At 32.0% G+C, this 55,863-nt stretch carries 53 protein-coding genes and 5 tRNA genes; 16 read left to right on the top strand and 42 right to left on the bottom strand.

The features are described 5' to 3' along the window. The first annotated feature begins 83 nt into the window (after positions 1-83). On the top strand, positions 84-1,388 hold the full coding sequence (locus IJI80_RS06610; RefSeq protein ID WP_292788705.1) for a HEPN domain-containing protein: 1,305 nt from the start codon (positions 84-86) through the stop codon (positions 1,386-1,388). A 125-nt stretch (positions 1,389-1,513) separates the two neighbouring features. On the opposite strand, the gene IJI80_RS06615 is transcribed toward IJI80_RS06610, so the two are convergent. From IJI80_RS06615 to IJI80_RS06640, 6 genes are all read right to left on the bottom strand, one after another. Then, complete coding sequence (locus IJI80_RS06615; RefSeq protein ID WP_292788707.1) at positions 1,514-1,636, bottom strand: hypothetical protein; 123 nt, start codon at positions 1,634-1,636, stop codon at positions 1,514-1,516. Between the two features lie 102 nt (positions 1,637-1,738). Beyond that, positions 1,739-2,218, bottom strand: coding sequence for a hypothetical protein (locus IJI80_RS06620; RefSeq protein WP_292788709.1), 480 nt, complete (start codon positions 2,216-2,218; stop codon positions 1,739-1,741). Between the two features lie 231 nt (positions 2,219-2,449). Then, positions 2,450-3,724 (bottom strand): DUF4143 domain-containing protein, encoded by a 1,275-nt coding sequence (locus IJI80_RS06625; protein WP_292788711.1) that lies wholly within the window; start codon positions 3,722-3,724, stop codon positions 2,450-2,452. 468 nt (positions 3,725-4,192) lie between these two features. Next, positions 4,193-4,330 (bottom strand): hypothetical protein, encoded by a 138-nt coding sequence (locus tag IJI80_RS06630; RefSeq protein ID WP_292788713.1) that lies wholly within the window; start codon positions 4,328-4,330, stop codon positions 4,193-4,195. Between the two features lie 27 nt (positions 4,331-4,357). After that, a complete protein-coding gene (locus IJI80_RS06635; RefSeq protein WP_292788714.1) occupies positions 4,358-4,492 on the bottom strand; it encodes a hypothetical protein in 135 nt (44 codons plus the stop codon). 139 nt (positions 4,493-4,631) lie between these two features. Beyond that, positions 4,632-5,123 (bottom strand): Panacea domain-containing protein, encoded by a 492-nt coding sequence (locus IJI80_RS06640; RefSeq protein ID WP_292788716.1) that lies wholly within the window; start codon positions 5,121-5,123, stop codon positions 4,632-4,634. A 284-nt stretch (positions 5,124-5,407) separates the two neighbouring features. On the opposite strand from IJI80_RS06640, the gene IJI80_RS06645 reads away from it, so the two are divergent. Genes IJI80_RS06645 through IJI80_RS06655 form a run of 3 tightly spaced genes read left to right on the top strand, consistent with a single transcriptional unit; the run spans position 5,408 to position 9,601 of the window. Next, positions 5,408-7,213, top strand: coding sequence for an ABC transporter ATP-binding protein (locus tag IJI80_RS06645; RefSeq protein ID WP_292788717.1), 1,806 nt, complete (start codon positions 5,408-5,410; stop codon positions 7,211-7,213). Position 7,214: 1 nt separating this feature from the next. Continuing rightward, positions 7,215-9,002: an ABC transporter ATP-binding protein gene (locus IJI80_RS06650; RefSeq protein WP_292788719.1), complete on the top strand. Its 1,788-nt coding sequence runs from the start codon at positions 7,215-7,217 to the stop codon at positions 9,000-9,002. Further along, positions 8,999-9,601 carry a MarR family transcriptional regulator gene (locus tag IJI80_RS06655; RefSeq protein WP_292788720.1) on the top strand — a complete coding sequence of 201 codons (603 nt, stop codon included), beginning with the start codon at positions 8,999-9,001 and terminating at the stop codon, positions 9,599-9,601. The genes IJI80_RS06650 and IJI80_RS06655 overlap by 4 nt, the downstream gene beginning before the upstream one ends. Positions 9,602-9,659: 58 nt before the next feature. On the opposite strand, the gene IJI80_RS06660 is transcribed toward IJI80_RS06655, so the two are convergent. The 7 genes from IJI80_RS06660 to lonB all read right to left on the bottom strand — a co-directional run bounded on the left by IJI80_RS06660 (position 9,660) and on the right by lonB (position 17,548). After that, positions 9,660-10,691 (bottom strand): DUF354 domain-containing protein, encoded by a 1,032-nt coding sequence (locus tag IJI80_RS06660; RefSeq protein WP_292788721.1) that lies wholly within the window; start codon positions 10,689-10,691, stop codon positions 9,660-9,662. A gap of 157 nt (positions 10,692-10,848) precedes the next feature. Further along, positions 10,849-11,568: a hydrogenase nickel incorporation protein HypB gene (gene hypB, locus IJI80_RS06665; protein WP_292788722.1), complete on the bottom strand. Its 720-nt coding sequence runs from the start codon at positions 11,566-11,568 to the stop codon at positions 10,849-10,851. A gap of 148 nt (positions 11,569-11,716) precedes the next feature. Further along, positions 11,717-12,100 (bottom strand): hydrogenase maturation nickel metallochaperone HypA, encoded by a 384-nt coding sequence (gene hypA / locus IJI80_RS06670; protein ID WP_292788723.1) that lies wholly within the window; start codon positions 12,098-12,100, stop codon positions 11,717-11,719. Positions 12,101-12,339: 239 nt separating this feature from the next. Then, on the bottom strand, positions 12,340-13,260 hold the full coding sequence (locus IJI80_RS06675) for a ribose-phosphate diphosphokinase (RefSeq protein WP_292788724.1): 921 nt from the start codon (positions 13,258-13,260) through the stop codon (positions 12,340-12,342). 221 nt (positions 13,261-13,481) lie between these two features. Continuing rightward, entirely contained in the window at positions 13,482-14,579 is a 1,098-nt protein-coding gene (locus IJI80_RS06680) for a hypothetical protein (protein ID WP_292788725.1), read from the bottom strand. Between the two features lie 237 nt (positions 14,580-14,816). Next, positions 14,817-15,299, bottom strand: a complete 483-nt coding sequence (locus IJI80_RS06685; RefSeq protein WP_292788726.1) for a hypothetical protein — start codon at positions 15,297-15,299, stop codon at positions 14,817-14,819. A 362-nt stretch (positions 15,300-15,661) separates the two neighbouring features. After that, positions 15,662-17,548: an ATP-dependent protease LonB gene (gene lonB / locus IJI80_RS06690; RefSeq protein WP_292788763.1), complete on the bottom strand. Its 1,887-nt coding sequence runs from the start codon at positions 17,546-17,548 to the stop codon at positions 15,662-15,664. Positions 17,549-18,102: 554 nt separating this feature from the next. Between lonB and cobQ the strand changes: the two genes are divergently transcribed. Further along, positions 18,103-19,731 carry a cobyric acid synthase CobQ gene (gene cobQ, locus IJI80_RS06695; protein WP_292788727.1) on the top strand — a complete coding sequence of 543 codons (1,629 nt, stop codon included), beginning with the start codon at positions 18,103-18,105 and terminating at the stop codon, positions 19,729-19,731. A 90-nt stretch (positions 19,732-19,821) separates the two neighbouring features. On the opposite strand, the gene IJI80_RS06700 is transcribed toward cobQ, so the two are convergent. The 9 genes from IJI80_RS06700 to thsA form a co-directional block, all read right to left on the bottom strand. Beyond that, positions 19,822-20,982 carry a thiolase domain-containing protein gene (locus IJI80_RS06700; protein WP_292788728.1) on the bottom strand — a complete coding sequence of 387 codons (1,161 nt, stop codon included), beginning with the start codon at positions 20,980-20,982 and terminating at the stop codon, positions 19,822-19,824. A gap of 54 nt (positions 20,983-21,036) precedes the next feature. Next, positions 21,037-22,077, bottom strand: coding sequence for a hydroxymethylglutaryl-CoA synthase (locus IJI80_RS06705; RefSeq protein WP_292788729.1), 1,041 nt, complete (start codon positions 22,075-22,077; stop codon positions 21,037-21,039). Positions 22,078-22,442: 365 nt separating this feature from the next. Continuing rightward, a tRNA-Gly gene (locus IJI80_RS06710) sits at positions 22,443-22,516 on the bottom strand. An 11-nt stretch (positions 22,517-22,527) separates the two neighbouring features. Further along, a tRNA-Gly gene (locus IJI80_RS06715) sits at positions 22,528-22,601 on the bottom strand. Between the two features lie 123 nt (positions 22,602-22,724). Then, positions 22,725-23,012, bottom strand: a complete 288-nt coding sequence (locus IJI80_RS06720) for a hypothetical protein (protein ID WP_292788730.1) — start codon at positions 23,010-23,012, stop codon at positions 22,725-22,727. A 7-nt stretch (positions 23,013-23,019) separates the two neighbouring features. Then, a complete protein-coding gene (locus tag IJI80_RS06725) occupies positions 23,020-23,286 on the bottom strand; it encodes a hypothetical protein (RefSeq protein ID WP_292788731.1) in 267 nt (88 codons plus the stop codon). A gap of 304 nt (positions 23,287-23,590) precedes the next feature. Beyond that, the gene (locus tag IJI80_RS06730; RefSeq protein ID WP_292788732.1) at positions 23,591-24,268 is read right to left on the bottom strand and encodes a class I SAM-dependent methyltransferase; all 678 of its coding nucleotides are present in this window, start codon (positions 24,266-24,268) and stop codon (positions 23,591-23,593) included. A gap of 138 nt (positions 24,269-24,406) precedes the next feature. Further along, positions 24,407-24,685: a hypothetical protein gene (locus IJI80_RS06735; protein WP_292788733.1), complete on the bottom strand. Its 279-nt coding sequence runs from the start codon at positions 24,683-24,685 to the stop codon at positions 24,407-24,409. A 414-nt stretch (positions 24,686-25,099) separates the two neighbouring features. Then, a complete protein-coding gene (thsA, locus tag IJI80_RS06740) occupies positions 25,100-26,710 on the bottom strand; it encodes a thermosome subunit alpha (RefSeq protein WP_292788734.1) in 1,611 nt (536 codons plus the stop codon). A 551-nt stretch (positions 26,711-27,261) separates the two neighbouring features. On the opposite strand from thsA, the gene IJI80_RS06745 reads away from it, so the two are divergent. Beyond that, positions 27,262-28,032: a TMEM175 family protein gene (locus tag IJI80_RS06745; RefSeq protein WP_292788736.1), complete on the top strand. Its 771-nt coding sequence runs from the start codon at positions 27,262-27,264 to the stop codon at positions 28,030-28,032. Between the two features lie 207 nt (positions 28,033-28,239). Here IJI80_RS06745 and IJI80_RS06750 read toward each other — a convergent pair whose 3' ends face one another. The 4 genes from IJI80_RS06750 to IJI80_RS06765 form a co-directional block, all read right to left on the bottom strand. Next, a complete protein-coding gene (locus IJI80_RS06750; RefSeq protein ID WP_292788737.1) occupies positions 28,240-29,841 on the bottom strand; it encodes a hypothetical protein in 1,602 nt (533 codons plus the stop codon). 267 nt (positions 29,842-30,108) lie between these two features. Next, on the bottom strand, positions 30,109-30,570 hold the full coding sequence (locus tag IJI80_RS06755) for a hypothetical protein (RefSeq protein WP_292788738.1): 462 nt from the start codon (positions 30,568-30,570) through the stop codon (positions 30,109-30,111). 45 nt (positions 30,571-30,615) lie between these two features. Next, on the bottom strand, positions 30,616-32,208 hold the full coding sequence (locus IJI80_RS06760; protein WP_292788739.1) for an AarF/ABC1/UbiB kinase family protein: 1,593 nt from the start codon (positions 32,206-32,208) through the stop codon (positions 30,616-30,618). Positions 32,209-32,450: 242 nt separating this feature from the next. Next, positions 32,451-33,215 (bottom strand): nitroreductase family protein, encoded by a 765-nt coding sequence (locus IJI80_RS06765; RefSeq protein WP_292788740.1) that lies wholly within the window; start codon positions 33,213-33,215, stop codon positions 32,451-32,453. A gap of 259 nt (positions 33,216-33,474) precedes the next feature. Between IJI80_RS06765 and IJI80_RS06770 the strand changes: the two genes are divergently transcribed. Continuing rightward, the gene (locus tag IJI80_RS06770) at positions 33,475-34,308 is read left to right on the top strand and encodes a hypothetical protein (RefSeq protein WP_292788741.1); all 834 of its coding nucleotides are present in this window, start codon (positions 33,475-33,477) and stop codon (positions 34,306-34,308) included. A 146-nt stretch (positions 34,309-34,454) separates the two neighbouring features. Here the strand turns inward: IJI80_RS06770 and IJI80_RS06775 are convergent. After that, positions 34,455-34,528: transfer RNA gene (locus IJI80_RS06775), tRNA-Lys, on the bottom strand. A 158-nt stretch (positions 34,529-34,686) separates the two neighbouring features. Continuing rightward, the gene (locus IJI80_RS06780) at positions 34,687-35,490 is read right to left on the bottom strand and encodes a hypothetical protein (protein ID WP_292788742.1); all 804 of its coding nucleotides are present in this window, start codon (positions 35,488-35,490) and stop codon (positions 34,687-34,689) included. Between the two features lie 238 nt (positions 35,491-35,728). Between IJI80_RS06780 and IJI80_RS06785 the strand changes: the two genes are divergently transcribed. Next, positions 35,729-36,367: a hypothetical protein gene (locus IJI80_RS06785; RefSeq protein WP_292788743.1), complete on the top strand. Its 639-nt coding sequence runs from the start codon at positions 35,729-35,731 to the stop codon at positions 36,365-36,367. A 95-nt stretch (positions 36,368-36,462) separates the two neighbouring features. Here IJI80_RS06785 and IJI80_RS06790 read toward each other — a convergent pair whose 3' ends face one another. The 9 genes from IJI80_RS06790 to IJI80_RS06830 form a co-directional block, all read right to left on the bottom strand. Beyond that, positions 36,463-37,194, bottom strand: coding sequence for a type II CAAX endopeptidase family protein (locus IJI80_RS06790; protein WP_292776634.1), 732 nt, complete (start codon positions 37,192-37,194; stop codon positions 36,463-36,465). Between the two features lie 322 nt (positions 37,195-37,516). Continuing rightward, a complete protein-coding gene (locus IJI80_RS06795) occupies positions 37,517-37,837 on the bottom strand; it encodes a YciI family protein (protein ID WP_292776636.1) in 321 nt (106 codons plus the stop codon). A 357-nt stretch (positions 37,838-38,194) separates the two neighbouring features. Beyond that, entirely contained in the window at positions 38,195-38,653 is a 459-nt protein-coding gene (locus tag IJI80_RS06800) for a hypothetical protein (protein WP_292788744.1), read from the bottom strand. A 149-nt stretch (positions 38,654-38,802) separates the two neighbouring features. After that, entirely contained in the window at positions 38,803-39,852 is a 1,050-nt protein-coding gene (asd, locus tag IJI80_RS06805) for an aspartate-semialdehyde dehydrogenase (protein ID WP_292788745.1), read from the bottom strand. Positions 39,853-39,934: 82 nt separating this feature from the next. Next, a complete protein-coding gene (gene dapB / locus IJI80_RS06810; RefSeq protein WP_292788746.1) occupies positions 39,935-40,753 on the bottom strand; it encodes a 4-hydroxy-tetrahydrodipicolinate reductase in 819 nt (272 codons plus the stop codon). A 63-nt stretch (positions 40,754-40,816) separates the two neighbouring features. Beyond that, entirely contained in the window at positions 40,817-41,710 is an 894-nt protein-coding gene (dapA, locus tag IJI80_RS06815; protein ID WP_292788747.1) for a 4-hydroxy-tetrahydrodipicolinate synthase, read from the bottom strand. A gap of 290 nt (positions 41,711-42,000) precedes the next feature. After that, the gene (locus tag IJI80_RS06820; RefSeq protein ID WP_292788748.1) at positions 42,001-43,218 is read right to left on the bottom strand and encodes an aspartate kinase; all 1,218 of its coding nucleotides are present in this window, start codon (positions 43,216-43,218) and stop codon (positions 42,001-42,003) included. A gap of 338 nt (positions 43,219-43,556) precedes the next feature. Next, positions 43,557-43,754, bottom strand: coding sequence for a 30S ribosomal protein S17e (locus IJI80_RS06825; protein WP_292788749.1), 198 nt, complete (start codon positions 43,752-43,754; stop codon positions 43,557-43,559). A gap of 2 nt (positions 43,755-43,756) precedes the next feature. Continuing rightward, positions 43,757-44,080, bottom strand: a complete 324-nt coding sequence (locus IJI80_RS06830; RefSeq protein WP_292788750.1) for a chorismate mutase — start codon at positions 44,078-44,080, stop codon at positions 43,757-43,759. A gap of 185 nt (positions 44,081-44,265) precedes the next feature. Between IJI80_RS06830 and IJI80_RS06835 the strand changes: the two genes are divergently transcribed. Next, entirely contained in the window at positions 44,266-45,135 is an 870-nt protein-coding gene (locus IJI80_RS06835; protein ID WP_292788751.1) for a radical SAM protein, read from the top strand. A 52-nt stretch (positions 45,136-45,187) separates the two neighbouring features. On the opposite strand, the gene IJI80_RS06840 is transcribed toward IJI80_RS06835, so the two are convergent. Continuing rightward, positions 45,188-46,096, bottom strand: a complete 909-nt coding sequence (locus IJI80_RS06840) for a shikimate kinase (RefSeq protein ID WP_292788752.1) — start codon at positions 46,094-46,096, stop codon at positions 45,188-45,190. Positions 46,097-46,328: 232 nt separating this feature from the next. Here IJI80_RS06840 and IJI80_RS06845 point away from each other — a divergent pair, with 232 nt between their 5' ends. The 5 genes from IJI80_RS06845 (at position 46,329) to IJI80_RS06865 (ending at position 51,855) form a co-directional block, all read left to right on the top strand. Continuing rightward, on the top strand, positions 46,329-47,159 hold the full coding sequence (locus tag IJI80_RS06845; protein ID WP_292788753.1) for a S49 family peptidase: 831 nt from the start codon (positions 46,329-46,331) through the stop codon (positions 47,157-47,159). 202 nt (positions 47,160-47,361) lie between these two features. Then, positions 47,362-47,613, top strand: coding sequence for an MJ0307 family thioredoxin (locus IJI80_RS06850; protein WP_292788754.1), 252 nt, complete (start codon positions 47,362-47,364; stop codon positions 47,611-47,613). 244 nt (positions 47,614-47,857) lie between these two features. After that, on the top strand, positions 47,858-48,973 hold the full coding sequence (locus IJI80_RS06855; protein ID WP_292788756.1) for a glycosyltransferase family 4 protein: 1,116 nt from the start codon (positions 47,858-47,860) through the stop codon (positions 48,971-48,973). A 222-nt stretch (positions 48,974-49,195) separates the two neighbouring features. Beyond that, on the top strand, positions 49,196-49,666 hold the full coding sequence (moaC, locus tag IJI80_RS06860) for a cyclic pyranopterin monophosphate synthase MoaC (RefSeq protein ID WP_292788758.1): 471 nt from the start codon (positions 49,196-49,198) through the stop codon (positions 49,664-49,666). A gap of 107 nt (positions 49,667-49,773) precedes the next feature. Then, positions 49,774-51,855 (top strand): DEAD/DEAH box helicase, encoded by a 2,082-nt coding sequence (locus IJI80_RS06865; protein ID WP_292788764.1) that lies wholly within the window; start codon positions 49,774-49,776, stop codon positions 51,853-51,855. Positions 51,856-52,029: 174 nt separating this feature from the next. On the opposite strand, the gene IJI80_RS06870 is transcribed toward IJI80_RS06865, so the two are convergent. Further along, positions 52,030-52,332, bottom strand: coding sequence for a DUF2098 domain-containing protein (locus tag IJI80_RS06870; protein WP_292788759.1), 303 nt, complete (start codon positions 52,330-52,332; stop codon positions 52,030-52,032). A 58-nt stretch (positions 52,333-52,390) separates the two neighbouring features. Continuing rightward, positions 52,391-52,747, bottom strand: coding sequence for a PRC-barrel domain-containing protein (locus IJI80_RS06875; RefSeq protein ID WP_292788760.1), 357 nt, complete (start codon positions 52,745-52,747; stop codon positions 52,391-52,393). Between the two features lie 225 nt (positions 52,748-52,972). Between IJI80_RS06875 and IJI80_RS06880 the strand changes: the two genes are divergently transcribed. Next, entirely contained in the window at positions 52,973-54,679 is a 1,707-nt protein-coding gene (locus IJI80_RS06880) for a tRNA uridine(34) 5-carboxymethylaminomethyl modification radical SAM/GNAT enzyme Elp3 (protein ID WP_292788761.1), read from the top strand. A 172-nt stretch (positions 54,680-54,851) separates the two neighbouring features. Beyond that, entirely contained in the window at positions 54,852-55,586 is a 735-nt protein-coding gene (gene deoC, locus IJI80_RS06885) for a deoxyribose-phosphate aldolase (protein ID WP_292788762.1), read from the top strand. Between the two features lie 81 nt (positions 55,587-55,667). Here deoC and IJI80_RS06890 read toward each other — a convergent pair. Both IJI80_RS06890 and IJI80_RS06895 read right to left on the bottom strand, forming a co-directional pair. Further along, positions 55,668-55,740 (bottom strand) — tRNA-Phe (locus IJI80_RS06890). Between the two features lie 3 nt (positions 55,741-55,743). Next, positions 55,744-55,815 (bottom strand) — tRNA-Val (locus IJI80_RS06895). Between the last annotated feature and the right edge of the window lie 48 nt (positions 55,816-55,863).

The raw sequence follows: 55,863 nt of genomic DNA on the forward strand, positions 1-55,863 counted from the left end.
TAAAAGATTCATAAGCAATTAAATTTTAGATATGAATATCTGCAATATTGAATACACAAGTATAAACATATTGGAGGATTATTATGCATTACCTACTAAATAACCCTGGAACATTTTGGTTTAAAGATGATGAAGAAAATAAATTTAATGGATCAATTATTGAAGAAAACAACCATTATTTTTTAAAAACCGATATAAAAATGGAAGATTATCCAAAATATCATAACAAAGAAATAATTATTGGTTATGTGAATAAAACAAAAATAACACTATACAAAAGTCACTTGTGGAATCCTTTTGAAACATTAACATTTTCTATTGATTACATTTTCAAAAATTATGATTATAACTCAAATTTGAATTTTAAAGAAATTACACTTAGATTTCACAATCTAGAGAATTGGATTAGAAACAAAAAAATCTTTCCAATGAATTTTAATAATAATTATAAAAATCTTACAGAATATAAGCTTGTAAAAATTAAACTAAAAAAATTTGAGATAATATTTTCTTTAGGTAATTCAGTTAATTCAACTGATATTTCATTTTGTATAAAACCTCATTACTTAATACAGATTATCTATGAAAATAAAACCCCTATAGAAACTATACTAAAAGACATTAATATAATTAAAAAGTTTTTATCATTTTCAATGCATAATGAGACTGAAATAAAGCTTATGACATGCATGGTAGATAATGAATTCAATCCTTTTAATAAAATTGAAGTTTATTCAAAACTATTCGATAGAACTAACGAGAAAATAAACTCATTTGATATTTTAATTGAATTTGATGAAATAGAAGATATGCAACTCATAATTAGCAACTGGTTTAAAATTAGTGAGAAATACAAACCCTTACTTGACATTTATTTTATGAATTTTACAAATGAATCATATCCCGAATACCAATTCTTATCATATACTCAAGCATTAGAATCATATTTAAGAAAAAATGAAAAATATATTGATAAATATATGGGAATTGAAGAATATGAAGATATTAAAAATCAAATAATTGATTTTATTCAAGAATTAATAAAAAATGAAGATCATAAAAATAGTTTGGGAAATAAAATTAAATTTGGTAATGAAATTTCACTAAGAAAACGATTAAAAGAACTAATCAATGATTTAAAGGATTATGAAATTATAAATAAAATAATTGATAGAAAGAAAGATAAGTTCATCGGTGAAGTTGTAGATACAAGAAATTATTATACTCATTACGATGATTCATCTAATTTCAAAAAAGACAATGAAAAATTACACATATTAAATTTTAAATTAAAAATATTAATTGAATTAATAATTTTAAAAGAATTAGGATTTTATGAAGAATTTATTGATGATAAATTGATGATTAAATATAGTGATATTATATAATTTTTTAAACTTTCCCCCTAAAAATTTCTATATGGATAAATTTCCCATAATGTTTCTTAGAATTAATTTTGCAATTCCATCAATGTACTTTTCAAAATTCATGATTTTGCCATCTCTTTTATTGTTTACATCGATTCAGTATAAACAATATCTATATAATTTCCAAATACTGGAATACTTGATATTCTTGATTTTGAAGAATTATTAAATCTAGAATCAAAAATATATTTTACATCTTCAAATTCCATAATTTTCATCTTATTTAAATATTATTCATATATCTTATTATCTTCTATAATACAGAATTATGAAGTTAATTTTTTGATACAATTATTCATGGTAATCCGATATTACCAGATTTGTAAGAAAATTTGGATAATAATGCATATTGCATTTATAGCAGCTAAAAACAACATTGCTTTTGTTAATTTTACATTATATTTCGTGAGATTTAGAGTTTCTTCATTTAATTTTGATGATTGTTCTTCAGATTGTTTAACAAAATTATATAATTTCATATTTGTACGGATGATAGAAATTTCTGCTGGAGGGCATCTGTTTGGAAGAAGATCAATACTAGAAGAACCAAATTGAGAAAAATTAATTTTATTTGAGGTCCTACATCTATCATCAATATTATTTAACTTTTCACAATCATAATAACCTACACAAGTAGAAAAACGAATATAATCTTGATATCCCGTTTTATTAAAATTCTCTTTGCAACAATCATTAGAACAGAAAAATTCGTTTTCATCAGAAGTTACATAAAAATCATATGAATTAATCTTAGAATCACAAATTTTACATCTTTTTTCATTAGATTTCATAAAAATCACTTCGTTTCTAAAATATTTTATTTCATTGAAAAATGTTGAATTTAAAATTTATTAAAAAAATAGATATTAAAATGCATAAATATCTATTCGGATTTTTAAAAATTTTTGATATAACTAAAATTCCTTTCTTTTTGAAACATATTTAATATATTTCATAAATACTTTTACCTTTCAAATTTAGCCTAACATATAATTTTGCTAGTGAAAATTAAAGAAAAAGATTTATCTCAAACAACCAATTGGAATAACCTTTACTCCATCTCTCCTAGTATAAGCATCCTTTCCGCCTGTAAGAACAGCCAAAAAACTAGGATTATCCATTTTTTCATTCTTCTCAATTAAACTATTTATCTTAAGTAAATTTTGTGCTCCTTCTTCTATTCTTTCACTACCTAACTTACATTCTATCAATGCATATCTCCCATCCCTTAAATGGACTACACAATCAATTTCTAAATCTGTTTTATCATGGTAATAAGAAACTTTTCCACCATAAGGACTTGTATAAACACTTAAATCACGAATACATAAGTTTTCAAAAATAAATCCGAAAGTTTCCATATTTTTTTCCATAAATTCGGGATTTGCATTCAATGCAGCCACTGCAATTGAAGGATCAATGAAAACCTTTTTATTCCCTGATCTGATAGCTGATTTTGACCTTATATTAGGTGACCATCCACGATTATCTTCAAGAACGAATAGCTTTTTCAATGCATCAATATAAGAATAATAAGTTGGTCTGCTAATGTCCATGAAATTCTCTTTCATATCTGAAATAATAGTTTGGTCTTTTGCTAGTGTAGAGTTATTTCTAGCAATTGAACGCAACAATAATCTAACTCTATCAGGGTCACGTTTAACTCCATCAACAGCAGATGCATCACTATTACAAATATTTTCCAAATAGGAATATGCCACGAACAATTGCCCTTCTTTTGTTGGTTGGTTCAATGAATCAGGCCATCCTCCACGACAAGCTGCAAAAATCAAATCATCTATTGTCAAATCAGACTTACAATCATTTATATATAAATCAGGATTATTAAATAAATCAATTATTGATATTTGACCATTGGATTCACCGCTTTCATATAAACTCATAGGTCTCATTAATAATCTATGTATTCTCCCAGTACCGGTATGTGTAATATTGTCTTCATTAACTACTGTTGATCCAGTTAAAATATATAATCCGTAACCGTCCGCATCATCAACACTTGTCCTAACTGCATCCCATAATACCGGTGCTACTTGCCATTCATCTATTAATCTTGGTTTTTCCCCCCTTAATAGCCTTGAAGGTTCAATATCTGCCCACATCATATTTGTTTTATAATTATCCTTATCTTGTAATTTTAAGACACTTTTAGCATGTTGTTCTGCAGTAGTTGTTTTGCCACACCATTTAGGACCGATTATTAAAACAGCACCAATCATTTTAAGGTATTTATCTAATTCTTCATCAAGTATTCTTTTTAAATATTTCTTAGGCATGAAAATCACATAATAAATTTAATTCTATTATTTTATACTTTTTCTTAATAATACTTTACACTTTTTCATATAAATATTTTACAATTTTTCCATAATTTAGTTTACAATTTTTCTTAATAATACTTTACACTTTTTCATATAACTATTTTACAATTTTTCCATAATTTAGTTAACATTTTTTTCATAATTTTTTTAAGTTTTTTGCATAATCTTTCATAATATTAAGTATATAAAAGATTTAATATAAATATTTTTAATAAATTACGACTGATTAACTCTTAAATTAAAAACTAAACACATATAACTAGTTATAAATGAAAAAAAGAGTTTACTATACTTAACTATTTATTAAAAAATAGTAGCAGTATTCATCACAATTTCAAAAAAATGAAAAATAGATTGAAAATTAGAAAGAATAATTAAAAAAAATAAAAAAATAGTTTAATCAAACTTTTTTAAAAAGTTTTATTAGTCATCACTGCTTCCGCCATTATAGACAGAGCCTGGTGCAAATGGATCCAATGGATGTGTTTTCATCCAATATCCACAATTCCAGCAACGACCGTCACTATCCAATGGAAAACCGCAAATCGGACAAATAAGCATAATAATCACCTAAATAAATGAACCCCTTCAAGGCAAGTATTCATCATTAAAATCATCATAGTCATAATCATCTGGGCTGCCGAAATGAGCCATATATCCACATACCCAACAGTTTCCTTCGTCGTCTAATTCACTTCCACATGCAGGACATAAACCATACATAAAATTCCCCCTAGAACTTTCAAATATCTAATCAAATATTCTATTTAAAAAATATTTCATTTAATAATTATAATGATTATAGTTACATTTAAAGTTTTCTATATTGTTAAGAAACAATAATCAACCAATAATACAATAATTAATACTTACGTACAGAATAAAGCTCATCCCTATAGAATACATGATTATAATCCAATTCCGAGTCCAAATCCACCAGTTTATAAGGCATATCCCCCCTTTGATAAATCAACAGATCCGTAGCGCTGAAATCGCTTAACTCATAAATGACATGATCGATAACCATTTGTTCCTCTTTAGTGAAATTAAACAATGGAATCTGCCTTAAGTAATATCTTTTGATTAGGTAATAATAGTAGACCTCTTGTCTATAATAGAGATTATGAGACCGTATCAGCTGATTCATATTCTCATTGAAATGCTTAGGAACCACCCCAATTCTTGACTTCATATAGACCTCGTTTGTTAAGGATTCACCATACAATTCATAATAATTGAAGTCAATGAAATAGAGCAGAACAGAAATAACCGTTTTTCCAAGATTTTCCTTATGTGTGCAACGTGATATAATGTATAGTATAATTTTTATGTACTTTTCTTTTTTAAAATCCATATTAAACACCAATCATTAATTCAATAATCAAATAAACCAAATAAAATGATTCAAATTTAATATTCTAAATTAAAAAAGAGTAACCATATGAACACTAAAATATTGGTTTCAACTTGCTATTAAAAGGAAAGAAAGAGCATATGAAAATTAATATCATTATATTTATATATAATAAAATCTAAAGGTACCTATAGAAAATAATTTAAAGGTACCTTTAAGAAATTAAGAATTAACAAAATATTTGCCTTTAAAATTATAGCTTAAAAAACAAAAGTAGGAAAATCATGAATTTAACTGGAAAAATAAAGACTATAGGAAAATTGCTCAGTCCATTGAAAAAGAGCATAATTCCCCTATTTCTTATTATTGCATTTCTGTTGATTGACGTTTACTGTAACCTGACTCTACCTAAATACACTGCAGACATCGTAGATATCGGTATACAGAACACAGATTTCAACTACATAATAAGCGTAGGAACAATGATGATGGCTATGGTCTTGATAGGGGTATTTGCTACAATAGGACTTTCATACTTCTCAAGCAAAGTGTCAGCAGCTTATGGAAGGGATTTAAGAAAGATAAGCTATGAGAAGATATTGAAGTTTTCAAACTTTGAATTGAACAAGATATCAAGAGCATCACTCATTACACGTAATACAAACGATGTATACCAAATACAAATCTTCTTAGGATTGTTCTTTACAACAATACTCTTTTCACCGATATTGGGTATAGGAAGCATACTTAAAGCAATGGAACTTGGAACCAACCTTTTATGGATCATTGCAGTGACATTCGCTGCTGCAATCATTCCTTTTGTAATAATATTCATCAGAACCATTCCTTACTTCAAGATAATGCAGGAATTGACTGATAAGATCAACCAGACCTCAAGGGAAATATTGATGGGAATACCTGTAATCAAGGCATTCGTAAGACAGGACTATGAAGAGGAAAGATTTAGAAAGACCAATGAAGACTTCCGTTCAGTGAACTTGAATGTATTCAGAATACTCTTAGTGTTATTGCCTGCAATGACTTTACTCTTGAATTTAATGATAGTTCTCATTTTATACTTTGGAGCATATGATGCAATCCAAGGTGAGATATTAACTGGAACAATCATAGCATTCATCCAATATGCTACACAAATCGTAATGGCATTTTTAATGATGGGAGGATTCCTTGTCATGATTCCAAGGATTTTGGTATCTGGAAGACGTGTAGCTGAAGTGATAAATACAGAAATAACAATCAGCGATGGACCAATTGACACCATAGATGATAATCCGATAATTGAATTTAAAGATGTGGTTTACAGTTATCCTGGAAGTGAAAAGGAAACATTGAAAGACATCAATTTCAAACTGGAAAAGGGAAAAACCACTGCAATAATTGGAGGAACAGGAAGCGGTAAATCCACAATCCTAAATCTAATTCCTCGTCTTCAAGATGTAACTGGTGGTGAAATCCTTGTAAATGGCAATAACATCAAGGATTATAAATTAACAACCTTGAGAGACAGAATTTCCTATGCTCCACAAAAAGCAATTCTTTTTGAAGGAACAATAAGGTCAAATATGCTTATCGGAAAAGAGGATGCAAGTGATGAAGAGATTGAAAAAGCATTGAAAATGGCAGAAGTTGACTTTATAGAAAGCTTAGAGGATGGAGTTTCACAAGGGGCATCCAATTACTCAGGAGGGCAAAAGCAACGTCTACAACTTGCAAGATCAATAATCGCTGAACGTGACTTCTACCTATTTGACGACTGCTTCTCAGCACTTGACATGAACACTGAAGCAAAGGTGAAAGAGAACCTAAAAGGCTTAAAGGAAAACTCATCAATGCTTATTGTATCACAAAGGATTTCAACAATCATGGATGCTGATGAGATTATTGTTCTTGATGAAGGTGAGATAATAGATAAGGGAAGCCATGATTACCTTAATGAGAACTGCAATATCTATAGAGAAATAGTATCTTCACAAATAGACCGTTCAAAAGACTTATTGTATGATAATGAGGAATCCTCTAATTATGTTTTAGATACAAGTTACCTTAAGAAATCAGCAGGAGGTAAATGATATGGCAAGAAAACCACGAAGAGCACCTCCTGAAAAACCGGCAAACGCTAAGCAATCAATAAAGAACATATTCTCTCTCTTGACAGGATATAAATTGAAGCTAAGCTTGACAGTTATCTGCGGAATCATATCAACAGTCTTTTCAGTCATAAGTCCTCTTTTAATAGGATTTGCTACCACTGCAATATTTGATGGGATAAACTCTGGAAATATGGATTTGAACCATATAATAAATCTGCTCATTGCAATCGTGATTTTATATATCATAAGTGCAGTTTTCTCATATCTTCAAAGTTATCTCCTCTTGGATATAACAACTGACATCAGTTATAATCTAAGAAAAGACTTGATTGAGAAAATCACTCACTTGTCAATGGGTGATTTGGACATAAATACCAGAGGAGACATTCTATCAAGAATCACAAACGATGTGGACTCTCTTCAAACAGGAATTGTTCAAACATTCAACCAATTGTTGACTGGAATCATAACAATAATCGGCGTTACAGTGATGATGCTCTCAATTAACTTATGGTTAACCCTTACCACAATAGTATTGGTTCCAATCGCATTCCTGATTATAACATACATAACCAAATACTCACAGGATTACTATCTAAAGCAGTTAAGATACAGAGGTAACCTAAATGGTCAAATTGAAGAATCCTTTACAGGACACGAAATCATTCGATCATTCAATCAGGAAAAAGAATCCATGAGAATCTTTGAAGAGGAAAATGAGAATTGGTATGAACAGGAATGGAAATCCAAGTTCTTCTCAAGCCTATCCGGTCCTTTCGTACACTTCATTTCCAATTTGCAATATGTAATCATATCAGTTCTTGGGGCAGTTCTCGTGCTTCAAAAGGCAATAAGCGTTGGAGACATTTTGGCATTTATCCAATACTCCAAAAACTTCACAACACCTATTGAACAGATAACAAGAATAATGAATATGATACAGACTGCAATGGCTGCAAGTGAAAGAATATTTGAGTTCCTTGAGATAAGGATTGAAGAAAACCCTTCAAAAGAGCAAATCAAGGAAATCAATGATGAGATAAGCTTTGAAAATGTCAACTTCGGTTACAGTGAGGATGAGCCAGTAATCAAGGACCTTTCATTTAAAGTCAAGAAGGGTGAAAAAATAGCTATTGTAGGAGAAACTGGAGCAGGAAAGACCACAATAGTGAAACTGCTCATGAGATTCTATGACCTAAATGGCGGAGAGATAAAGATTGATGGCGTGAACATCAACAATTACGACAAGCATAGCGTAAGGTCTCTTGTAGGAATGGTGCTTCAAGACACTTGGCTATTCAATGACACAATATACAACAATATACGTTATGGTAAATTGGATGCCACTGAAGAGGAAGTCATAAACGCTTCAAAAGAGGCTCATGCAGATCATTTCATAAGACAAATCCCTGAAGGATACGAAAGTGAGCTTAACGAAGATGCAGACAATATCTCCCATGGTCAAAAGCAGCTCTTGACAATTGCAAGAACCATCCTATCAAACAAGCAAATATTGATTTTGGATGAAGCAACATCCTCAGTTGATACAAGAACTGAAAAGATAATTCAGGAAGCTATGGATAAGCTGATGAAAGACAGAACAAGCTTCATCATTGCTCACAGATTGTCAACTGTCAGAAATGCAGACAAGATAATTGTAATTGAAGAAGGACATATCATAGAGCAAGGTTCACATGAAGAGCTATTGGAGCAAAAAGGATATTATTACAATACCTTGAATGCACAAAGAAAGGAGAATATCATATGAATGGGAAAAATAATTTAGATGAGGATTTGAAAAATCATATCGAACAGTTTAATCCTAATAAAGTGAATAACAAATTATTGTTCCATAAATTCATTATGATAAATGAAATTCTGGATAAGAGGAATAAAAAACAAAATCCAGAAATGAAAAGCATCACTAAGGGACAAGGCAGATTAATTGGTTTTCTAAAAAGGAAAGATGGATTTTCCACTAAGGAATTATCTGAAATACTAAATATCAGTGTCACTTCCCTTAATGAAACATTGAATAAGCTGGAACAGCAGAATTTCATTAGAAAAGTCCCATCCCCTAAAGACAAAAGGGTTCTGCTTGTCGAATTGACAGAAGAAGGACGATCCATTGAATTTAAAAATCATGCGGATATCGATATCTTTGACACTTTAAGTGAAGAGGAAAAGGAAAATCTTAATGAATATTTGAATCGCTTAACTGTAGCGCTTCACAATAAATTCAAGGAAGAAAACCCTGAAAAGTATGAAAAGATAATTAAAAACAGAAAGGAAATCTTTGAAAAATACTTTAAGGAGTATAAGCCTCATGAGGAATGGGCAGGATTGTTTAATTGTGATAAAAAATAGTCTTACTTAATCTAATAAAATAAAAGGAAATAAAAAAGAATGAAATTCTAAATAAGACTTATTTTTTAGAATTGCCTAATTCGTAAGTCTTATCTACAATAAGTTCAAATAAATTGTCTGTTTTTAACTCAATTGGCTTATGAGGATTTACTATAAAGCTTAAAGCTTGCTTGGTAATATCCTCTAAATCAGTTGTCCTATACATCAAACCATTATCCACATAGAACTGATCTACAGATAAGGTGTCTCCAGGATAACATGAAATGACAGGAGTCTGTAGAATAGCCGCTTCCCTATTCATTGTTCCACCTGCACCAATTACAAGATCACATGCTTTTATGATACTTGAAGTGTCAACAGGAGGCTTAAGGATTGTTACATTCTTTATTCCTTCAAAAATCTCTGCTTGCTCTTTGAATCTAGGAAGAATAAGGATATTAGCATATTCCTTCAATACATCCACCACTGGAGACAATACAGATTTTCTGCAGTCAGTATTCAAATAGGAAGCAAGAGAAGGTTCAGGTCTCATTAAAATAGTCTTTTGAAGCGGCAAATCAAGCCCTAAATCATCAAAGACATTTTCATTAAACTTAAAATTGTTAAAGTGCATAAGCTCAGAAGTTCCATTATACTTGATGATGTCATTTGGATTTGCACCATATTGCATCAATTTCCACTCATCGATAATGCTTGGAACTATAATCTTGCTGCATAATGGAAGAGTTAGCTTATTTGCAGCCATTGCATGCTCATTATCCAGAACAAAAAGACTTGGAATTGCAAGGCCAAATGCCACCCTTGGAAGCTCTATGGAATGCTTTGACAATGCCACATCAAAGTTTTCACCGGAAACAAGGTCAGCCAAGTCTACAACACGCTGTGCACTTTCCTTTAGCTTTTCTTCCAATGTGACTCCATGCTTACCTACAGATACAAAATCAATATCATACATATCCATTAATTTATGAATGTCACCGAACTTACGTGCAGTGACTAAAACATCCTCTCCCTCATTTTCAAAATACTTAATTACATCTTTAAAAAATCTTACATGAGGAGCATTTGATATATCAATCCATATTTTCATGAAATCACCTTTTATAAATATTATTTTAGTAATACTTAATAAATTTTAGTAATAATTTAATAGAAAAATAAAATTAAAAGAAATAAAAATCTAAAAAAGACTTATTTGAAAAAATAATAAAAAAAGTTAAAATAAAAAAATAAAAATAGAAGAAAGATTAATGATGATGGTCATGATCATGACTGTGCTCATGGTCGTGGTCATGATGATGGTGATGTTCAGCTTCGTGTGCTTTAGCATCTTCAATAGCTTCAATCACTTCATCTAATCCTTTACCTTCTTTTAAGCTGGTAGTGATGACTTTAACATCAGGATTAAGTTTCTTAGCATCAGCAACCATCTTATCAGTGCTTGCACCGACAGCATCAGCTAAATCAATCTTATTGATGATAATCAAGTCAGAATCCTTGAAAATGTAAGGGTGTTTTTCTACAGTGTCGTCACCTTCAGTAACACTGACAACAACAATTCTCATATGAGAACCTAATTGGAAGTCAACAGGACAAATTAAATTACCTACATTTTCAATGAAAAGATAATCAATATCATCTAACGGCAAGTCGCCTAAACCATGACTGACCAAATGTGCATCTAAGTGACATTCAGTACCAGTGTTCAATCCGACAACAGGTGCGTTATGTGATTTGATTCTATCCGCATCAAAATCACTGATGATATCTCCTGCAAGTACACCGATCTTTGCATCAAGGTTATCAATCAAGTCTTCAATAAGAGCGGTTTTACCAGATCCAATTGCTCCTACAAAGTCTATACAAAATATATCGTGGTCTTCCAATAAATGTAAATTCTTATGTGCTAATCTGTCATTAGCATCCATAATATTCTTTGCTATCTCTACATCTGCAATCTTATGCATATGATTCACCTTCAAAACATATAATTTTATAATAAGTTTAATAATTTTAAAAATTTGGACAATATTTTAAATAGTTAATGATAAAAGTATCAAAATTATAGAAAAAAATTTTAATTATTTTAATAGAATTTCTTATTGCAAATTTTTACTAATTTTCATCATCATCTTTTTCAATGCTGATGCTTCTGACAGTAATATCCTTACCATTTAGAACTTGAACCCTATGACTTTCACATTCAGGGCATAAAATCATAGGAGCATAATGGTCACTGTCATCAATGTTACCTATTCCCTCAAATCCACAATTGTGACATTTAATTTCAACATCAATTGTATTAATGATCATCTCAGCATTTTTAGTAAGCTCTTCGCCTTCACACATAACGCCAAGCATAAACTTCAATTGTTCAGGATTCAACATAGCCAACCTGCCAATTTCAATAACTATCTCAGTTACCTCATTTGCATCATTAGCCACTGCAGTATCCATAACTGTGTTAAAAATCCCTTGAGCCATAGCAAATTCGTGCATTATATATCTCCAAATATAAATTAATAAATTACAATATAATATTTTAATTAATATAATATAAAACTATTGTTAATAAATAGAACAATTATTATTAGAATAATCCGCAAGTAATACTTTTTTAAAAAAATAAAGAAATAAAAAAAATAATGGAACTTGAGATTCCATTAGAAAATAAAATAAAATAAGATTATTTTAATGAATATTTAAATTTAGGTAAAATAAAAGATAAAAAATTTAAATTATCTTAAAGCATCTGCAATCAATTTAGCTAAAGAAATTGAACTTACATCAGATGTCAAAGTATCAGTGCTTGATAAGTCACGAGCTCCTGCAGCCATGATTTTTAAAACAGCATCATTTACAAGAACTGGGTGAACACAACAGACATCTACAGATTTCGCACCATGCTCCTTTAAGATTCCGATTGCATTTACAATTGTTCCACCAGTAGCTATAATGTCATCAATGATAATTGCCTCTTTTCCAGCTACAGAATCAATGTTTACTTTAGAATCCTTTTTGACCTTGTCGAGATCTTCTGAGTCAAAATCACATTGAACATCAACGATTCTGGTTTCGACCTTATCAGGACCTAATCTGATTTTGCTCATATAAGTACAGTTGCAACCAAGAATTTCAGCTATTTCTTCTGCAAAATCTAAAGCTCCTTTATCTGGAGCGATAATGATAGGATTTTCCACCTTACCTGCAAGGTATTCTGCAATTGGAGGCATAGCAGAAAGGTTTGCAGTTGGAATGGTGAAAAAGTCTCTGACGCTATCTTCATGCAAGTTGATTGAAATGAATTCATCCGCACCAGATTCTTCAATCAAATTAGCTACCAATTGAGCGGAAATAGCTTCCCCATCTTTAAATCTTAATTCTTGTCTACCATAACCTAAATATGGAACAACCACTTTAATATGCTCTGCACCTAAGTCCTTAAGAGTTCTAAGTATGAATAACAATTCAATTAAATTTTCATCTTGAGGAAAACCAGTTGATTGGATAACTGTAACATTCTTTTCCACTTCACCTTTAATCCTCACATATCTTTCACCATCAGGGAATTTTTTAGTTTCAAGAGGACATAAGGTTTCTCCTAATTCCTTAGCAACATTTGCTGCTAATTTTTGTGATGCTGAACCGCCAATTATCAAAATAATCACCAAAAATATTGTCGTTAATCTTAAAATTTTATTAATTAATCAAATTAATAATATAATAATATCTTTATAAATGTTTATAATTAAATATTACTATTTTAAAAATAGTGAAAATATAAAGAATAAAAAATAGTAAAAAGTTGAAAAAAGTAGAATAAATAAAAAAAGTTAAAATAAAAAATAAAAATAGAAAAATAAAGAATAGAAAATTATTTCTATCTGCTTACAGCTTCATTACTATCTCTTCTAATAGTTACACTATGAGCCAATACTAATGAACCTAAGAACATAAATGTTAATAAAGCCATACCATTTACAGTCCTATTGAATAGGAAAAGACCTATAACCCCTTGAGAAACAAAACCTGTAAGGGAACCTATTAAAAGAACTTCCTTACCTAAGTACTTTCTATTTTTGCTTTCTCTTTTATGTCTGTATTCCCTTAAAATCAATAATCCTACAATAATAGTGCCTAAAACTATTAATAACAATATCAGGAATGTTAGATATCCGAAGTCATAAGCATAACCGAAAATACCTGGGAGCATATAATCGATTGTATCCTTTCTTGTAACTAATAGACCAAAGAATAGTGGGAATGGTAATCCAAATAACAAAATGAATTGCATTGGCAAACTAATATAACCATCTGCAAATCCTGAACTATTGGACCAGTAAGAGGAACTTGGATCATGTCCTATTAACCAGGTGTTTCCAACTACTAATTTTAAACTGGATAATGAATTTGCTGCAAGTCTTGAAATCCTAAGTATAGGTGAGAAAACTCCCATACCCGTAATTCTTGCAATTATCTCCAATACTCCAAAAGCAACTAAGGCCGCTCCAAAGAACATTCCAATTCTCCTCAATGTGAGAATAGACTTTTGCCTGAAGGATTTTGAAATAATTGTGTATCCAATAAACAAACCGACAAACCATAATAACAAGAAAGACCTGTGCATTGCTCCTCCAAATATGGTTATACCTGCAAGAAGCAAATAGACTATCCTTTTAAGCCTTGCCACATTAACCCCCGACTCTTCCATCACTTTCAGCGAAGCTAATGCAGTTATAATAGCTAAAAGGGCAATTGGGCCGAATGGGTGAGTATATTCATGCTGACCAAAGGATAATATTAAGAATATTAAATCAGTTCCAAATATGAATGTAAATAACCCTGACAAGAACAAGGATAAAAAAGTAACCACACTTAATGAAAGTGGAACTAAATTTAAAACAAATATCATGGTAGCAAGTAAAATCAAACCTACTTCGACTATAAGTTGAAAATGATTTTGAGCTATTAATAACATGAAATCACACAATAAATTTAATATTAAAAATTTTTGATTTATAAATTGAAAATAAATAATCTTTAAAATGCTATAAAAATCTTTTAAGATTAGATATACATCATTATTTTTATTTAATTAAGTATTTAAATATTAGTAAAATTAGGAAAAATTATTAAAAATTAGAAAAAATAGAAAAAAATAAAAAAGAAAGAGAGATAGTTTTAAAAAAGGATTCAAAACCATTAATCAAAACCATTAAATTAACATGATTTTAATATTACCTAACAAGATATCTGGAATAATAGGCAATGGATTTACATGTGTAATACTCATAGCAACAGCATCTCCACGGGAGTTTCCTTCAACCCAGTCATGTTGACGAATTGTTTCTAAAATATTATCTCCAAAAATGTGTGCAGCTGCTTGATCGTTAATAATAATTAGAATATGAGGACTTACACCATAAGTATATTCCATGATTTCCTTAGCATCTTGATAAGGATTGTCAGTCATGTAAATGTTATGAAGGGTATGACCATTTGCATTGTGTGAACTTCCCGGATAGATCCAATTAAATCCTCCATTTACACTCCATAAAGCAGCCATATCTACTCCAGCAATTCCTCCTTCAGTATCATCTTGAGCTAAAATCAAAATACCGGAAAATGCAGTTATCGCTAAAAACAAAACAACAATAACAGCTACGATACCTATAGCCCTTTTCAAAGTAGTTGCCATTTTATCACCACCATAATTTATCAAATTGTAAAATATCAAATCGATAAAATGAATATTTAATATAAATTTACTATAAGATGTTTTTACATCTAATTATTATTATAACACATTTTTAATATATAAACTTTTTGCATATACAACAATAAAAATAAGCTAAAATAACAATTAAAATAAGAAAATAATTAAAATAAAGAGAATTAGAAAGTTAAAAAATATAAAATAAATGAAATAATAATAAAATAAATAATAAGAAAATTGAAAAAAATAAAAAAATTATAAAATGAAAAGTGATAAAAAAATAAAAAAATTATAAAATAAAAAGTGATAAAAAATAAAAAAAGAAAAAAGAAAAAATTAAGAGATTAGTTATGGCTTGGATTAGACAAAGCCATAGAGTCAGTAGATACTTTACTGGTTACAGCACCACTGATTTCTCTCATTTTCTTAATCAACCTTTCCTTTTTACTGCCATTGATTAAGATATTCTCTAAAACGTCTTCAATGGTTTCAATAGGAATGATTTCAATCATATCTTCATACTTTTTCTCAAGCATTACATCATCCATATTGGATTTTGGCAAGAGAACTTTCTTAATTCCTGCTTCTGCTGCCGCTTCAATCTTAGCAGTAGCTCCACCAATAGGCATTACATCTCCACGAACGCTTAATGAACCGGTGAGTGCAACAGATTGATCAATAGGAATTCCTTCAACAGCAGAAATTACAGCTGCAGTAATGGAAACACTTGCGCTGTCTCCTTCAACTCCATCATAGCTTTGCAAGAATTGAACATGAATATCATGATTGGAAATGTCAACTTGAGTGTATTTCTTGATGATTGCACTTACATTCTGAACAGAATCCAATGCAATTTCCCCAAGCTTACCGGTTACAATGATTTTACCTTCATTCTTACTGTTTGCAGGAGCCATTTCGGCAGCGATTGGCATAACAATACCGCTTCTATCACCCATAACTGCTAAACCATTGACCATACCGATTTTTCCACCAGAAGAATGGAATACACTGTATTCTTTTCTTTGGATAATAGATCTGTCAACAATTTGCTGTTCTAAGGTTCTTGCAAATTTCTTAGCGGTTACAACATGCTCAGCAGTTACTAAATCTGCACCTTCCTCAATAGCTACATCACCAGAGGAACGTACTAAACCACCTAACTCCCTTAATCTAAGGGTAAGTGCATTTTTTCTGCCTGCTCTACGTTTAGCTTCCAAAATGATTTCATCAAGCGCATCAGTTGCAAAGTGTGGAATTCTTCCATCATTCTTGACTTCCTGAGCAACGAATTGAACAAGCTTTCTTCTGTTTTCTTCAGTATCTTCCATGTAATCCTTCATGAATACTTCGTAACCGTATCCTCTGATTCTTGAACGCATAGCAATGTGCATACCTTCAAGAACTTGAATGTTACCGGAAGCCACAAGAACAAAGTCACAAGGAACCGCTTGAGAACGTACCATTGCACCACTGCTGTTTTCGCTTTGACCAGTGATTGCATATTTTTTCTCTTGCATTGCGGATAAAAGCTCTTGTTGGGTTTTCATGCTCATTGTACCGATTTCGTCAATGTATAAAACCCCTTTATGTGCCTTATGGATCATACCGCTTTCAACACGTTCGTGTGCAGGAGTTCCAAGACCACCAGATTGGTAAGGGTCGTGTCTTACATCACCGAGCAATGCACCTGCATGAGCTCCAGTAGCGTCCATAAATGGTGCAAATCTTTTATCACCATTGTTCACTAGCAATTTTGGAGCGCTATTTGACACTCTCGGTTTGATTTGCATTGAAATAAATATAACAAGAAGTGCAGCAATAATGGCTTCAAAGATTCTTTGATACATTAATCCAAGAACGAAAATAGCTGCAGTGACAAACATGGTAATCATCATCTTTTTCTCATCACCGCTTTTTGCATTAGCCTTGTTTGCCTTAACTATCTTTTTACCTTGACCTGCTGGCACGGTTCTAATCAATGGATAATTGCTATCTTCTGGGTTTGGATAAACCAATACATCCTGAAGAACTTCTGGAGGCAATAATTCAGCCATTCCTTTAGCTAACATTGACTTACCTACACCAGGGTCTCCAATAAGAAGAACATTTCTTCTTTGTTTTGCTGCCTTTTTAATAGTCTCAACAGACTCTTCATGACCAATGACCTGGTCAATAAGCAAAGGAGGCACTTCTATATCTGCAGTATTTGAAATTGACTCATAATCAAGCATAGGCTTGATTCTGCGATTTCCCTCATCGTCTTCAACAAACTCAACTTCAAGGGAATCCTTATCTTCAGACTTGGTTTCTGCAATTTCTTCAACCGCATCAGCAACATCATCAGATTCATCAGCTTCTTCAACTTCTTCAGCTTCATCGATTATATTGTCTTCTACAGGAGAGTCTACGATTTCTTCTTTAGGCTCTAACTCTTCTACTTCTGTAGGCATTACTTTATCTTCTTCCATATAAAACCTCCTAAATGTTTTCATTTTACTTAATTTCTAGTTAATATGACACTTCTATTTTTTTTAATAAAGTTTTGAATTTATAAATTACCTCAATATTTTATTATATTAATATATATTAAACTACATGCTTAATAACTTTATGATTTTAGTCATATAAAAAGGTTTGTATTTTAGTAACTTTTATTAACTAAAATAAGTGAACATGAAAATCAAAAAATGGAATCCTCCCATAATCAAATCAAATAAAATTTATATTTTATAAAAAACAAATGAAATTAATATATAAGAAAATATACAAGAATTTGGGTAAAATTATGACAAAATGTTTAATGATTCAAGGAACTGCTTCTAATGCAGGAAAAAGTTTAATAGTTGCAGCGCTTTGTAGAATATATACAAAAAGAGGATATAAGGTTGCACCATTCAAATCACAGAACATGTCCTTAAACTCATACACTACAAAGGAAAACAAGGAAATAGCCATAGCACAGGTATTGCAGGCAAAAGCTGCAAATATAGACCCTACAGTAGACATGAACCCTATTTTGCTAAAGCCAAAAGGGGAATCCTGTTCACAGGTAATCATTCAAGGTGAAGCAGTTGGAAACAAGGACTTCTTTAGAAAGTATGACAAGACAAAAGCTACCCAAAAGGACATAGACAATAATCTGATGGACGATGAAGATTATAGAATCATTGCAAAAGAAGCTGTAATAGACTCATTAAACAACTTAAAGAAAGATTATGACATAATCATTATGGAAGGTGCAGGATCTCCTGCTGAAATCAACTTAAGGGAAGGAGACCTTGCAAACATGGGGGCTGCAGAAATAGCAGATGCAAATGTGCTTCTTGTTGGAGACATTGACAAGGGAGGAGTGTTCGCATCAATAGCGGGAACCTTCCTGTTGCTTGATGATGCAGACAGGTCAAGATTCAAAGGAGTTATCATAAACAAGTTCAGAGGAAAACAGGAATTGTTATGCTCTGGAATTGAAAGATTGGAAGAAATCATTGAAGTTCCAGTCCTTGGAATAGTTCCTTATGCAGAAAACCTCCAACTGCCTGAAGAGGATTCTGCATCCCTAAAAGAGCATAACTGGACAAAAGAATTTGATGAAAATGAAAAACATATAGTCCTAGGAGTTCTGAAACTTCCAAAAATAGCTAATTTCACAGATATCGATCCTTTTGATGCAGAGGATGATGTTGAAATTAGAATGATTGAATTATATGATGATAAGGAAAAACTTAGGGATATTGATGCACTTATCTTGCCTGGAACCAGAAATTCCACTGAAGATATGAAAGAATTGGAAGACTCAGGTATGGCAGAAAGAATAAGGAAATTGCATAAGAATAAGAAAATCCCAATCATTGGAATCTGTGGAGGATACCAAATTTTAGGAAATAGAATTTACGATAAGAACCATAAAGAGTCTCAACTTGATGAGATTGAAGGGTTAGGCATTTTAGACATTGAAAGTGAATTCATAAGGGAAGAGAAAATCGTGAAACAAAGCCTTGCCACTTTCGAATTAGAAAAGAAAACCCATGAAAATGAATCCGACCAAATCCATGAGATATTTTCCAAAATCAATGGTGAAGAAGTCACAGGATATGAATTGCATGAGGGAACAACAAATCTCTTAAGCGCTAAACCATTATTTAAGATTAAAAAGGGTATGGGGAATAATAATGAAGGAATATATGACGGGGCTTATCAGAATAATGTATTCGGAACTTATTTCCACGGAATATTCAATAATTACAATTTAAGAAGGGAACTTTTGAATCATATAAGGAAAAGCAAAGGTTTGGAAATAAAAAATGATGAAGACCCATATGAAACAAGTGTTGAGAATTCACTTGAAAAATTAGCGAATATCGTAGAGGATGCTCTTGATATGGATTATATTGATAAACTTATTTTTGAAGAGTAAAAAATAGAAATAAGAAAAATAGAATAATAGAAAAATAGTTAAAAAGCAATTAAAAATAAGAAAATAAAAAAAAGTTAAGAAAGTAGAAATCTAGTTAGGATCTCTACCAAAGATGTGAACAGCACAAGTACCACCAGTACCACCAACATTATGGGTCATACCGATTTCAGCACCATCCACTTGACGTTTGCCTGCTTCTCCTCTTAATTGCCATACGATTTCAGCAGCTTGAGCAATACCAGTAGCACCAAGAGGGTGTCCTCTTGCCTTTAAACCACCAGATGGGTTAATTGGACAATCACCATCAATATTGGTTTGTCCTTCCTCAAGAACTTTTCCACCTTCACCTTTTTCAGCAAATCCAAGGTCTTCAATTGCAAGCAATCCGTTGATTGAGAAACAATCGTGAACTTCAGTAGCATCAATATCCTTTACAGTCACTCCAGCCATATCATATGCTTTTCTGGAAGCTGCAATGGTTGCATCTAAAGTAGTAATGTCTTTTCTGCTGTGCAATGCGATGGTTCCAGAAGACTGTGCAGATGCTCTTACATAAATAGGAGTGTCAGTGAATTCCTTAGCTCTTTCTGCTGCACAAATAACAATAGCTGCTGCACCGTCAGAAACAGGTGAACAGTCGAGTAAAGTTAATGGATCTGCAACAGGAGAAGATGCCAATACTTTATCAACACTAATTTCAAATGGGAATTGAGCATTAGGGTTGTTTGAAGCATTTTTATGGTTTACTACAGACATCATAGCCAATTGCTCTCTTGTGGTTCCATATTCATACATATGTCTTTGAGCAATCATAGCATATAATGATGGGAAAGTAGCTCCTTGTTGTGCTTCCCATTCTTGGTCAGAAGCGGTAGCAATAGCAGGAGTTGCATCAACAACATCAGTCATCTTTTCTACACCTGCAGATACCACTACATCATGGTAACCTGAAGCGACAGCCATAATACCTTGTCTAAGTGCGAGTCCTCCTGATGCACAAGCAGCTTCAACTCTTGTACATGGAATTGGGTTCATACCCATACTATCAGAAATAAGTGCTGCGATATGTTCTTGACCTACGAAAAGACCTGCAGACATGTTTCCGACAAACATTGCCTCTAAATCTGCACCACTAACATTTGCATCTTCCATAGCTCCAAGACCAGCTTGTGAAATTAATTCTCTAAATGAACTGTCCCATAATTCACCGAATTTTGTTTGGGAAGCTCCGATAATTGCAACATCTCTCATTTTTTCACCTTTATCATAATAATTATAATTAATTCCTCTAAATTTATCCTCTTTCTATGCCATTCTAAGTTTTCCTTTAAATTTAGCATAAACTGCATAATCAACATAAATCTTTTTAGAGAGGATTTCTTCAGTTGTAGGAGCTAAATTTTTAACTTCTTCAATTCTGTCATTTACAGTTAAGGTAAATCCATCACTACCTGCACCTGAACCGTAGGATACAATGAAAATCTTATCGCCAGGTTCTGTTTTATCCAAAACATTGGAAAGTGCTAAAGGAACAGCACCAGAGTAGGTGTTTCCTACATTAGGAGTTAATAGACCATCCTTATATTGTTCTGGTTTGAATCCTAATTTTGTAGCTGCCCTTAAGTAGAATTTACCATTAGGTTGATGGAAAATAGCATAATCATAATCTTCCACTGTTGTATCGGTTTTTTCAAGCAATCCTTTTGCTGCACCGAATACATGTTTGAAGTAAGCTGGATCACCAGTGAATCTTCCTCCGTGACTTGGATAAGGTTGACCTTCTCTTCTGTAAAAATCGGGAGTGTCAGTAGTGTAGCTGTAAGTAGTTCCAAAGTCAGCAATGGTGTTTTTATTACCAACTATATAAGCTGCACCACCAGCAGATGCAGTGTATTCCAAAGCATCTCCAGGAGCTCCTTGAGAGGTATCAGCACCAATAGCTAAACCATATTTAATCATGCCAGAGTCTACTAAACCCATAGTGGCTTGAATTCCTGCAGTTCCTGCTTTACAAGCAAATTCCAAGTCTGCTGCAGTCATATCAGGAGTAGCTCCAATTGCTTCTGCAACGATTGTAGCGGTTGGTTTTACTGCATAAGGATGAGATTCTGAACCAACGTAAACTGCTCCAATATCTTGAGGATCGATTTGTGCTCTAGCTAATGCATATCTTGCAGCGGTAACTGCAATGGTTGCAGTATCCTCATCAGATGAAGGCACAGACTTTTCATTAACGATTAAACCGTTTGAGATTGAATCAGGGTTATCTCCCCATACCTTTGCGATTTCTTCTACTTTAATTCTATATGAAGGCACATTTGCCCCATATCCAACAATTCCTGCCATTAAATCACAACCATTTAATAATTTAGTTTTAATTAAAATAGCTAATAATTGCTATTAATTCAATTTTAATTTTAACAAATAAATATAATTTTTAAATTCAACAATGATTTTATTTTCATTTTGTTTTTTTTAAAGAAATATAAACTTAAAATGACTAAAAAAACTTAAAATGTTCATTATAAGGTTATATTAATATAATATTATTTTTTAATACATATAAACTTATTTAATAAAATAAGGGAAAATATGTAAAAAATGATTTAAAAGCTATACTAAAACCAGTTAACAATAAAATCATTTCAAAAATAGACGAAAATCATAAAATAGTTAAAAAAATTAAGGTTAAAAAAATCATGAAAAACAGATGCAGCTGCCGGGATTCGAACCCGGGTTGTAGGCTTGGAAGGCCCAAGTAATAACCAGACTATACCACAGCTGCGATAAAAAAAGTGCGGCGTCCGGGATTTGAACCCGGGTCTCTAACGTGGCAGGCTAGAGTCTTAACCAGGCTGGACTAACACCGCAATATACAACATATAATTGTTAGTTAACATAATATATAAATCTTTCTATAATTAAGATTTTTAATATATAAATAACAAAAAGAGGCAATAATTTAAATTAGAATAAGGAAAATCCTTAAAAATTTAAATCAACTGATTTATCAAAGGAAGCATTGATTGAATACCTAAAACAAATATAGCAAATCCACCAATAAACTCAATATGTCTGGAATATTTCATAGCGGATTTTGTACCGAAAACACCTATAAACTGCCAAGTAATTACTGCTAATAAACTTAGTCCTGCAACAAGTAGAGGATCTGCACCTTCAATTACACCTTGAGCGGATAAAACCAAGTTTTCGATGTTTCCGAAAATTAATAATCTTAAGAAAGGCTTATACTCATTTACGAAATCTTTAAATGAAGACATTCTATCACTAACCTCTAACTGCTTCTAGCATTGATTGAATACCTAAAATAAAAATAGCTAATCCGCCAATGAATTCAATGTAAATGCCATAAGTTTCCAATTGCTGAGTACAAACAGTACCAATTATTAACCAACAAGTTACGAAAATTAAACTAAAAATTGCTAATTTTAAAGGATTTGCTGCTTTAACTACTCCTTGAGAAGCTAAAATTAAGTTCTCGATATTTCCAAAAATAATTAAGGAAATTAATCCAATTGATAAAGCCATACTCATCTAATCACCATTTACTTCCTAAGATTAAAGTCAAGTGATATTTTTTATTAGTTATTATTTTAGAATCCGCTATAAAAAAATATCAAATGAAAAATAATAATTAATAAGAAATATAATCAAAATTAATCTTTAACATATTTTATTAATCTTTAATCATATTTAAAATTTACTTAAAAAAATTAATTGTTCTTAAAAAGTAGAATAAATATATGAGATTATGTATTAAAACAAAAAATAATGAAGAAAGAAAAATTAGAAAGAATTAAAGAAAATAATCGAATATCAATTGAAAAAACAGAATATTTTATTTCCTTGCGATTACACAAAGCCATCCAGTAACCAATTCCCTATCTACACTATCAGGACCGCTTTTTGAGAAACAGATAATGTCTGAAAATCCTGCTTCACGCAAGTATTCATCAAATTCATCTTCAGAGAATATTTTCATGTCCAAGAGATCAATAAGCTCCTTTTGACGCTCATCCTCTTCATCAGGAATTGCCTCATTGCAGATGAACATTATTCCATCATCTTTCAATACCCTTCTGACTTCTTTGCAGTCATTTACAAAGTCTGGCCAGAAATAAACTGTTTCAAATCCAGTTACAATATCAAAGGTATTGTCTTCAAATGGGAGTTCAGAGACAGATCCTTGAATAACCTCACATCTTCCTTCATCAATTGCATCCTGATTTAGGTTTGTAGATTTCTCAACAGCTATTTCAGAGTAATCAAGTCCATAAACCTTATTTTCAGTCATGTTAAGGAATCTTTCCACATTGACTCCCCCTCCACAACCGATATCTAAAATAATATCATCCTTCGAAATGTCCAAATGGCTTACACCCCATTGAGCAAGGCTTTCATGACTTTCGTTCATGCGGTCCAATAATTTATCACCTAATTCGCCAACAGGTTTTCGAGCATTAATGATTAATTCCTTCTCTTCTTCACTTCTAATATTTTTTTCATTATCAACCATTTTATAACTCCTATATCAATCATTTTTAATATCTATTTATCAATATAATCTTACCATTAATAATATCAATTGCATGATTAATAAATTTTAGTATCTCTGAAGAAAATGTTAAAATAATTAAAGGAATATTAAAGAAGATTATTCCTCAAAATAAACTTCTCTAATAAACTCATGAATGCCTATATCAATCAAGGCAAAATCATTAAAAAATCCTAAAAGTGCTAATTCATTCAAGTCATTTTCTTCAAGATCAATTGGAACCTCCCTTTCCCCATCACCCCCAGATTTAGAAGGTTCGCAAGAACCGTAATCTATGCTGTTTTTAACATACATATCTTCATGATAATTTCCTTTAATATTTTTTTCATTTTCTTCATTGTTTTCTTTTTTACATTCCTTTTTATTTTCCAAAGACATTTTACCAAATCCTTTACATATTTTTAAAAAGTTCTTGAATAGAGATTGATTTTTAAAGAATATAAACATAAACAAAGAGCATTTGAAAAGTAATATTAAAAATAAAGGATAATTACTTAGTTAAATTAGAAATAAATTATATATAGTTTAATATATTAAAAAACAAGAATTATTATTAGAAATAGTTTAACATATAAAATCAATGCGGATTCTAAAAGAAAATAATATTCATTGAAGAATAATTTTAATTGAAAAATTAGTTAAAATCAATGAAAATAAATATTAAAAAAAGTAAAAAAAGAAAAGAAATAAACCTTAAAAAAGGTTCATTTAAATAAAAGCCTAATCCTTTACCAAAATAGGAAAAAATTTTGGTCAAGGTTTTGCGTTGCCGTAGGCAACGGAAAAGCTTGGCTACATCATTGGAGGCATGCCGCCCATACCTGGGTCCATAGGCATGTCGCCAGCACTGGTTCCGCTGGAAGCAATTACGTCATCGATTCTTAAAATCATTTCAGCAGCTTCAGAAGCAGATTGAATAGCTTGTTTTTTGACACGTTTAGGTTCTACAACACCTTCTTCTTTCATGTCAGTAACATCACCAGTGAATACGTTTAATCCCATGTAAGCAGATTTTTCGTGAGCAGCTCTTAAGTCTACTAAAGAGTCAATGCTGTCTAAACCAGCGTTTTCAGCTAAGGTTTTAGGAACAATTTCTAAGGATTCTGCAAATGCAGTTACAGCTAATTGTTCTCTTCCGCTAATGGATTGTGCGTATTCTTTAAGTTTTTTAGCCATAGCGATTTCAGGAGCTCCTCCACCAGCTACAACTTGACCGTCTTCTACAGTAGCAGCTACTACACCGATTGCGTCATCAACAGCTCTGTCGATTTCGTCAACGATGTGTTTGGTACTTCCTCTGACGAGTAAGGTTACTGCTTTAGGTTCTTGACATTCTTCTACAAAGATCATGTCATCACCAGAGATTTTCTTCTCGATTACGGAACCTGCGTGACCTAAGTCAGCTTCGGTTAAGTCATCTAAGTTGGATACAACAGTAGCGCCAGTTGCTTTAGCTAATTTGTCAATGTCAGATTTTTTAACTCTTCTTACAGCTAAGATTCCTTCTTTAGCTAAGTAGTGTTGTGCTAAGTCGTCGATACCTTTTTGTGCGAATAATACGTTTGCACCGACATCAGCGATTTTGTTAACCATATCTCTGACCATTTGTTCTTCTTGTTCAATGAATGCTTGCATTTGAGCAGGGTCAGTGATTCTGATTTCAGCATCTACTTCAGTTTCCTTAACTTCTAAAGGAGAGTTGATTAAGACAACTTTTGCGTCTTTCAATTCAGATGGCATACCTGGGTGTACTTTTTCCTTGTCTACGATTACACCTTGGATTAAGGTAGATTCTTCTACTACAGCGCCGTCTTTCTTCTCGATTTTAATGTGATCAGTGTCAACTTCACCATCGTCAGCTACTTGTTGTACAGCATCTACGATTAAGTTTGCTAAAGGTTCACGAGCTTTTTCGGTTCCTTTACCAGTCATAGCAGTCATAGCTACTTTTACTAACATTTCACGGGAAATGTCTTCGATAGCGATATCATCTAAGATTTCTTGTGCTTTTTCTGCTGCTTGTCTGTAACCCATAGCAATGATGGTTGGGTGAATGTCCATATCTAATAAGGTTTCGGATTTTTTGAGGAGTTCTCCAGCAATGATTACTGCGGTAGTAGTTCCGTCTCCAACTTCGTCTTCTTGGGTTTTTGCAACTTCTACGAGCATTTTTGCTGCAGGGTGTTCAATATCCATTTCTTTTAAGATAGTAACTCCGTCGTTGGTTACTACAATATCTCCGAGTCCGTCCACTAACATTTTGTCCATACCTTTTGGACCTAAAGTGGTTCTTACAGTTTCTGCTAATACTTTACCTGCTAAGATGTTGGTTCTTTGTGCATCTCTACCTAACAATCTGTTAGTTCCTTCAGGTAAAATGAAAATAGGTTGACCTTGTGCCATTCTATACACCTCAATTTTTTTAATAAATAATTTTTTTGATAGATTAAATAAATATAAGTTAATTTAAATCATTGATAGATTCAACTAATTTAATAATATTTATTCTATAATAACAATGGGTTTAAAGTAATATATAAAGTTTTTGTTTTTATGATGAATTTTTGGAAAATTATTATTTTAAAGAAAAATATAGAAAAATGATTAAAAATTGAATGAAATTATAATTATTTTAAAATAATATGAACAAAATAATATAAATTTAATTTAGTTACAAAAATATATTAAAATTGAAAGTTCCTTTGCAGTTAACACTAGTTCCTTTGCGGTAAACAATTGAAAAAGACATGATGAGCTAAGCATATTTTCCAAAATATTATTATAATAAGATAAACAAAATTTTAAGTAATTATAATTGACTTGGAGATGATTTTATAGCAAATGAAGAAATTGAAAATCACAATCCATCTAATGATTATGACAATGCAAATCTTGATGAAAAATACAAAGAATTAGAAAGCCTGAAAGAAAAAATTAATCGGAAATTAGATGAAATGGATGAAAGCAATGCTAAAAAGATTCAGGAAAAGATTGAAAAGCATAAAAATAATCAAATGAGTAATGAGATTGAGGAAGGAAACATTGATGAAGAGATTAAGAGGCTCGAAAAAACCGATAAGAAAATCAGCACTTACCAAAGATTCATAGATGCATTCGAAAAAGACCTTGATATTGATCCTGGAAGACTAATGGGACTTACTGATGGTATATTCAGTATAGTAATGACACTTTTGATCTTTGGAATGGCATTGCCTGAAAATGAAATAGTCAATTATACAGGATTTATAGCTTTTATCGGCTCCATCGCATCAGTTGCTGGAGTGGTGATTGTTAGTTTCATACTCTTGGCTTCATTCTGGATTTATCATCATGAGTTTATGAAAATAAAAAAATTGAATATTCCTTATATATGGTTAAATATATTTTATTTAGCCAGCATATGCTTCATACCATTTACAACATCCATTATCGGAAACTATTCACACTTCTTCTTGGCAAATGTGATCTTTGGATTAAATATACTTTTAGTTGTAGTGTTCTTCTTAATAATGTTCTATTATGCCCATAAAAGAGGATTCCTTGAGGAATACACAACTGAAAAAGACAAGAAACATGTATACCACACATTGTATATTGTTATGGGAGCTACAGTTATTGTAAACCTATTGGACTTTAACGTAAACCCTAACTTTATTTATCTGTTCCTATTGGTACCTATCATTTCAACAATAAGACATATTCAATACATGATGAAACAAGTATGATGAAGGAATTAGAAAAATAGTATAAATTAGAAAAAATTAGTATAAAAAATGGAATTGAAAAAATAGGTATAAAAAATAGAAAAAAATAAGAAAAAACGATTTCATGAAAATTTTAAAAATTACATGAAATTCAAAACCGCCATAAAAATAAGCATATGAAAAAATAAAACCAAAAAATAATAAAAAAAGAAAATAAAGGAAAATTAATTATTCTTCAGGTAAAGGAAGCTTTTGCCAGAAGAATATATCATTTTCTTTTTTAGCCACTTCAACATAACCTTTTCTCTCTAAGCTTTTAAGAATGTTCTTTGTATTACCGAATGAAAGGTTCTTGAATGCAAGATCATTTAGATAATCTTTTACAGACAATGTATCCATAGATTCATCTTCAGGTAACAGATGATAAATTTGAGACTGGATGGAATTTAAGTTCTTCAATTGAGGAGCAGTTAACTTATCATATACGAACTTGAATTTTTCCAATTCCTCAACTGTAGATTTGTATCCTTCAAGTTCCGCTTTAAGTCTTTCGACTTCCTCATTATTTTGAGATGCCCCATCATTTGATTGGGAATCAATTAAATTAGCCACATTTTCCAATTCCTCATCACCAACAGCTCTAATCTTAAGCTTATTCTCTTTAGCTAATTCCAATTCTCTCTTTATGTCATTCAATTCAAGCAATTCCCTATCTTCAACAGATGTTTTGTTAATGATTCCATCATGAGATTGATTATCCAAGAAACTATCATCAGACAATTCAAAGAACAAGTCCTTCACTTCATTTAATCTTTGGATTTGAAGGTCTTTTTTAGACAATTCATTTTGAACCTTTGCATAGTCCTCACGTGAAACTGACTTGTCTTTCAATAATTGTATCTGCACATCTTTCTCACGAATGGTTAAATCACGGGAATCAAGCTCTCTTTGCAATGCTACAAGATTATCCTTATTTACCAAATTATTCTTCAAGTCGAGGATTTCCTCATTTTGAGAAGCAATTTGAGCATTGAGAGATTGGATTTCCATATTCTTATCATCAACAGCAGTTAATGTATTAGCCAATTTAAGGTTAGCTTCATTCTCCTTATTTTTTGCTTCATCCAATTGGCGTTGAAGATCCACCAAATTATTTTCAGCAATCTTCAAATCATTAGAAATAGCTTGAATTTCATTGTCTTTAGAACTGACATCATTCAATGCCTCTTTCAATTTAAGGTTTGCCTGACCTAATTCTAAAGTTTTAAAGCTGTTAAATTCATCATCAAAGGATTCCTTCATTTTAGAAAGAGATTCATTAATATCAGAAAGTTCATTAACCTTATCTGATAGGTTTCTGATGGTTTCATCCTTTGAATTCAATAGATCCTTGGATCTGTTCAATACTTCAATATTAGTATTTAAAGAATGAGTTAGGTTTTCAATTTCATAGTTTTTAGTATTCAAATCAGCATAATATTTAGATTTTAAATCAGAAATCTCATCATCCTTAGCCTTGATATCATTATCGAATTTAGCTAAAAAGTCATTGAGCTCTAATCCTTTATTCTTTAAATCTTCGTCATACTTAAGTTTCAAATTAGATATTTCCAGTTCATGCTGTTTCTTTAATTCAAAAATCTCATCATCCTTTTGCTTTAAGGATTCTTCAGATTCAGCTTTCAGTGTTTCAAATTCATCATTAGATTTCAGGGAACTTTGCTCTTCTTTTAATTGAACAATTTCCATCTTAAGCTTGTTGATCTCTAAAAGAGAAGACTTTACCAATTTTTGTAACTTATACATATCGCTTGAACTTTCAAAACTCATTTTATCACTTAAACATAACTTAATTTAATGCTAATCAAAATAGATTAGTCTTTAATTAAAACTATATTTAAATGTATGTTTAAACTCTTATTTAAAGTATATGGATAAATTCTATTAAAATTGCATAAATTTTAAAGTTTTGATTAGGAAAATATGATTATTTAAGAAAAATTAGGATAAAATAAGAAAAAATTTATAAAAAATTAAAAAATAAGGGGAGAAAATAAATTCTCCACAATAATAAAAAAAATATTATTTATAAAATGCTTATAATGCATCTGCTAATGGCTCTACGTTATTGTTTTCATTGAATTTCATCAATTCATCATAACATGCTTTCCAATCATCAGGGCTTGCCTTTTCCATATATGCAAAAATGACATACTCTTTGCCTTCAAATTCCACTTTTTCTAAAACTCCATAAGTTAAAGTAGCTTTTCCACTTGTCACATAAGAAATGGCATGTCCGATTTCACTTGCATCATCTTCAGTAACATTATATGTATTGCTGTCTCCTTCAACTATAATGTAACCAGTGCCGTTTTGCAAATAATACTCTTGAACTGATTCGTCATTTTCCCAAGTACATAAAGTCATCCCTGTTTCGTTATTGACAGAGAAATACTCAGTCACCTCTTCAAATCCATCATTGATCTTAAAGTCTGCAGCACTTGCTGCTCCAATTACCAAAAAGCCCAATATTAAAAAGGCCAATAATTTCCTATACATTCTTTCACCTCATACATGATTAAGCAATCATTTAAATTGTTTAAATTACTTTTCAGTTCTTATGAATTTAATTATAATGTATAATCCAAGAATTGCACTGATAAGGAATCCAAAGAACCCAATAGCTGAAATATCCCATACTCTTGGTCCTTTATCTGCTAAAATAGCAATGGATGAACCTACAAGCAATGCAGAAACTATTAAGGATATGGATAATTGATCTTTCAATTCATCCAAACCGGTATGGTTCATATTTATTTCCAATTCCCCTTTTTCAACCTTATCAAGAGTGCTGTTGAGTCTGTCAGGCAAATCCTTTAACAAATGTTCAATTTCAACGATATAGTTGAATCCGCCACTTACAAGATTTCCTGGACTGAATTTCTGACCAACCATCTTCTTAGCGAAGTGTTCAAGCTCTCCTGTGATGTTGAAGTGAGGGTCCAATCTGCTTCCTGCATCCTCAATAAGGATTATACCTCTTCCAATCATAACGAATTCCCTTGGAAGAACAATGTTATGTTCAATCATAAGATCCATCAAACGGTCAAAAATACCATCCATTTGGTCTATATCAACACCTACATAGGTATTCAATAAATCGTCAACATCCTCTCTGAAGTCAGGAGTGTTTTGCTCTGGTGTGATAATCTTCATATAAAGCATTTGCTTGATCAAGTGGTTTGAGTTTCCGCCGAGCAAAAGCAAGATCATTTGAGAGAAGTTTGCTCTGAACTCATCATTTACAACTCCCATCATACCGAAGTCTATGTAGCAAAGCTTATTGTCCTTGGTTACAAACAAGTTTCCTGGATGTGGGTCTGCATGGAAAAATCCATCAATCAATACTTGTTTCAAATAGGATTGGGTTCCATATTGGGCAATTTCAGTATTGTTGATGCCTTCAATCTCATTGTCAAACAAATCAGTCACTTCATATCCGTCAATAAGTTCCATGGTAATGAGCTTAGGAGTACAGTATTCTGGATAGACTTCAGGTATTTTAATGTAGTCCACTTCTTCAAAGTTTTTAGTGATTTTTCCAATGTTTCTGACTTCCTCCATATAGTCAAGTTCCTTGAATATGGATTTTTCAAATTCCTTAGCTATTGCAGGCAAGTTATAGGTTCTTGACTTTGATATATGCTTATCGATAGTTCCTGCCAAGTTATTCAATATCTTTACATCAGGAACAATGACATCATAGATGCCTGGCTTTTGAACCTTAACAGCAACTTCCATTCCAGTTTCCTTTAATCTTGCCCTATAAACCTGACCGATTGAAGCGGAACCAAGAGGTTCTTCATTGAATTCACAGTATACATCTTCCAAGGGCTGTGCAAGCTCCCCTTCAATGACATCCCTTATTTCATCAAAAGGAGTTACAGGGGTGTTGTCCCTAAGCAACTTCAAGTCATCTGCAATTTCATTACCTACCATATCCGGCCTTGTAGCCAATAGCTGACCTAATTTAATGAATGCAGGACCTAACTCTTCCATTGCATATCTGAGGTCTGAAACTTCAAAATCTTCATCGTTTTCATTCTTTGTTAATAGTTTTGCCAAGTGGTGCTTTTTTGCAACACCAATAATCTCATCAAAACGTTTTCTAGCAGCTTTTTTCTCTTCTCTTGCCATTTAATCACTCAATGTTTTTCTATAAAAAAATACTTAAGTCGTTAAGACTTGCGTAGGTTAAATATATATATATATCTATACAAGTATACTTATAATATTTTTGTTAATTTGATTAAGTTTAGTAATTAAGATACAATGAAACTGTTAAAAAATAGAAAAAAGAAGACAATAAAAAAAATAAATAAAAAAGAGAAATTAAGATAAAAAAAGAAAAAACAATTAAGAACGAAGATTGTAAGCAATTATAATCTATTTACTTGCAAATCCTTACGAGGGACGATTCTTTGGTATTTGACCTTAGGATAACCTATAACCATACAGGAAACCACTTCATGTCCCTTTTCCAATTCAATGAGATTTCTAAGTTTCCTGCTTAGCTTTGTGCACATTACGAAAAATCCACTGTATAGGACACCTAAACCAAGACTGTTAGCCATTATCTCCATATATGCGCTTGCAAGCCCTGCATTTATATTGCTTTTGCTTGAAACGACTATGACCAATGGAGCCCCTTTGAAGAAGAAATCATCTGTCACTTCAATTCTTCTCAAATAGCTGCTCAAATTTCCCACTTTTTTGCCCTTTCTAAATAAGTTTACACAGATTTCCTCTGCTTCAGCCTGCTTTGAACCGAGAATTGTATATTTGACATCCTGGGAATTTGCTCCAGTTGGGGCATATCTTCCAGCTTCGAGGATCATATTGATTTTTTCATCTTCTACCTCAATTGGTTTGAATTGCCTTATAGTGCGTCTGCTTTTCATTGCATTTAGAAGTGTATCTTCATTTATTTCACTCATAGACACTACCATTTCATCACTGAAGTCATAATTTGCCATTTTAATGGCACCTTCAGGACAGATAGCGTAACAATGTCCACACTCCATACATCCCTTGTCATGTGTTTGTATTTTGCCGTCTTCCATATAGATAAATGAATTAGGACAATCACTTATGCAAGAGGAACAGACAATGCATTTTTCATCATCAATTAAAATAGGACCCATATTTTTACCTCATTAACTCAATAATCAATTTTAATCAATTTTGATTAATTTTGATTAATTTTAATAATTTTAAAATTTATAGTCTTATTATAATTTAAAAATGGAAATTTATATATTTTATTATTTTGTTTAAAAAAAACCAATTATAATAATTTTTATTTAAACAATAATAACTCTCATTTTACGAAAGCCCTAAAAAGAATAAAATATATAATAGTTTATTTATTATGAACCATAAACATATTAACAAGTGATAATTATGGGATTAGTTAACTATCTAACACAGATCATTGTTGCAATGGGCATATTCATAATATTATGTTTCCTTGGGGAACAAATTAAAAAATATTTATTCAAACATCACAAAAAACTAATGAACCCAAATGAATTTCTCCCTAAGGAAGAGATCTTTTCATTAAGGCAAGTCCATTACCTAATCCTAATTCTGTTGATATATTTCTGCATAATAAACTTCTTCTTTGATAGATTTTTTACAGTGAGCAATGAACTGTTTTTAATTAATTCCCTAATTGATATCTTCGTATCAACATATATTGTAGTGGTATTTTATGACTCTTCAACAAGAAGCAGGATATCAAGCATATTCCTAATGCCACTGGCATCAATATCTGCCCTTGTCTTTGGAACCACATTACTTGGATATTGGGACTTCATCCGCATCCCTACATTGCTTTATATGGTAGTGTTCCTATATCACAGGTTTTTAGAGTTTACTGATGAAAATGGATTGGAAAAACTGATTTTGATTTTGGTAAGCATTGTATTCACTTGTCTTGTAACAACAATATTCCTTGAAAATCAACCCCCTCTAAATTCATTGGCTATGACTTCAAATGCATTTACAAGTAATGGGTATGCAGTTTTAGGCAGTACCCCTGGAGGCATATTGACAAGCATATTCCTTGTTTGGAGTGGATATATCCTTTCAGGAGTGGGTACAGCTACTTTAGCTGCTGCAATCATTCATAGAAACTCCAAAAAGAAATTTGAAAAACTAGAGGAAAAGATCGATAATCTGGAAAGGATAATTACCCAAAATCAAGATGGAAACAGTGAAGAAAATGATGAATAACTTGTTAAATATATCCATTTAGTTGTTTAAAAAAAAGCTGTGCAAAACTAAAAAGCATGTTTAATTTAGTATTTAAAAAAATCTGTGCAAAACTAAAAAGCATGTTTAATTTAGTTATTTAAAAAAAGTTATACAAAACTAAAAAGCGGGCCCGACGGGGATTGAACCCGCGACAACAAGGTTAAGAGCCAAGCGCTCTGCCAGACTGAGCTACGGGCCCGGTTAAAAAATTTTTAAAAGCAATATTATTATATTATACTTTAACTTATTTAACTATTTTGTTTATTTTAGCCTAAAAGTAAAAAATAAGAAACTGATTATTGATTAAAAAAAAGAAGTAATGTGCCTAAAATCTTCAAAAAAATAAAAAAAATAATGTTATTTTCTAGACAATAATCTTCCAAAGAAGGACTCCTTGTTTTTACCAACTTTAATATCCAATTTAGACTCAAAATCAGGTTCGACCAATCTTATTTTCTCTTCATAATGCCTTATCTTCTTTATATGAACATCCTGATCGTCAGCAAGCTTAATTATATCCAGATAATACCAAATTCCAGTCTTATATGAATTTACAGCCAATTCCTCATACTTCCCATCAAAAATTCTTTCCAAATCATCACCGAAAGTGAAAAATAGCTTAGTCAATTCGAGAATGCGAAGATACCATTCCTTATTGACTCTCTGTGCATAGGCATCATTGGCCATTTTTCTTGTATTCGAATCCCCTGAATTCTTAAAGGTAACTGCAGTTATCTGAAATACGCCACCTACTTCCCAAATTGCTTCCATTTCCTTCTCTTCAGTTAAATGACTGTCCTTTATTGACTTTAATATTTTAGGAGATGTGTTAATCATTTTTCTAATATATGGAATTATTTCAGTGACTTTAGCCTTTTCAGCACTTAGATAAATTATATTCAATTGAGCGTTAAAATCATCAGGATTTCTTTTTAAAGCAGATTCATAATAGCTTAATGGTTTTTTAGGATGAAAATCCTTAGTCTTTTCAGTTATGGAACCTTTTTTGGATTCAAAAGTCTTTTGGTCAGATATCACATCATCTGTAAGCTCTATAACCTCAAATGCAGAATATTCTCTGCCACAGCCAGTGCAAATGTACATCTCTTCCTTTCTAGCAAAGTTATTGCTTCCACAGTCCTTGCAATGAATTTCCATCATATGATTTCCTCTTTAAAAAAAATAAAACTCTTAAAAAAGCTTCTTTTTAAAAAAAACGTAACATTAAAATTTAAAAACATTATGTTAAATATTCCTTATAATCTTATTTTACGAACGTTAAATAAGTATTTTGTGAAAATTAATTAATTGGTTTAACTATTTTGAAAAATAGAAATATAAAAAAATAAATACTTATAATAAAAATAGAATTAATCAAAAGAATGAATGGGGGAAATTCATGATAGGTGACGATGACTTTTTCATGCAGAATGCAGACTATCACTATGGAGCTAGCGATACAGAGAAGATGTATGGAAGAAATTATGATGATTCTGATCTTGGAGGATACTATCCAAGAAGTTATGGAGGAAATGGATCAAGTAGACAAAATGCTAGCTCTGAAAACGACAACAGCGGAAAATATTGCCTTGCAGGGGTTCTGATTGTTCTTGGGATAATAGTTATAGCAACAGTTGTTGTGCCTGCAGTCACTAATTCCATGGCTAGCTCAGTCATCGTAGATGATTTGAAAATCACCAGATACATTCATTCAAGCCAGTATGATTCAAAGGTTTCTACAGAAGAAGGATACGAGATTACATACAATCAGAGAAGCTTTGGAACTCATGCAATAAATGTTATCTTCTACTCAAAAAATGGAAAAGTCTTGTATAATGACAGCAACTATGTTGGAACTTGCTATCTTGGAGATGTGCCATACCAAGTGCATTTAGATGAAAAAGCGGATTATGCAATATTTGAAGTATACAGGACCCATTTGGATTATGGCAAGTGCATATATCGTGAAAGAGTGGATGTTGACAATGTTAATGTAAAAAAAGAGTTTATTAATTATGATACATTGTATGATTATTAAATATTTAATTAAAAAACTTTTAATTATGCTTAATTTACCTCTTTAAATAGGGGTTTTACAAAACTTAAAAAAAAAGATTTTTCCTAATTGAATAATCATCTATTTTGAGAGTTTTCTGAGATTTCTCCAAACCAATTGGTTTTATTGCCAACATAATACATTATGATGAATAATATAATTAAGAAAACAATTGATGCCACAACTTCCCATAATTGTGGAGAGGAAGTTGATGCTTTAAGTCCAAGCATAACAAATAAGCCAACTGCAAAATTATTCGCAGTATGAAGGGCAGAGCTTATTTCCAAACCATTTGTTTTCCAAGCCAAAAATCCAAAACCAAGACCTGTAACTAATGTTTCAAAGAGTCCTAAGATGTTATATTGATGGCATACTGTAAATAATATGGCTTGAAGGACTATCGCCAAAACTGGCATCTTAAACCAAGCCCCAAATGTCTGCATAATAAACCCTCTGAACATATATTCTTCTGCAATGCATTGGAGAGGTACAGAAATAAAAAGTAAAAGGAGAAATGCTATTGAGAAATTAGATGTGCCTTCCGGTCCTTTAATGGCAGTTTCTGCAATCATATATACTATGAACAGTATCATCGGAATTATCAATGCCTTGAAATAGAGCTTGAAATTCCATCCTCCACGTGAAGAGGAATAAGATGAAAATGGCCTATCCTTAACAACTTTTGATGCAATATATAATGAAGGGATAAACATAATGATAATTAAATCCATAAAGAACATCGCCATTGGAGATACAAGTATTTCATATCCTCCATAAAGAACAGCCCTTAAAAAATCAGGACCCGCCATTTTGTAAAAAGCCGCTATTGTTAGTCCTGAGAGTATGGACATTATAATTATAGTCAGTACAAAAACAAGTATCGGTTTGTACCATCTATATTTCTCAAAAGTTTTTGGAAAGGTAATATAATCAGCTATTTTATCATTCATTGCCATAACTATAATTTTCCAATTAGTCATATAAATAATTATTATTTAAATTAATTGTTAATGCATTTAACTTAGCATTTTTAAATGAAAAAACGGATTTCTAGTATGAAGTTTTAAAAAAAAGTAAAAAAATAGTAAATTGAAGTAAAAAAATAAAAAATGAAAATCTTAAAAGTTATATTTAAGATTTGAACCATTCTTCTAATTCAGGTCTTAGATTAACTACTCTAAATTCATAGATTGTGTAATCTACAATGTTTTTTGCTACAAATGGATCATTTGCCATAAGCTCTTCAGCTTCTTCTTTTGAATTAGTTTTCAATACCATGACTCCGCCTCCACCATAGGAGCCATCTTCTTGAGCATGGGGACCTGCAATAAGGACTTTGCCTTCTTCACTACATTTTGCGAAATATTTCAAGTGTTCTTTTAATATTGCCATTACTTCTTTTTGTTCTGGTATGTCTTCTCTAAAATGAGATACAACTGCATATGCATTCATTATATCACCTAATCAAATTTTTCATAATATTATGAAATTTAGTTCAATTTTAAAAAGTTTTGTTATACTTATGTTTACTTATATGACAATATATGTTTCATAATATATAACATTTCATTATTTTTGTTAGTGTCAACTTAATGATTTTTTTAATTATGAGTATTTTGAACAGATCTATCTATAATTTTCGCTCACCCTAGTTATATTAGCTTTCAAAAATCATTTCTAGGAGTCGTTACTGGAAAATTTCAAGTTGTTTTTTAGAATATGGCTCTAAAATTATTCTATTTTTATAATATAACTTATTTTGGCCTTATTTTGTTTAATTTACTTCTTTAAATTACAGTTTTACGAAACTTATTTATGAATTTCAACCTTTTCCGAATTCCAGTCAATCTCAACAACATCAGTAACGTTCTTCACGATATTAGTATTCTTTTTAAAAAAAGACTTCTTCGGTGACCAAGACTGTCTCTGATTGCATGCAGGACAAACAGCATCTAAAATAGACAAATCACCCTTCTCAATTGCTTGGTGGAATTTGTCGTGAGCATTTTTGATCCTTCTATTATCCTTTGTGTAGACTTCTATTGGGACTTCATCCGAATGGTCAGTTGACATAATAGCACTCATCGTATCAACAACATTAGCGGACAGGGTTGACAAAGCGACATCATTCGCATAAATTTTCATTTCCTCAGCAAGACTTTTGAGATTTCCGGCATCTTGAGTGATGCTGTAACTTAGCCAATCAGTTGGCTTTTCACATTTCTCGCAAACAAAGCGATACTTAACAGAATAAGTAAATAAAGCCATAATATCTCCTTCCCTTAAAAAACTCTCTGTGTCTGTTTAATTTACTTCTTTGAATAATAGTTTTACGAAACGACTAATTGAAATAGAATAATTAAAATTTAGAAAAAAATGAATATAAAAAATAAAAAAAGAAAAGAAATGATTAATAATTAAAGTATTTGCTTATTAATCAATTCAGCATTCAATATAGAAGCACCAGCAGCACCTCTAATTGTATTATGTCCTACAAGAACATATTTGAAACTGTTATCAAATGCTTGATCTTTTCTGACTCTACCTACTGTAGCAGCCATACCACCATAAGCCATTCTGTCCATTCTTGGTTGAGGCCTGTCATCTTCTTCTTTTACAATAACAGGTTGATCTGGAGCAGAGTGAAGTCCTAATTCTTGTGGAAGACCTCTAAAGTCAGCCATTGTCTTTTTGATTTTATCAATGTCTGCTTCATCATCAAGCTCTACAAATACAGCTTCAGTGTGACCGTCAATTACAGGCACTCTGTGACATGAAGCACTTAATGAGAAGTTTGCAGGTTTGACTTCATCACCATCAAGGGAACCTAACAAGTGTAAGGTCTCGCTTTCCATCTTTTCCTCTTCTCCACCAATGTAAGGGACCAAGTTATCTAAAATAGCCATTGAAGGAACACCGTTATAACCTGCTCCTGAAACAGCTTGCATGGTAGATACATAGATTCTATTGATATTGAAATTGTCATAGATTGGTTTTAAAGTTAAAGTCAATGCAATAGTTGAACAATTAGGGTTGGTTACAATGAATCCATCCCAGTTGTTGTTTTTTTGCTGTGCTTCAATCATGTCTAAGAATTGTGGGTTAACTTCTGGAATGACTAAAGGTATGTCCTTTTTCATACGCATTGCACTAGCGTTGGAAGCCACTACAAAGTCTTTTGCATATTGAGGTTCAACTTTAGCTGCAAAATCAGCTGGAAGTGATGAGAAAACAATTTCCACATCCTTATCCATCTGTGCAGGGTCAGTTTCAATTACAGTAATGTCCCTTACGGATTCTGGCATTTCACTATTCATATACCAAGTGGTAGCGTCTTCATATTTTTTTCCAGCAGATCTTCCAGACGCTGCAAGGGCAGCAATTTCAAAATCTGGGTGATCAGCCAATAATTGGATAAATCTTTGACCTACCATTCCAGTTGCACCAAGTACACCTACTTTTACCATTTTTATCATCTCAATAATTATAAATATTTTTTAAATATTTCCTATAAGAATAAAAAAGGAATTAAAATTAAATAAAAATTAATTAGATTCCTAAAACATCAGCCATATCATTCACTTTACCTGGCTCTGCAGAACCTACGAATCTTAAAGCCCTGATAACACCAGCAATGAATACTTCTCTAGTATGTGCCATATGTTTAACTTCTAATCTTTCACCATCACCAACATAGAGTACTGTGTGGTCTCCTACAATGTCTCCACCACGTACTGCATGTATGCCGATTTCCTCTTTGGTTCTTTTACCTACTTGACCTTGTCTTCCGTAAATGCCCACTTCTTCTGGGTTTCTCTCTAAAGCACCTGCAACCACTTCAAATGCAGTCATAGCAGTACCGGAAGGAGCATCTGCCTTTTGATTGTGGTGAGCTTCAATAATTTCAATATCAAAGTCATTTAAGATAGGAGTCAAGTCTTTTAAAACCTTAAAGAATACATTTACACCAATTGAGAAGTTAGAGGAAATAACTGCCTTGATGTTCTTTTCCTTGATTACATCAGCGTTTCCTTTAGCTTGCTCTTCAGTAAATCCAGTGGTACCAACCACTAAGTTTACACCGCAATCAGCAGTTCTTTTAATTGTTTCAACAGCAGCAGGAGCAATGGTGAAGTCAACTAACACTTCAGCTCCAGATTCTTTCAATGCTTTTTCCAAATCCTCTGAACCGACAATAGGAACTCCAATATTACCGATACCTGCTTTTTCACCTGCATCTACACCTGCTAAAGGAGTGTTTGGCATTTCAATAGCAGCTACTACTTCCATATCATCCTGTTCAGTAATTTTTCTTATAATGCCGGAGCCCATTCTTCCAGCAGCTCCAGTTACAGCAACTTTTATCATAATATCATCTAAAACATTTAGTTATAATCATAAATTAAATTCTAAAAAAAATAAGAACTGGAATTATAAAATTCCAGCATCTTCCAATGCTTTTCTTAAGATTGCTCTGTTTTCTTCCAACATAGGAACTAAAGGTAATCTTAATGGACCTGCAGGCATTCCCATCATTTTCAATGCTTCTTTTGCAGGTGCAGGACTGGTTTCAATGAATAAAGCTTTGATTAAGTCATATTGTTTGTAATGTAATTCCAATGCTTTGTCATAGTCACCGTCTAAAATGCAGTTTACCATTTGAACCATGGTTCTTGGGTCGATGTTAGCGGATGCACTTACAACACCTCTTGCACCAACAGACATTAAAGGAAGGGTCAATTCATCACTACCAGACAATATTACAATATCGTCTTCCAATCCTTCATCCCTTAAGAGTTTCATGGTTTTAGACACTTTGTCCACATCAGATGAAGCTTCTTTTAAAGCGGAGATGTTGTCCACTTTTGCAAGTTCAACAATGGTTTCAGGAGCCATATCCAAACTGGTACGTGATGGTACATTGTAAGTGATCAAGTCAATGTCCACAGCATTTGCAATTTGGGTATAATGTTCAATTACACCATGTTGTTGTGGTTTGTTGTAATATGGAGTGATTAAGAGAGCCATGTCTGCTCCAGCATCATCTGCATATTTAGTTAAGTCCAATGCTTCACTAGTTGCATTACTTCCGGTTCCAGCAATGGTAGTGACTCTGCCGTCAACTTCATCAATCATGATGTCAAGAACTCTTCTATGTTCATCATGGGTTAAAGTAGCGGATTCACCGGTAGTTCCTACAGCAACTAAACCGTCTACATCATTGTCAATCAACCAGTTAATATTTTGTCTGTATCCTTCTTCATCTATGGATCCATCCTCATGCATAGGAGTGACCATAGCAACAGCAGTTCCTTCAAAACGCATAAAAAACACCTTTTTACTATATAATTATTTTTAAATTTTTATTTTCAGATATTTTATAAATCTAATTATTTATTTTTATTTCATTTAATTTTAATTTCTAAAGAATCATATTAATTTCAAATACTTAATCCGTTAAAGTTCGTATCCTTAAAAACCAAATATTTTTACGTAACTTCAAGGATTGTAAATAAAAATTAATTACAATAAAAAACGATAGAAACAAATTACTTCTCTTTAATGAAAATAAAAGTAAATGCCTCTTTATTGGGTAAAAATAATAAAAGCGAGAGTTATAAAACTCCCTTTATTAAGTCGTATGCTACCTTACCATCTTCCCAGTTAATAAATAAGACAATAGCAGTTTGAGAAGATGAGATTTCAACAATGTTTATGTGTGCTTCCTTAAGTGGATTGGTGATTTCAGTGATTACTCCAGGAGTTTCAATAAAGTCTGGATTAATCATGGTTAACATTGCAATGTCTCTACCTAAGGAAATTGAACTTAAATTATCTTCAGCAATGACTAGCTTGTGCAATATGTGATATGCTTCATCAGCATCACATTTATCCAAGAATAAGGTAATTGAATTTTGACCTGCAGAAATACCATAAATGTTAATGTTAGCTTCCGCTACCAAAGTTGTCATTTTTGCAAGGAGACCTATTTGATTAAGCAAATCCTCTCCAACTAAAGCAACTACAGAGATAGGTTCCGGATGCAAGCATACTGATTTGCTCATGGAATCTTCAAAGGGACCTACAATCTCAGTTCCAGGGTCAGACAAATCACCTTTTTCAAAGCTAATGATTTTTGCTTTTATTTCAGGATCTTTAAATCTTAAAGCATGAGGGTGTAAAACTTGTGCTCCATGAGTAGCTAAATCTCTCATCTCTTCAACAGAGATGTAATCCAATTTTTCAGCTTCATTGATTTTTCTTGGATCAGTGGACATGACTCCATCCACATCAGTAACGATAATCACATCATCTGCATTTAAGCAATGACCTAATAGGAATGCAGTTACATCACTTCCACCTCTTCCCAAGGTAGTCACTTCTCCATTTTCAGTTCTTCCTAAGAATCCGCAGACAACTGGAATGATTCCTTGCTCTAAAAGTCCTAAAAGCCCTTGAGCTTGTTCTTCAGTTCTTTCGAAATCAATTTGAGCTTTTCCATAGTTGTCATCAGTTATCACAGGCCATAAATCATGGCTTGGATCGATGTATTCGGATTTTACACCTAAGGATTCCAAGACTGATGAAAATACTCTAATGCTGGTTCTCTCACCCATGGATAAAATTTCCGCCAATTGCTTTTCGGTTACTTCTTTTCCAATGGATTCATCAGCAATAGCTACTAAATCATCAGTAGTCTTGTTAATAGCTGATACAACAACCACAACCTTCTTTCCTTCCATATAAGCATTTACGATAGATTGTGCAGCTTTTCTAATTCTTTGTCCATTTCCAATCGAAGTACCGCCAAATTTGGCTACAATTAATTCCATTTGTTTACACACCTTTTCTTTTAAATTAAAAATTAAAATAAATATTTTGATAAATCATATTTTATAGACTATTATCCATTTATTAATTATATTAAAGGGTATTTATATATTTAATTATTAATTTTACAATTTTTTAATGTAAATTATCCATTTGTTAATAAAAAATACTGAATAATTAATAAAAATCTAAATAAAAAAGATCCAAAAATAATTCACCAAAAAATTTAAAAAAATCTTAAAGATTGATATAAAAATTATAAAAAAGTAGTAGATTAAATTAATTAATCTAAAAATAGAAAATTAAAATAAATTAATCTTAAAAAAAGTAAAAAATAAAATTAAGCTTGGTTTGCTTGTTGTCTTACTAATCTAGTAATGTAACCAGCAATTTTATTTCTTAAGTGTTTAGTACTTACAGTAGAGTACTCTGCTACTAATTTTTTGTTTTCTTCAAAATCAGTAGTAAATTTGCCTTGGTGAGTTTCAATTAATTCTTTTGATATACGTTTTACAAATGAAGTTCTAATATTTCCCATAATCATTCCTCCAAAATTTCTCTTTGTCTATTTTTACTTAAAGTTGTTAGCATGTCCATAATATCGCTAAGAATACTTTTATCAATATTCAAGTCTTCAGCTAATTTATTTACTTTGGCATGAACTTGAGCTTCTCTTGACTTATCATAAATTTCCATGCCTAAAAAAACTTTAGCTAAAACAATACTCCTAGCAAGTGAAGTTCTTTCACTTATTAAGTTAACTAAATCATTATCAATTTCATCGATTCTTTTTCTAGACTTTTCAAGAATATCCTGAGCTTCTTCCTCATTTTCAAATAAGCTCATAATCTCTTTCTTATCCACAAAAATAACTCCATAGTTTTGATAATAATTATACTTTATATCTCATCTTATATAAACATGCTTATTGAAATTAACTTTTACTTTGTATTGATTTTTATTAATTTCTTTTCAAATGCTCTCAAAAATAATTAAATATAATAAAACCAAAAATAGAATAAGAAAAAATAGGAAATACAAGTGAAATCATGCATTACGTTAACGCTAAAAGCATTTTATCCAATAAGAATGGTATGAACCTATACAGAGGATGTTCACATGGCTGCATCTACTGTGACTCAAGAAGCAATGTCTACAATATGGACCATGCATTTGAAGACATTGAAGTCAAGGCAAATGCAACAGAACTCCTTAAGAAAGCCCTAAAGAATAAAAAGGAAAAGGTCATGATTGGAACAGGATCTATGACAGACCCATACATACCTCTTGAAAAGAAGATACAAAATGTGAGAGAATCATTAGAACTCATTAACAGATACGGTCATGGATTTACTTGCATCACAAAATCAAATCTAATACTTAGGGACTTGGATTTGCTTAAAGAGATCAATGAAAAGGCAAAAGTAGTCATTCAGATGACCTTGACAACATACGATGAAGACTTGTGCAAAATACTTGAACCTAATGTTTGCACTACAAAGGAAAGAGTGAAGGTATTGAAAATTCTAAATAAACACGATATACCAACAATCGTTTGGCTATGCCCTATTCTCCCATTCATAAACGATACAGAAGAAAACATCAATGGAATACTTGACTACTGCATAGAATCAAATGTCAAGGGAATTATCTGCTTTGGAATGGGAATGACATTAAGAGATGGAAACAGGGAATATTTCTATAAAAAGTTGGATAAGCATTTCCCCGGACTTAAGGAAAAGTACATCAAGACTTATGGAAATAGCTATGGAATAGCCAGTCCAAATCAAAAGGAATTAATGAAGATCTTCTATAAAAGAACTAATGAAAACAAGATAATGAACAATCCAGATGAAATATTCGAATACTTGCATGAGTTTCCAAGCAAGGATAAAACTAAGCAGACCACTTTATTTTAAAAAAAATAGATGAAAATATAGTATAAAAAAATAAAAAGAAAAAGAAAAATAATTAAATAATTCTTGTTCCTCTGTTATCCACAGTTGTTTCAATGACTCTACCATCATATGAAGCCCAAGCTTCCTTAACACCATCAATGGAACTCTCATCAACAATAGCTACAAATGAAGACCCAGTTCCAGACAATCCAGAAGCAAGTGCACCAGCTTGAAGTGCATCAAGGGCAATGTTATTGTCAAATCCTAAAACATTACCATACAATAGTCCATTTAATGTCAAAGCTTCAAGATAATCTCCATCAAGAGCTTGATTGAATGCTATCCTTACATATGGAGCAATCAATTTTATCCTATCTACATCAGAAGAGCCACTTAAGGATTCCTTATCCGGCATAAAGACCAAAACATCATAATCAGGCATTCTTTCCTGATGCAAAATCTCCCTATTGCCATTGTCAGTGATTGTCAATCCTCCAAAGAAAGATGCAGAAGCATCATCAAAAGCACCTGTAATTGTAACGCCCGCTTCAAGTGATGCATCGATACCCATGTTAATCATTTCCATATCGGTCAATGGCTCGAGGTAAAACTCGCTTGCAATCAAAGCAGCAGTAGCCATGACAACAGCATTGGATAAGGCACTGCTTGAAGAAAGCCCAGAACCTAAAGGCAAATTGGATTTTGTATTGACTTCAATTCCCTGCCCATTTCCAAAATCCAAGCTAGGTATGATATCATCGAAATCCAATGCACTTCCTATCTTATAATGGTCTAAAACCTGTTCCACACATAAGTTCATCAAATGAGGATCCGCCCCTATATCTGATGAGCAGTTGACACCAACATCAGAAAACTTAGCCTCCGCCTCAATACCTAAGCCTATACCAAATGCAGAACCAAAACCAGTTGAAATAGCATTGATAATTGTAGCAGAACCTGGAGAAAATACTGTTTTACTCAAAAAATCACCTAATATCTTATAAATCTATATATTAGTTTTAAAATCAAATCTTATATATTTAATGTAAATCTTTGAAAGTATTTCTAATTTTTATAAAAAAAATAAAAAATTAAATAAACTTTATATTAATGTAAATAAATATATTATAATACAAAATTTTTTTATAAACTAATTTTAAGAATAATGCAAATTTATCAAATAGAGAAAATTTATATAACTAAGATGTGATACTATGAGCGAAAATAACATAAATTGGCTTAATGTAGGAATTGGTGCCTTTATAATATTGGCTATAGTATTGCTTTTAGTTCTCATTTTGCCATTTGGAAATTTGGTAGCGCAACAGGATGAAATAGCTGTGATTACAATCAATGGAGCCGTCACTTACGACTCATCTAACTCCACAAAGATATTTACCAGTGCTAGCCAAATAGAAAATGCATTGAATGAAGCAAATTCAAATCCAAATGTCAAGGCTATTGTTTTGGACATAAACAGTAAAGGCGGAAGCCAAGTGGCATGTGAAGAGATAGCTGATAACATCAAGAAATCATCTAAACCAGTTGTTGCATACATTGGAGATAAAGGATTGGATGAAAGCTATTTGATTGCAAGCAGTGCAGATGCAATTCTTGCAAGCCCATCATCATCAGTTGGTGGAATCGGCCTTAGCTTTATTGACAGCAACAAATACTCAAAAACAAAACTTACTGGAGTTTATAATGAGGATTATCTCAAATTGAAAAAATCAAATGAAATCAATCCTGATAATCTTTTAAACGGTCAAAAGATGATTGATCAAGATTACACACAATTCATTAAAGCAATAGCGGAAAATAGAGATTTGAAACCTAATTACCTTGCAAAATTAGCTCATGGAAAAAGATATAATGGAAATGAAGCTAAAAACTTAGGATTAATCGATAAGATTGGAAATAAAAACAAAGCTATTGAATTAGCTGCTTCAAAAGCAAATGCAACTAATTACACTGCAGTGAATTATCCTAAATCCCATAAAAGCTTAACTGAAACTTTGAGTGAAAACAAGATTTTCAATTTATAATTATAATACCTATTCCAATAAAACTAGATTCTAATCTATTTTTTCTTAACTATGTTTTCTATTTAAATAGGAATATTTATATAGTAACGAACAATAATATATAAAATAAATTTATAAAAGTTAAAGATTTTTATGAATTTATAATTACAATTTAACTAAAAACAAAATAAAAACTTAAATAATTATTAAACAAGGTGATAAAATGGCACACAAAATAGAAGTATTTACCTCACCAACCTGCCCACATTGTCCAGGTGCTGTAAAAGTTGTTGAAGAAGCAAAAGCAAAATTAGGAGATGCAATAGATGTGCAAATCCTCAGTATTGCTGATCCTGCTAACAGAGACTTAGCTATTGACTATGGAGTTCATGCAGTTCCTGCAATTGCAATCAACAATTCATTAGCATTTATTGGTGCTCCAACTCTCGAAGAGTTATTAGAAAGATTAGAATAATTGCAAAAACAATTTTCTAATATTTTTCTTTTTTTACTAATTTACTATTTTTATTTTAATTAAATTTTCAACACTCCTTTTAAAAACAAATTTTTACTATTTTTAAATCAATTCCACTATTTTTTCAAGCAATTTTATATAAGAATAAATAGAATTAATAAGATATATTATAACATTAAGTTAATGTTTAGTAAATATTAAATTAATTAATTCAAATATTTCTAAATTGAAAGAGGTTGAAAACATGAAATTTGCTATGGTTGGACAGTTTCCACCACATATTGGAGGAGTTGGAGTCCATATACACACATTATCAAAGGAATTGGTCAAACAAGGCCATGAAGTGTATGTAATCACTTACCCTCATAAGGACATTAAGGATATCGATGGAATCCATGTAATTGGCACTAAAGGAGTCAATATTCCTGGACTTCGAGGATTATTCTTTGCAATCAATGCTGAAAAGGAGCTTAAAAAATTGATTGAAAGGGAAAACATAGACATAATCCACGGACACTATCTGCTTCCTGCAGGATGGGCAAGCGTAAAGGCTGGAAAATCAACCCATACCAAAACCTATGTTACTTCACATGGATCTGACATGTTTGAAACATATAAAAAGCAAAAGTTCACAAGACCTCTGATCAATAAAGTGCTTAAGGATGCAGATGTTGTTCTTGCTGTAAGTAACGCTTTGAAAGACGAAATCATCAAGACAAATATCCCAAATATTAAAGAAAAGACAAGATTGCATTGGAATAGTATAGATGTTAGTAAGTTTAAAACAACAGAAGAAAACAAAGACAAATTTAAAAAAGAATTGGTCCAAGAATTCAGCATAGATGCGAACAAACCTATCATTTTATTTGTCGGAAATATAATTAAAAGAAAGAATGTTAACTTGCTCATTGAAGCTAAAAAGAAAATGCACATGGAAGCGAATCTTGTCATCGTTGGTGATGGACCGCAATCAAAAGAACTCAAGGAAAAATGTGAAAGGGAACATGATGGAGGAAATCTTGATGATGTATACTTTACAGGTACAAGAAGTGATGTTGAAGATATAATACCAAGCTGTGACCTTCTCGTATTGCCATCATTCAGTGAAAGCTTTGGACTTGTGCTTATTGAAGCATTATCCTGTGGAAAGCCAGTTATTGGAAGCAATGTTGGAGGAATAAAGGAAATCATCACTGAAGATGTTGGTTTATTGATTGATCCGAATGACCCAACAGATTTGGCTAATGCAATTGATAGAATCTTAAGCGATGAAGAATTGATGGAAAGATTCAAGTCAAATGCAAGAGATAGGGCAAAGGACTTTGGAGAAACCAAGTTGCCTTATGATGAATTGAATTGAAATATAATTAAATAAAAAATTATTCTAAAAATTAAAGATTATAAAAATTATTTAAACTTAGCAAAATTGATTTAAATTAATAAAATTCATTGGAATTAAAAAATAATAATTATTTGGCTAAATTTTAATTAGATTTTAGATAATAGTTATTAATAATAAAAAATAAACTAAATTAAAGAAAACATATTCATGAAATTAACAATTAATTTAAGAGGTAATCAAATGGGAGAAAAGGAATTTACTCATCTGACTGAAACTGGAGTTCATATGGTGGAAGTTGGAGCTAAGCCACAGCAAAGAAGAACTGCAGTGGCAAGCGGAAAGATTCATCTTCAAAAGGAAACAATTGAAATGATCAAGAATGCAGAAATCAAAAAGGGAAATGTATTGACAACTGCTCAAATAGCTGGAATTCAAGCTGTCAAAAAGACATCTGACATTATTCCTCTTTGCCATCCATTGAACTTGAGTGGAATTGAAATAGAATTTGATGTTGGAGAAGAGGAAATCACTGCAACTTGTGAATGTAGATTGACTGGACAAACTGGAGTTGAAATGGAAGCAATCACAGGAGTAAGTGTGGCATTGCTCACCATTTGGGACATGACAAAAGCCGTTGAAAAGGATGAGAACGGACAATATCCAGACACTAAGATTTCTGATATAGTTGTTCTTAAGAAAGAGAAAATCTAATAAAACTTATCAAATGCTCTTAGAAAAGTAAAATTTTATATTAGATGCAAACTTTATATTATTAAGAATTTATTTTTATAAAATCATAAATTTTAAAAATTATTAGACTGATTAATATGGAAAACATCCCTGAAAACATTAAAACAATTATCAATAGCTGCTATCCCTATATTGAGGATTTCAACTCTGCCCAAAAGGCAGTGATTGAATCAGGATACCTTGAAAACAATAAAAATTGTGTCATAGCTATCCCTACTGCTAGTGGAAAGACTGTGCTTGGAATAATGGCAGCTCTCAAATCCATTTTAGATGGTGGAAAAGCAGTTTATGCTGCACCTCTCCTTTCAATCCAAAATGAAAAGGTCAAGGAATTCAAGAAATTCGAGGAATTTGGAATCAAGGTAGGGAAACACCCATCATCTTCAGACTTGTCTGTCATGGTATTTGAATCATTTGATGCATTGACCAGATTTTCATGGGATGCATTAAGGGAAGTCGATACATTAATCATCGACGAGTTCCATATGATTGGAGAATTTACAAGAGGCCCTACAATAGAATGTGCAATCACAAGGGCAAAAATAATCAATCCAAGCTTAAGAATCATTGCATTATCTGCAACACTTGAGAATATGGGTGAAATTGAAAGCTGGCTGGACGCGACTGTTGTGGAACACGACTACAGGCCAGTCCCATTGAATAAGGATGTTTTGGATGCTGAAATGTTCAATACAAAAAACAAGAATGATGTGGTTGTAAAGGTTATTGAAAAGGCAATATCCGACGATGCACAGGCATTAAGCTTTGTGTCAACTAGAAGATTTACAGAAAGCTTGGCAAACTATGTTGCAGGAAAATTGAAAAAGAAAACTACAGCAGAGCAAAAGCAACGTTTCAAGGAAGTTGCAGATAAGTTGCTTGCAGTGCCTGAGAAAAAGGGATCAAGACCAACTTCAACTTGTCTTAAATTAGCGGAAAGCTGTGAGAATGGTGCTGTTTTCCACCATGCAGGTCTTTTCAGTGAGCAAAAGGAAATCATTGAAGAGGAATTCAGAAATGGAAACATATTGATGATTGCAGCGACTCCAAGCTTGATGTATGGGGTAAACTTGCCTTCAAAATATGTAGTTATCAGAGATTATACAAGATGGACTTCAGATGGTCCGCAAGCGATTCCTGTTTTTGATTATGAGCAAATGTCAGGTAGAGCTGGAAGGCCACAATATGATGATACAGGATATTCCTATTTGATTGCTAAATCTATGGAAGAGGCAATTACACTTGAAGAGCGTTACATAAATGGCCAGGTAGAACCTACAAACTCTAAATTAATTGAAAACAAGGATGCAGTATTTAAGCAGATAATTGCACAAGTGGCATCCACCTTATCAAAAACTCCTGAAGAGCTTCAAGACTTTTTCACCAAAACATTTTATGGATATCAGATGACTGCAAATTCTTCAATGAGCTTCTTTGCTGAAGAAAGCTTGAAATTTGAAATCATGAATGCTTTGGAATTCTTGCTTCAGAACCAGATTTTGCAAGCTACACCAAGCGGACTTAAAACAACCCCATTTGGTAATTTAATTGCAAGATCAAATTATAGCGTTGAAACAGCTGTAAAAATCAAGGAATATGCAAACAATCTTGATAAATTCAATCCTGAAGAACTTATTTATCAACTTGCTCAAACTCCAGATATGCCACTCATTGCATTTAAAGGTAGGAAATCCAAAGACCCTGTTCGTGAAATGCTATCAAACTATGGCCTATTTGCCATTGATATTGGAAACCCTGAAGCAACAGCAGTCTCTTTAATTGAATGGATAAATGAAAGGACCGAGTACCAAATTGAAAATGCTTATCATGTATATTCCTCATCCACCAGACGCTCAGCATATGAAGCTTCATTGCTTGTAAGGTTTACAAAGAACACACTTGAAGTTCTTGGAAAATATTCTTATTCTAAAGATCTGGATTTCCTTTCTGCAAGGCTTTATTACGGTGTTAAAGAAGACATAATCCCTCTTGTGATTGGAGTCAAACGTTTAGGAAGACGCCGTGCAAGAGCATTGGTTGATGTATTCGGCGATGACTTAAGACCATATTCAGAAAAAGAGCTTCAGAAAGTTGATGGAATTGGTCCAAAATTAGCTCAAAACATTAAGAAATTCGCAGATAATTATTAATTAATTATCTCTTCACTATTTTTAAAAAGAAATCTAAAAAAATTAATTAATTATCTCTTCACTATTTTTAAAAAGAGACCTAAAATATTTGAAAAAATATGAAAAATAGATTGATTTTGATTTCAATAATATAAAAAATTTAAAAAAAAGTAAAAATAAAAAGAGAGAGGATAATTATCCTCCACCTTCACAACCTTGAATATCGTTTAGGTTAGCATTGAGTTCTTCATAGCCTTCCTTAATGTCCTTGACTTGCTCAAGAGTGTCCTTATCAAGGTTTTCTGAATCAACGATGTCTTTTTCATTAACAACCTCTAAAGAATCGGCAGCATACCATAATGCAGGTTCATCTAATTTTACCCATTGCTCGTTGTCTTCTTCTTTCAAATCAACAACTTTACTTATGGTACCAGTACCGGTATATCTTATAAAGGAACCTATATCAATGGTTTCTCCTCGAATATCACAAATACTCATATTATCACCGATAGGTTTTAATAAAGTCTTCAAAGAAGAAAATAAATAAAAATTTAATTTAGTCTATTTTTACTTCAGCTGCTTCTTCAGCCTCTTCTTCTGCTTCTTCCGCTTCATCATCAACAATTTCAGCTTCAACTTCTTCTACTTCTTCTTTAGCATCTTTTGCTTTTTCAGCTTCTTCAATTGCAGCTTCTTTGTTGATTTCCTTATTTAATAAAACGTAATCTCCAATGCTTTTTACATCTTCAAAGTCAATTTCGATTTTGTTGGAAGAGATGAAGTTTTTCTTAAGGACAATGGTTATTGCACTGATTTTTCCTTCTTCAGGATCAAATTCTGCATCATCGATTTTACCTACTTCATTTGCATTAGCATCTAAAGCCATCATACCTAATAATTGTTTAATTTTCATTTTATTACCTCAATTATTAATTTCATGAAATTATGCCATTTACATAATTTCCACTATTTAAGAATATGAAATGAAAATTATATAAACTTATCTAAATATTTTTTTAATAGTAATAAGATTTATATAATATATGAAAATAAATTAATATTTTAAAAGCAATATAATATATTAAAAGAAACAAATTGAATCTTAAAAAAATATTGAAAAATTTATATGGTGAACTTAATGGAAGAAGCATGTCGAATTATCATCGAGGATATCATAAATGGAAAGATAACTACTCGCCGCGAGCTTGAAGTGGAAAAAAGACAGCTCTGCCGAGATAGGAATCTAAAGAAATTTATGAGCAATTCTGTAATACTTGAACATGCAAGCCTTGAAGAGAAGAAAATCGTTTCCAATCTCTTAAGAAAGAAACCCACCAGAACTATCTCTGGAGTGGCTATTGTTGCAGTAATGTGCCATCCACACCAATGCCCTCACGGCAGATGCTACTACTGTCCTGAAAGTGACATTGCACCTCCAAGCTATACTGGAGAGGAACCTGCAGCGCTTAGAGGAAGAATGTTTAAGTTCCATCCATATGTCCAGTGCTACAACCGCCTTAAGCAATTGCATAAGGTAGGCCATCCAATCGATAAGGTTGAACTCATCATCATGGGAGGAACATTCCCTTCAAAAGACATTTGCTATCAGGAATGGTTCGTTTCACAATGCCTAAAAGCAATGAGTGACTTTGGAGTGATCCTTGAAAACATCACTGAAATTGGGGATATTGAATCATTCAATAAGGAAGACCTTTTAAACTATCCTCCATATAGCAACAATGCCCTTAAGACCTATCCTCCAAATGATTATGTGCTTATAGATGACATTCAAAGAATTAACGAAAGCTCTAAGGTAAGATGCATTGGAATGACCTTTGAAACCAGACCAGACTACTGTAAGGAGCCTCATGTTGACAGAATGTTGAAGATGGGAGTTACAAGGGTTGAGTTAGGTGTTCAAACAATCCATAATCACATCTACGAAAAAATCAAAAGAGGCCATACAGTTGAGGATGTCATTGAAGCAAATAGGATTCTAAGGGATTCCGGAGTAAAGGTTGCCATGCACATGATGCCTGGGCTTTTCCCTCTTGCAAGGGATGAGCCGAGAATAGAGCAATGCCCAGAGAAAGATTTGGAAATGTTTAAAACCATATTTACAAATGAGAACTTCAAGCCAGACATGCTAAAGATTTATCCTTGCCTTGTAACCGATGGCAGTGAACTTCACAAATTATGGAAAGATGGTAGATACAGACCATATAGTGATGAAGAGGCTGTTGAGTTGATAGTTCAAATCAAAAAGATCTTGCCGAAATGGGTAAGGACCATGAGAATCCAAAGGGATATTCCCTCTACATTAATTGAAGATGGGGTTAAGAAATCTAACCTTGGAGAACTTGTCTACAATCGTCTTGAAGAGGAGAAAATCAATTGCCAATGCATTAGATGCAGGGAAATAGGCCATAAAAAGACCAAGGAAGAGTATTCAATTGATGATTATAAGTTATTTGAAGAGGATTACATTGCTACAGAAGGAAGGGAACACTTCCTATCCATTGAAGATAAGAATGAAGAGACCCTTGCAGGATTCCTAAGATTAAGAATGCCTTCCGAAAAAGCACATAGAGAAGAGATTGATGATAAAACAGCTATTGTGCGTGAATTGCATGTTTATGGAAACATGATAAAAATTGGTCAGAAAGGTAACAATATCGGACAGCACACTGGATTTGGTGAAAAGCTATTGAAACGTGCTGAAGAGATAAGCATTGACCAAAACAAGGAAGAGCTTTTAATCATCAGTGGAATTGGAGCCAGAAATTATTACCGAAAATTCGGTTATGAACGTAAAGGTCCTTATATGGCTAAAAAATTAGTTTAAATCAAGTTTCAATATTTGTTTTATTAAAAAAATGCCAAAAGTTGAAACAATCAGACAAGACAAAAGTATTATATAGTTTGAAGTTAAACTAACTATTATATACATATAAAACTAAATCAATTAATATTATATTTATTGGAGATTAAAATTAAAAAATCGTTTTAATATGGAGATGAACGAAATGATCAACAAAGCTGAAAAACTTGCACAAGCTATTGAATTTACTCATTTAGATAATACTGCAACCATTGATGAAATGAAAGCATTCTTCGCAAAAGCTAAGGAATATCCTTTTTATGCAGTTGTAGTTTTACCTCATTTTGTAAAATTAGCAAAAGAAGAATTGAAAGACACTGACATGAAAGTGGTAACTGTAATTGACTTCCCATTAGGTGCTGGAAACACTGAAGGAAAAGTGGCAGAAGCTAAAGCTGCAATTGCAGATGGTGCAGATGAAATTGACATGATGGCAAATATTCCTGCAATCAAGGAACGTGACTTTGAATATGTTAAAAATGATATCAAAGCTGTTAAAGAAGCGATTGGAGACCACATACTCAAAGTAATTATTGAAAACCCACTTCTCAATGAAGACGAAATGGCAGGAGCTTCCAGAATGTGTGAAGAAGGAGGAGCAGATTTCGTTAAAACCTCAAGTGGATTCAATGGAAAACAGCATTTCCACTCTTTAATGGAAAGCTTAAGAATTATGAAAAAGAATGAACCTCATCTTGACATGAAAGCAGCTGGTGGAATAGACAACTACAAATTGGCAAATAACGTATTAGCTGCAGGAGTTACCAAGATTGGTACATCTTCAGGCCATATCATTATGGATCAACTCAATCATGTACTTGATAATCAAAAAGTGGATCCTAATCAGAAAACAGGCCCAAGACTCATTTAATAAATTTTCTTAATTTATTATTTTTTTCTTTTTAAAAATAGTTCGTATAGAATAAAACTAAAAATTCTTAGATAAAAAAAGTGCCGTAGGCCGGACTTGAACCAGCGACATCCAGATCTTCAGTCTGGCGTTCTCCCAACTGAACTACTACGGCAAATGGACCGAACGAGATTCGAACTCGTGATCACCGCCATGTCAAGGCGGTATCATACCCCTAGACCACCGGTCCTTCTTACTCATTAAAATATGTTTATAATTATATATAAATGTTTCTAAA

Origin of the sequence: Methanobrevibacter sp. (assembly GCF_017432245.1) — an archaeon.
GTDB lineage: Archaea > Methanobacteriota > Methanobacteria > Methanobacteriales > Methanobacteriaceae > Methanobrevibacter.

Excerpts from the sequence above, each read along its gene's own strand:
- IJI80_RS06610 (WP_292788705.1), top strand. The coding sequence starts at position 84 with ATGCATTACCTACTAAATAACCCTGGAACATTTTGGTTTAAAGATGAT.
- IJI80_RS06615 (WP_292788707.1), bottom strand. The coding sequence starts at position 1,636 with ATGGAATTTGAAGATGTAAAATATATTTTTGATTCTAGATTTAATAAT.
- IJI80_RS06620 (WP_292788709.1), bottom strand. The coding sequence starts at position 2,218 with ATGAAATCTAATGAAAAAAGATGTAAAATTTGTGATTCTAAGATTAAT.
- IJI80_RS06625 (WP_292788711.1), bottom strand. The coding sequence starts at position 3,724 with ATGCCTAAGAAATATTTAAAAAGAATACTTGATGAAGAATTAGATAAA.
- IJI80_RS06630 (WP_292788713.1), bottom strand. The coding sequence starts at position 4,330 with ATGCTTATTTGTCCGATTTGCGGTTTTCCATTGGATAGTGACGGTCGT.
- IJI80_RS06635 (WP_292788714.1), bottom strand. The coding sequence starts at position 4,492 with ATGTATGGTTTATGTCCTGCATGTGGAAGTGAATTAGACGACGAAGGA.
- IJI80_RS06640 (WP_292788716.1), bottom strand. The coding sequence starts at position 5,123 with ATGGATTTTAAAAAAGAAAAGTACATAAAAATTATACTATACATTATA.
- IJI80_RS06645 (WP_292788717.1), top strand. The coding sequence starts at position 5,408 with ATGAATTTAACTGGAAAAATAAAGACTATAGGAAAATTGCTCAGTCCA.
- IJI80_RS06650 (WP_292788719.1), top strand. The coding sequence starts at position 7,215 with ATGGCAAGAAAACCACGAAGAGCACCTCCTGAAAAACCGGCAAACGCT.
- IJI80_RS06655 (WP_292788720.1), top strand. The coding sequence starts at position 8,999 with ATGAATGGGAAAAATAATTTAGATGAGGATTTGAAAAATCATATCGAA.
- IJI80_RS06660 (WP_292788721.1), bottom strand. The coding sequence starts at position 10,691 with ATGAAAATATGGATTGATATATCAAATGCTCCTCATGTAAGATTTTTT.
- hypB (WP_292788722.1), bottom strand. The coding sequence starts at position 11,568 with ATGCATAAGATTGCAGATGTAGAGATAGCAAAGAATATTATGGATGCT.
- hypA (WP_292788723.1), bottom strand. The coding sequence starts at position 12,100 with ATGCACGAATTTGCTATGGCTCAAGGGATTTTTAACACAGTTATGGAT.
- IJI80_RS06680 (WP_292788725.1), bottom strand. The coding sequence starts at position 14,579 with ATGTTATTAATAGCTCAAAATCATTTTCAACTTATAGTCGAAGTAGGT.
- IJI80_RS06685 (WP_292788726.1), bottom strand. The coding sequence starts at position 15,299 with ATGGCAACTACTTTGAAAAGGGCTATAGGTATCGTAGCTGTTATTGTT.
- lonB (WP_292788763.1), bottom strand. The coding sequence starts at position 17,548 with ATGCTTGATTATGAGTCAATTTCAAATACTGCAGATATAGAAGTGCCT.
- cobQ (WP_292788727.1), top strand. The coding sequence starts at position 18,103 with ATGACAAAATGTTTAATGATTCAAGGAACTGCTTCTAATGCAGGAAAA.
- IJI80_RS06700 (WP_292788728.1), bottom strand. The coding sequence starts at position 20,982 with ATGAGAGATGTTGCAATTATCGGAGCTTCCCAAACAAAATTCGGTGAA.
- IJI80_RS06705 (WP_292788729.1), bottom strand. The coding sequence starts at position 22,077 with ATGGCAGGAATTGTTGGATATGGGGCAAATGTGCCTTCATATAGAATT.
- IJI80_RS06720 (WP_292788730.1), bottom strand. The coding sequence starts at position 23,012 with ATGTCTTCATTTAAAGATTTCGTAAATGAGTATAAGCCTTTCTTAAGA.
- IJI80_RS06725 (WP_292788731.1), bottom strand. The coding sequence starts at position 23,286 with ATGAGTATGGCTTTATCAATTGGATTAATTTCCTTAATTATTTTTGGA.
- IJI80_RS06730 (WP_292788732.1), bottom strand. The coding sequence starts at position 24,268 with ATGGTTGATAATGAAAAAAATATTAGAAGTGAAGAAGAGAAGGAATTA.
- IJI80_RS06735 (WP_292788733.1), bottom strand. The coding sequence starts at position 24,685 with ATGTCTTTGGAAAATAAAAAGGAATGTAAAAAAGAAAACAATGAAGAA.
- thsA (WP_292788734.1), bottom strand. The coding sequence starts at position 26,710 with ATGGCACAAGGTCAACCTATTTTCATTTTACCTGAAGGAACTAACAGA.
- IJI80_RS06745 (WP_292788736.1), top strand. The coding sequence starts at position 27,262 with ATGGATGAAAGCAATGCTAAAAAGATTCAGGAAAAGATTGAAAAGCAT.
- IJI80_RS06750 (WP_292788737.1), bottom strand. The coding sequence starts at position 29,841 with ATGAGTTTTGAAAGTTCAAGCGATATGTATAAGTTACAAAAATTGGTA.
- IJI80_RS06755 (WP_292788738.1), bottom strand. The coding sequence starts at position 30,570 with ATGTATAGGAAATTATTGGCCTTTTTAATATTGGGCTTTTTGGTAATT.
- IJI80_RS06760 (WP_292788739.1), bottom strand. The coding sequence starts at position 32,208 with ATGGCAAGAGAAGAGAAAAAAGCTGCTAGAAAACGTTTTGATGAGATT.
- IJI80_RS06765 (WP_292788740.1), bottom strand. The coding sequence starts at position 33,215 with ATGGGTCCTATTTTAATTGATGATGAAAAATGCATTGTCTGTTCCTCT.
- IJI80_RS06770 (WP_292788741.1), top strand. The coding sequence starts at position 33,475 with ATGGGATTAGTTAACTATCTAACACAGATCATTGTTGCAATGGGCATA.
- IJI80_RS06780 (WP_292788742.1), bottom strand. The coding sequence starts at position 35,490 with ATGATGGAAATTCATTGCAAGGACTGTGGAAGCAATAACTTTGCTAGA.
- IJI80_RS06785 (WP_292788743.1), top strand. The coding sequence starts at position 35,729 with ATGATAGGTGACGATGACTTTTTCATGCAGAATGCAGACTATCACTAT.
- IJI80_RS06790 (WP_292776634.1), bottom strand. The coding sequence starts at position 37,194 with ATGGCGGGTCCTGATTTTTTAAGGGCTGTTCTTTATGGAGGATATGAA.
- IJI80_RS06795 (WP_292776636.1), bottom strand. The coding sequence starts at position 37,837 with ATGAATGCATATGCAGTTGTATCTCATTTTAGAGAAGACATACCAGAA.
- IJI80_RS06800 (WP_292788744.1), bottom strand. The coding sequence starts at position 38,653 with ATGGCTTTATTTACTTATTCTGTTAAGTATCGCTTTGTTTGCGAGAAA.
- asd (WP_292788745.1), bottom strand. The coding sequence starts at position 39,852 with ATGGTAAAAGTAGGTGTACTTGGTGCAACTGGAATGGTAGGTCAAAGA.
- dapB (WP_292788746.1), bottom strand. The coding sequence starts at position 40,753 with ATGATAAAAGTTGCTGTAACTGGAGCTGCTGGAAGAATGGGCTCCGGC.
- dapA (WP_292788747.1), bottom strand. The coding sequence starts at position 41,710 with ATGCGTTTTGAAGGAACTGCTGTTGCTATGGTCACTCCTATGCATGAG.
- IJI80_RS06820 (WP_292788748.1), bottom strand. The coding sequence starts at position 43,218 with ATGGAATTAATTGTAGCCAAATTTGGCGGTACTTCGATTGGAAATGGA.
- IJI80_RS06825 (WP_292788749.1), bottom strand. The coding sequence starts at position 43,754 with ATGGGAAATATTAGAACTTCATTTGTAAAACGTATATCAAAAGAATTA.
- IJI80_RS06835 (WP_292788751.1), top strand. The coding sequence starts at position 44,266 with ATGCATTACGTTAACGCTAAAAGCATTTTATCCAATAAGAATGGTATG.
- IJI80_RS06845 (WP_292788753.1), top strand. The coding sequence starts at position 46,329 with ATGAGCGAAAATAACATAAATTGGCTTAATGTAGGAATTGGTGCCTTT.
- IJI80_RS06850 (WP_292788754.1), top strand. The coding sequence starts at position 47,362 with ATGGCACACAAAATAGAAGTATTTACCTCACCAACCTGCCCACATTGT.
- IJI80_RS06855 (WP_292788756.1), top strand. The coding sequence starts at position 47,858 with ATGAAATTTGCTATGGTTGGACAGTTTCCACCACATATTGGAGGAGTT.
- moaC (WP_292788758.1), top strand. The coding sequence starts at position 49,196 with ATGGGAGAAAAGGAATTTACTCATCTGACTGAAACTGGAGTTCATATG.
- IJI80_RS06870 (WP_292788759.1), bottom strand. The coding sequence starts at position 52,332 with ATGAGTATTTGTGATATTCGAGGAGAAACCATTGATATAGGTTCCTTT.
- IJI80_RS06875 (WP_292788760.1), bottom strand. The coding sequence starts at position 52,747 with ATGAAAATTAAACAATTATTAGGTATGATGGCTTTAGATGCTAATGCA.
- IJI80_RS06880 (WP_292788761.1), top strand. The coding sequence starts at position 52,973 with ATGGAAGAAGCATGTCGAATTATCATCGAGGATATCATAAATGGAAAG.
- deoC (WP_292788762.1), top strand. The coding sequence starts at position 54,852 with ATGAACGAAATGATCAACAAAGCTGAAAAACTTGCACAAGCTATTGAA.